The organism is Pseudoxanthomonas sp. (genome assembly GCF_051953815.1).
Taxonomy (GTDB): Bacteria; Pseudomonadota; Gammaproteobacteria; order Xanthomonadales; family Xanthomonadaceae; genus Pseudoxanthomonas_A.
In genome coordinates this window covers 55,631-110,964 of record NZ_JBQCIJ010000046.1, presented here as the reverse complement: position 1 = coordinate 110,964, position 55,334 = coordinate 55,631, and the positions used below count along the sequence as shown (strand labels likewise).

Below are 55,334 nucleotides of genomic sequence, written 5' to 3'. Positions count from 1 at the left end.
CCGTCCCACCAGTGCGGCGGCAGGCGATGGCGCGGATTGTTCGCCAGCGCCAGCCAGGACAGGCCCGCCTCGATGGCGCCGGCCGCCCCCAGGGTGTGTCCGGTCAGCGGCTTGGTCGAACTCACCGGCGTGTCGGCCGGCATCGTCGCGGCGAGCGCGCGGCTTTCCATCGCGTCGTTCTGCGGCGTGGCGGTGCCGTGCAGGTTGACGTAGTCGATGTCGTCGGCGTGCAGGCCCGCGCGCGCCAGCGCCTGCTGGATCGCCGCGATCGCGCCGATGCCCCGTGGCTCGGGCGCGGAGATGTGGTGGGCGTCGGCGGTCTCGCCCCAGCCGGCCAACCGCACCGGCCCGGGCTCGCGGGTCATCAGGAACAGCGCCGCGCCCTCGCCGATGTTGATGCCGTTGCGATGGCGCGAGAACGGATTGCAGCGGGCGGCCGACACCGACTCCAGCGCGCTGAAGCCGTCGATGGTGAAGCGGCACAGCGAATCGGCGCCACCGGCGATCACCGCATCGACGATGCCCGCGCGCAACAGGCGCGCGCCGGAGGCCAGCGCCTTGGCGCTGGAGGAACAGGCGGTCGAAATGGTCCACGCCGGACCGTGCACGCCCGCTTCGGCGGCGATGAACCGCGCTGGCGTGCCGATCTCCTGCTGGGCGTAGTGGAACTCCGCCGGCCAGGCGCCGTGCGCGTGCTTGAAGGGCAAGGCCTGCTCGGACTCGCCGATGCCGGAGGTGCTGGTGCCCAGCACCACCGCCACGCGGTCCGCGCCGTAACGTTCGATGACGGCGGCCACCGCCGGCGCGATCTGCGCATGGGCGCTGCGCAGCAGCGCGTTGTTGCGTCCACGCAGTTGCAGGGGGTGATCGGAGAGATCCGACAGGGGCGCGTTCACCGTTCCCAGTACCAGTGGGCGACCCGGCGTCAGCGCCTCACTCGTCCGCGCGCCCGCGGGCGCATCGCTGGCGAACAAGGCCGCGGCCACCGCGTCGCGTCCTTCGCCCAGCGCGCAGGTGATGCCGAGTTCGTTGAGGAAAACCGATGCGGTGCTCACGGCGCCGGCTCCCCGCCCACGGTCTGGATCTCCAGCGCATAGCCTTCGGCCAGATTCCGCAGCCGCAGGCGATCCGGCGATTCGCGGGTCAGCACCAGCCACGGCGTGCCGGCGTGCGACAGGCTGCGCTCATGGCCGTCGTCCACCACCCGCCAGTCCGCCGGCAAGGCGCCACGCACGGCTTCCACCGGCCACAGCGCGAACTGCAGATCGTCCAGCACCCGCTCGCCGCGCACCGCGGCGGGCAACCACGGGGCGCGCTGCTGGCGCAGTTCCCGCCCATCCCATTGCAGGCGCACGCCGGACTGGCCCAGCGCCTGCACGGCCAGGCGCACCTCCTGCGCGTCCACTTCCAGCAATGCGTCCAGATCGCGCTGCTGCGCGCCGAATTCGAAGTGCAGGCGCTGCTGTACGGCCAGGGGCGCGCCCAGCGCGGCGGGCGCCAGGCGCAGGGGGGGCAGCGCGACCGCCGGCGCCGGCGTGCGATGCGCGCAGGCGGCCAGCAGGCACAGCATTCCCAGCAGGGCGATCAGGCGGCGCACAGTTCCTCCAGCACGCGCAGGCGGCGGCCGGTGTCGGCGACGTACGGGTTCCGGGTATCCCAGGCGTAGCCGGCCAGGATCGAACAGATCATGCGGCGAATCTCCGGCTGCTGGTCGGGATGGAAGATGATTTTCTGGAAGCCGCCCGCGTACCACGCCTCCACGAAGCGGCGGAATGTCTGCACGCCGGCGCGCAGCGGCACGGAGTAGTCCTGTTCCCAGTCCACGGTCTCACCGGCATAGCGGCGGCGCAGGCATTCGGCCGCCAGTTGGGCGGACTTGAACGCGATGGTGACGCCCGAGGAGAACACCGGATCCAGGAACTCGCCGGCATTGCCCAGCAGCGCGTACCCCGCGCCCCACAGCGAACTGACGTTGGCCGAGTACCCGGTGATCTGACGCACCGGCAGCACCGCCCATTCCGCGTTTTTCAACAGCCGGGTCAGGTTGGGATCCTCGCCGACGATCGCCTGCAGGCGTTCCAGCTCGCTGCCCGGATAGCGGTTGAGGAATTCCATCTCCGCGACCACGCCCAGCGAACAGCAGCCATTGGAGAACGGGATGGTCCAGTACCATACGTCGACGTGCTCGGGGTGGGTGGTGATCAGGATCTTGTTGCGGTCGAAACCGGCATCCTGCGCGATGTGGTCGCGAACGTGCGTGAAGATGGCGCCGCGCACCGGGAAGTTCGATGGCGATTCCAGTTTCAGCAGTTTGGGCAACAGGCGGCCGAAGCCACTGGCGTCCAGCATGAAGTCCGCTTCCACCTGGTAGGTCTCGCCTTCCGGCGAACGCACGGTGACCCGCGGGCGCTCGCCCGGTTCGGCCGCCAGCACCTCGTGCCGGTAGCGCACCTGCGCGCCCATCCGCTCCGCCCCCTTGGCCAGCACGTGGTCGAAATCGGCGCGCTGCACCTGGTAGGTGGTGCCCCAGCCCGGCGAGAACTTGTCGCGGAAATCGAACTGGGTGGTGCGCTCGCCGCGTACGAAGGCGGCGCCGTTCTTGTACTGGAAACCCGCTTCCACCACGTCCCGCAGCAGGCCGGCGGCTTCGATGTACTCCATGCTCTGCGGCAGCAGGCTCTCGCCAATGGAAAAGCGCGGGAACTGTTCGCGCTCCAGGATCAGCACGCGGCGTCCCTGCTGGCGCAGCATCGCCGCCGCCACCGAACCCGCGGGGCCTGCGCCGATGATGAGGATTTCCGTTTGTTCGACTTTCATTCCGTATGACTCGCGCTTCTGGATGGACGGGGACTTGCCGATGGACCGGCCGATGGGCGGGCCGGTGGGCGGAACAACGGTGAAACCAGCCACACCAGGCCGATGCCCAGCAACAGGGTCAGGCCGAAGGCGCGCAAGGCCGGCGTCGCCGACAGGCCCAGCAGGCCGAAGGAAAGCCAGGTGCTGGCCGCGCCGATGCACACCGCCATCCAGGCGCTGGCGTCGCCGCGGTGTTCGGTCAGGAAGATGCCGTAGTCGATGCCCATGCCCAGCAACAGCAGCAAGGCCAGCACGTTGAACAATTGCAGCGGCTGCCCGGCCAGGCCCAGCAGCGCCACGGTCAGCGCGCCGGCCAGCAGCGTGGGCAGCATCACCCGCCAGGCGCCGGCCCGGTAACGCCACCACAGCAGCGCATACACCAGCACCGCGCCGGCCAGCAGCAGTCCGCTCATCAGATGGCGGTAGTGGCGCAGCAGCCGGGAAAAATCGGCGGTGCGATCGACCCAGCGCACGCCCGGCACCTGCGCGGCCTGCTGTTCCAGCAACGCCAGCGCGCCCTCGCGTCCGAGGTCGTCAATCAGCACCACGCTGGCCTGTTGTCCCCCCACCCGTCCCAGCCACTGGTGGCGGAACGGCGCGGACACCGGCGCGGCCAGCCACGCCCCGGCCTGCAGCGTGGCGGGGCTGGAATCCGGACGCGGCAGCGATTCGCCCAGGGCCTGGCCGACCTGCGCCATCACCGCGCTTTCGACCCGCGCGGTCAGCGCGGCGTCGGCCCGTTGCCGGCGCTGCGAAGGCAACCAGTCGCTGATCGCCCGATAGCCGCCGATGCGGCCCTCGGCCGCCAGCCCGCGCAGCCGTTCGGTCAGGGCTTCCTCGCGCCGCAACAGCGTTTCCGCGTCGTCCGCGCGGACCAGGAAGAACTGCGCCGGACTCGGCATGCCGAGCAGGCGCCCCACTTCGATCTGCTGGGCCATGATGGCGGGCGGCGAGGATTGCAGGCTGCGCAGATCGTCGTCGCCGCGCACGCGCAGCAGGCCAGCGACCAGGACCACCGCCAGCAACACGCCGGCCACGGCCCAGCCACGACCGCGCGTCGCGCGCGGCCAGCGTTCCAGCGAATTTCCGATTGCCTGCGAAAACCGGTTCTGGCGCACTTCCCCGCCATCCAGCCAGGGGAACAGGCAGATCACGGTCAGGAACGCGGCGGCCAGTCCGACCACCGAGAACAGCGCCATCTGCCGCAGGCCCGGGAACGGCGCCAGCCCCAGCGCCAGATACGCCAGCACGCTGGTCGCCAGCGCCAGCCACAGGCCGGGCAGCAGATGGCGCAGCAGCGTCCAGCGCCGCTCCGGCGCCACGCCCTGGCGCGAGGCGAACCAATGGATGCCGTAGTCCTCGGCCACGCCGACCAGGCTGGCGCCGAAAATCAGGGTCAGCAGATGGACCTGGCCGAACACCAGCGCGGTCACCGACAGCGCGGTCGCGCAGCCGACCAGCAGCGACGCGGCCACCAGCAGGATCGGGCGCAGCGAGCGGAACGCCAGCCAGACCAGCAACAGCACCGCCGCCAGCGAGCCCCAGCCGATGGTGTTGATTTCGCGGTTGGCCTGCACCGCCGCCGCTTCGGCGTGCAGCGGCACCCCCGCGCGCAGCACCCGCAGCGACGGCGCCGCCGCGCGCGCGGCGGCATCGGCGCGATCCAGCGCGTCCTGGATGACGCGTTCGCCATCCAGCCGGAACGCCGAGGCGCGGGTCTGGAACGTCAGCACGCTCCAATAGCGTCCGTCCTGCTCCAGCAGGCCGTCCTCGCCGACACGCAGGCCCGACGCCTGCGCGCGCGCCTGCCACCACTGCGGCCACAGGCCAAGCGGATCCTGTCGCCATTCGGTCAACCGCGGCGCGCCCATCGGGCCGTACAGCGCCGCCAGGGCCTGCTCCGCCAGCACGCCGGTGTCGGTTCCCGTCAGTCGGGTGCGCTGCGCGGGCGTCAGCAGGCGATCCCGGAACGGTGCATAGAACGCCTGCGCCTGCGGAAACCAGTCCGCCGCGTTGTCGGCCGGCGCGAACGGCAGCCGCGCGGCGTCCTCAGCGGCCAGCGAGCGCCGGAACGCCGCCTCGGCCCGCTGCGCCTGCGCCGGTTCGGACGCGCCCAGCATCACCACGATCTGGCGCGCGCCGGCATCGGCGATGCGTTCGGTGGCATCGGCCAGCACGCGGTCGTCGGCGTCGCGCGGCAGCAATGCCAGGATGTCGCTGTCGATGGGCGGGTGCTGCCAGAACCGCCACTGGTGCGCGGCCACCGCCATCACCGCCAGCAGCCACAGCAGGGCCAGCCAGCGCCAGCCGGAACGCCAGCGGCGATCCCGCGCGTCCAGTCCTTCAGTCAAAGCGGCGCGCCTCGTCCGCATTCAAGATGGCCGGGGCGTCCTTCAACTCGGAGAACCGCAGTTGGGTGCTGTCGCCGTTGGCCTCTTCGATCCGCACCTCGCGCACATAGCGATCGCCGTTCAGCACGATCCGCGCGAACGCCTTGGCCAGCGCCGCCGAACGCGGCTTCAGGCTCAGGCGCCAGCCGTTGTCCGGCAACGCCTGCACCTGGGTTTCGAAACGCGCCGACAATGCGCCGACATCGCCGCTGACCAGCGCGAACATCATCGCGTTGACCGAACGCAGCGCGGGCTGCTCCCTGCCGTCCACTTCGACCCGCTGGCTGCCATCACGCTGGCGGCTGAGGATGCGATCGCGGGTGATCACCACTTCCGACGGGAACGGCTTGTCCGTGGTCCAGATCACGCCCTGCTGGCGCGATACCACGAACCGCCCCTGCGAGCGCAGCGGATTCTTGAACCCGGTGATGCGCTTCTCCTGCTCGAACCGGCCCCGCAGCACCTCGACCTGGGCCACCCGCTGCTGGACCATCGCCAGATCGTCGACCGCGCGCGCGGTCGGCATTCCGGCCCAGCCGGCCAGGGCGAGCAAGGGGAACAACAGGAATCTCGACCATCGCGTCATTCGACCCGCACTCCCAGCCGTTCCCACAACACCGGCGGACACACATAGAGCATCTCGCCTGAAGCCGCGTCGACCGCCACCTGGATGGTGTGGGCGCGGGTCAGGAGCTGTCCGGATCCGGCATCGCGGATGACGTAATCCAGCTTCAGCCGGTTTTCCCACTCCACGATTTCCGCGCGCACCACCAGCGGCTGCGCATAGCGCAGCGGGCGGATGTATTTCACCCGCGCGTCCACCACCGGCCACAGGAAGCCGGACGCCTGCATCTGCGGGTAGTCGTAGTCATGTCGCTGCAGCAGGGCGCAGCGGGCGATTTCCAGATACTTGAAGTAGTTGCCATGCCAGACCACCTGCATGGGATCGCAGTCGTGGAAGGCCGGCGACAGCGCGATCTCGCAGGACAGGTCAGGCGCCGTCATACAGGCTCCAGCGCCGTTCGCGCAGGTCGTCGCACAACGCGCGCAGTTCGGTATCCAGCGCGCGATCCTCCTCGACCAGGGCGACGCGCCCGCGCAGGTCCGCATACATCGCCGCGGCCTGTTCGCCGAAAGCGGCCGAACCGCCCGCCCGCGCCCGCAGTTCCACCGCCTGGCGCGCGGCGATCAGCATCGCCGCGACCACCTGCTCGGTCAGGGTGATCACGCGCAGGCAGTCGCGCGCGGCGATGGTGCCCATGCTGACCTTGTCCTGGTTGTGGCATTCGGTCGAACGCGAGAACACCGAAGCCGGCATGGTCAGCTTCAACGCTTCGGCGGTCCACGCGGATACGCTGATCTGCAACGCCTTCAGGCCGTGATTGATGGCCGCGCGCGGGCCGGTCGCGGCGGACAGGTTGGACGGCAGGCCGTGGTTGAAGCGCGTGTCCACCAGCAGCGCCAATTGCCTGTCCAGCAGATCGGCCAGGTTGGCGACCGCGTTCTTCATCGCGTCCATCGCGAAGGCGATGTGGCCGCCGTAGAAATGGCCGCCATGCAGGATCTGGCCGCGCTCGGGATCGATCAGCGGATTGTCGTTGGCGCTGTTGAGTTCGGTTTCGATCAGCTGGCGGAAGAACGGCAGCGCGTCCTCCAGCACGCCGATGACGTGCGGCGCGCAGCGCAGCGAGTAACGATCCTGCAACCGTTGTTCGTTGCGCGGGGGCCGATCGCTGTGCAGGTCCTGGCGCAGGCGCGCAGCCACCCGCGACTGGCCCGGATGCGGCTTGGCGTCGAACAGCACCTGGTCGAAGTGGTGCGCGTTGCCATCGCTGGCCAGCACGTTGAACGCGGTCAGGCGGGTCGCCAGCCGGCCCAGATAGTCGGCACGTTCCCAGGCCAGGCAGGCCAGCGCGGTCATCACGGCGGTGCCGTTCATGATCGCCAGGCCTTCCTTGGGCCGCAGTTTCAGCGGCGCCATGCCGATGTCGGCCAGCGCGTCGGCGGCCGGACGGCGCACGCCGGCGTGGATGACCTCGCGCTCGCCGCACAGCACCGCCGCCACGTAGGACAGCGGGGTCAGATCGCCACTGGCGCCGACCGAGCCTTCGGCGGGAATCAGCGGCAGCACGTCGTGCCGCAGCAGGTTCTCCAATCCATCCAGCAATCCCTGGCTGACGCCCGACATGCCGCGCGCCAGCGATGCCAGGCGCGCCGCCAGCACCGCGCGGGTTTCCCCGGCGTCGAGGAAGCGGCCCAGTCCACATCCATGGTAGGTGTACAGGTGATGCGGCAGCTCGGCGACCAGTTCCGACGGAATGTTGACCGTGCAGGAATCGCCATAGCCGGTGGTCACACCGTAGATGACGCCGTCCTCGCGCAGCACGCGATCGAGGAAATCGGCGCCACGCGCGATGCGCGCGCGGAAACCTGGGTCGTCGGACAGCCGTGCCTGGCGCTGGCGGCGCGCCAGCGCCCCCACGTCCTCGATGCAAAGCGGGGCATCGCCGAACCGGACCGCGCCGGTGTCACTCTCGGGGGGAAGCGTCATGCGTAACCTGATCCCAGAAGGGAAAGAAATTGAACCAATCGTAGGGAGCGCCGACCAATTGGCGTTCCAGCCATTGTGCGAACCGGCCGGCGTATTCCGCCAGCGCGGCGTCGCGCGAACCGCGCGGCAGCCGCACCGCCTCCGCGAACGGTTCGAAGCGGACCTCGTAACCATCGCCGGCGTGCGTGCAAGCCATCGTGAACACCGGACAGGCCAGCGCCGAGGCCAGCGCGTAGGCGCCGATCGGAAACGGCGCCGGATGTCCCAGGAACGGCACCCGCACGCTGCGTCCACCCTGCAACGGCACCCGGTCGCCGGCGATGGCGACGAACTCGCCGTCGGCGATCCGCTCGGCCAGCACGGTGGCGGTGGCCGGTCCGAGCTCGGTGACCTGCATCAGGCGCACGCCGTTGGCCGGGTCCAGTCGATCCAGCAGGCGGTTGAAGCGGGCGGCGTGGGCGGTATGCACCAGCGCAGTCAGGCGGAACCCCGGCACCCGGTCGGCCAGCGCCTGGCACAGTTCCAGGCAGCCGATATGGGCGGTGATGATCAGCCCGCCGCGCCGCTGCGCGACCATTGCCATCATCACGTCGCGGTGGATGGTGACCCGCCGCTCCGGGTAGCGGTGGCCCATCGCCAGGATCTTGTCCAGCAGGGTCTCGGCGAACATGAAGAAGTGCCGCAGGCTGTGCCCGGCGCCGGGCTCGCTGCCGAACACGGTGCAATCGTGCGCATGCAGGCGGCGCAGGTACTGCCGCGAAGCGCCGCGCGCGGTCGCGTTGCCCAGCCAGTGGAAGAACACCACCGGATAGGCGCACAGCCGGAACGGCCAGCGCCCGAGCCAACGATGCACGCCGCACAGGAAGCGCACGCCGATCACCGAGGTGGACTCGGCGATGTCGGCCCAGTGCGGCTGTCCGGTGGCGCTCATGCCGGCACCGCCCTGCCCCGCAGCAGCCAGATCGGCAGCCGCCGCAACATGCCGAAGAACAGCCGCGCATGCATGCGGCTGATGCGCACGTTGTCGCGCCAGACGTCGAAGTGGGACACGCCGTCGCGCGGATAGGTCACCCGGGTCGGCAGGTTGATCACCGGTACGCCGCGCCAGAACAGCCGCACGATGATCTCGATATCGAAATCCATCCGCCGGCCAATCGGCTCCTGCGCCATCAAGGTCAACACCGGCGCCAGCGGATAGATGCGGAACCCGCACATCGAATCGCGGATGGAAAACGACAAGGTGTTGATCCAGACCCAGGCGTGGGTCAGGTAGCGCCCGTACAGGCGCCCTTTCGGCACGCTGGCGTCGTACTCCGGCACGCCGCAGATGATGGCGTCGGGTCGCCCGCGGGAGGCGTCGGCGAAGCGCGGGATGTCGCCCGGATCGTGCTGGCCGTCCGCGTCGATCTGCAGGGCATGACTGGCGCCGAGCCGCGCGGCCTCGCGGAAGCCCGCCATCACCGCCCCGCCCTTGCCCTGGTTGCTCGCCAGCCGCAGCAGGCGCACCCGCGGCGCGTGCGTCCGCGCCAGTTCGTCCAGCACCCGCGCGCAGGCGGGACCGGAGCCATCGTCCACCAGCAGGCAATCCAGGCCTGAGGCCATCACGCCCTCGACCATCGCGCCGATCGCGTGTTCGTGATCGAACACCGGGATGATCACCATCAGCTTGCCTGCCGGCATCGCTCAGCCCTCGCCCTGCGGGCCGAACACGACCCGCCCGCTGGCATGCGGACCGTGCGCGGAGGTGTACTGGAAGACCAGGCTGCTCTTCTCCTCGAGCCATTGCAGGTGCAGGCGGATGCGATCGCCCGGACGCGCCACCCGCTGGAACTTCAGCGCCTCCATGCGCAGGAACCGCGGCGGCAGCGGAAACGCTTCGCGTCCGAACCGGATCGCCCAGTCCAGCTGGGCCACGCCAGGCAGGATGGTGGCCTGTGGAAAATGCCCGTCGAACACCGCCAGGTCCGCGTCCAGATCCAGTTCCAGTTCGGCCGTCGCCGATTCGCGCACGCGCCAATGCGGCGGCGGACGTTCGGGCCGGAACAGCGCGGTCAACGCGCGCTCGGTGACCTTGCCCTGCGCATTCACCGGCAGCGCCGCCGCGTACCGCCAGCGCCGCGGGCGGGTCACCGCGTCGTGGCGGTCGGCCAGATGCTGCGACAGCGATTGCGAAAACGCGCGCCGGCCCCTGTCGCGCAGCAGCGCCCAGCCGGTCTCATTGGGCACCACCACCGCCACCAGCGCGTCGCGCGCACCGGGCAGCACGCAGACCCGTACTTCCGAAACCAGCGGATGGGCGGCGACGTCGCGCTCCAGCGCGTCCAGCGACACCCGGCGCTCCTCGATCTTCACGATGCGGTCCGCGCGTCCGAGCAGGCGGAATCCATCGCCCTCCGCATGCACCCGATCCTCGCTGGTCCACCAGTCGTCTGCCTGCGCCAGATGCGGCGAGCGCACCCGCAGGCGGTCGTCCTCGATGCGCCAGTCGACGCCCGGCAGGGCGTGCCACACCGGTTGTTCACTGGTCCAGCGCCGCCATGCGATGCCGCCGGTTTCGCTGCTGCCGTAAATTTCCGTCGGCGCCACGCCCAGCCGCTCGCGCACCTCCAGCGCGGCCTCGGCCGCCAGCGCGCCGCCGGAGGAGAACACCGCCCGCACGCGACCGCGCAGCGCTTCCCAATCCAGTTGCTGCGGCAAGCGCTTCAGATGCGCCGGACTGGCCACCAGCAGCGAAGGCTCCGCGCCCAGCGCGACCAGCAGATCTTCATGGAAAAACGTCCGCGCCGCGATCGGCCGGCCGGACGCCAGCGGCCAGAGCACGCGGAACAGCAAGCCGTAGATGTGTTGATGCGAAACCGTGCCGTGGACGGTGGCGGCGCCGAGTTCCGCGCCGAACGCGGCCTCCAGCGCCTCCACTTCCCGCGCCAGTTGATCCAGGCGTTTTTCGATGGCGACCGGTTCGCCGGTGCTGCCGGAGGTGAACACCACCAGCCGGGTGGCCGCTTCATCCAGCGCGGGCAGGGAAACGCCGACGTTGCCGGAAGCCGCCGTCAGGCCGCCTTCCGGGAAATCCCCCGCGAATCCATCCACCCGGCCCGCCAGGCGTTCGCGGGTCGCCGGCAGGTTGTCGGCGCACAGGAACACCCGCTTGCCGGCGTGCCAGGCCCCGAACAGGGCGGCCGCGAACGACAGCGCGTCGTCGAAGTAGATGGCCCAGTCGCGCCCTTCTTCCCCAGCGAACGCGGCCTGCCAATCCGCCACCCGGGCGCAGAACGCCGGATGCTCCCATCCCGGCGCCACCCCGCGTCCCGCCCGGGGTTCGACCGCGACCCGGTCCAGCGGCAACCACTCATTCATGCCGGTGCGCCGCCCGCACGCGCTGACGCACCCACCATTCGCCCGCGAACAGCACGCCCATCAACAGATAGGCGATGCCGCCGTTGTAGAGCGCCCAGATGCGGTCGGTGGTCCATAGAGCCGTTGCCAGCGCCAGCGCGCCATTGAAGATGAAGAACACGCACCACACCTGGGTGACCCGGCGGGTGTAGACGACCGCATGCGGAGGAAGGTCCGGTTCGCTCAGGCGGGCGATCCGTTCCACCACCGTGGGGGGAAACCGCAGGCTCACCGCGAACACCGCCAGCATCACCGCGTTGACCAGCGCCGGATACAGCTTGAGCGGCAGCGCGTCGTTGAACACCGTGGTCAGCCCGGCCAGGATCGCCGCGCCCCCCGCCGCCGCCAGCCAGACCGGTTGCCGGGTCGCCAGGGCGCGCAGCAGGGCCAGCGCCATCAGCAGCAGGGCCAGCCAGCGCGGCTCGAACCGGCCCAGCGCCAGATAGACCACCAACGGATAGGCCAGCGACAGCGCGATGAACAATGCCGCGCGGACCCGGTTCGCCATGAGCGCTGCGCGCCTGGATCAGGCGGCTTGATCGCGGATCAGGCCATACAGCACGTCGACCACGTCCTGTACCGTGCGCACGGTCTTGAACGCGTCCGGCTGCAGGTTGCGCCCCAGCAGCGGCTTGAGCTGGACGATCAGATCGACGGCATCGATGCTGTCGATGTCCAGATCGTCGTACAGGCGCGACTCCGGCGTGATTTTCGCCGGATCGATCTCGAAGGTGTCGTGCAGGATCGTGGCGATCCGATCGAATAGTTCGTTCTTGGTCATGTTTCTCCCCTCGCCGCGTACGTCACGCCGCCCGCTGCGCCGCCACGAATTCGGCCAGCGCGCGCACGCTGGCGAAATGCCGGCGGGTTTCCTGCGAGTCGGCCGACAGACTGACGCCGTAGCGCTTCTGCAGCGCCAGGCCCAGTTCGAGCGCATCGATCGAGTCCAGCCCCAACCCCTCGACAAACAGCGGCGCCGTCGTGTCGATGTCATCGGGACCGATGTCCTCGAGGGACAGGGCGGTGATGATCAATTCCTTGATCTCGTGCTCAAGTGCCTGCACGCGTTTCCTCTCTCCGGAAAAAGTTCGTCAAACAAAAAGGTGGTTCGTCAAATAGTCGGTGAGCCGCCTGGCGGCTGCCGCGTCCCCTCCGGTTCCGGGTTCGGCGGCATCCAGGAACCGTGCGATTGGCAGGTCTTCCTGAACGTCCACCACCACATGGAATCGGCGCGTGGGCACACGATACCATTTCTCCCCTTTCCCCAGCGTCATCGGCGTACAGCTCAACCGTACCGGCGTCACGTCCAGACGGCCCCGGACGGCGATGTTGGCCGCCCCGCGCTGCAGCTTCGGCGGCTGCCCCCGGACTGTCCGCGTACCCTCCGGAAAGATCACCAGGTTGCCGCCCGCCTTCACCGCCGCGATGCAATCCTCCACCAGCCCGGCGCCGTCGTCGTTGGATACGTAACCCGCGGCCTGGACCGGCCCCCGCATGAACGGATTCCGGGCCACCGCCGACTTCACCACGCAATCGGCATTCGGCAGCAGCGACACCAGGAACACCACGTCGATCAGGGTGGGATGGTTGGCCAGGATCAGCAGCCCGTCCCGCTGCAGGCGTTCGCGATGGCGGATTTCGTAGGTCAGCAGGCCCAACCGGCGCATCAGTTCGACATGTGCGGCAAAGCTGCGCTGCACCGTCCGCCGGACCAGTCGCCGCCGGCGCAGCGGATCGCGCACGCACCATTGCAGGGGTGGGAACACCAGCAGTCGCAGGGCCAGCCCGCCGAGGCCGAAGGCCAGGAAACTCAGGCCGGTGCCGAATATCCGCCAGAGATGGTTCAGGCGTTCACCCACCGTGGCGCCACTCCCAGCGCTGGGCGTCCACGCGATGGCGCAGGGACCCGGAGCCGGCCAGCAGGAACCGCAGGACGTCCAGCCCGTGGGGCAGCCCCGATACGGACTCGGGCTCGCCTTGCTCCGCTACGCCGCAGCCCAGGGATATCCGGGCACCTTCACGCGCCGCGAGCGCGACCCGCCAGCACCAGGCGTGGAAGGGATCCGGCTCGTCCCTGAAATCGACATAGACCTCGGGCAAGGCGGCGTCGTAGACCACCACCAGCACCTCCGGCGCGCCATCTCCGAGCAGCCCGACCGCCTCCACCAGGGCCGTTTCCGGCGTGGCCCGGCCGGCGGCCAGTGCCAGATAGTTGCCGCGCTCTCCCCGCACGATCGAATACAGCGCGGCGATCGCGTTGTGGACCGACAGCCCGAAGCTGGTCGGAGAAAGACCTTCCTGCCGGCTCAGCGATTCCAGCAGTTCGACCGAACAGGCCACGTCGCCATGCCGCGAGGCGAACACGAATGGAATGCCCTCGGCCTCCGCGCGTTGGCACCAATAGGCGGTCTGGATGGCCATCCGGCCCAGGCGGTCGATACGCCGCCGCTGCATCGCCGGCACTTCACTCAATGCCGGGGTGCCGTCGCCCACCGGAATGAACGGCTGTCGCGCCCACGCCTGCCAGGCTTCGGCCGTTTCCAGCCCGGGCGCCCAGGCGGCCCATTCGGCGATGGTGAACTGGATATTCACGATGCTGCGTACCGCCGTTGTTTCTGCGAGCGCCCTATTCCACCGGATGCGCCCCGAATCCGCCACCGTGAAATTTTTTTTTCACAGACGCTTGCAAGTCGCCGAAGCTCTCCCTACAATTTCGCTTCTCCCGCCGCGTGGGGCCATAGCTCAGCTGGGAGAGCGCTTGCATGGCATGCAAGAGGTCGCCGGTTCGATCCCGGCTGGCTCCACCAACTTTCCAGGCATTAGGCCGTCTGGAAAGAAAAAATCAGGCGGCAAAGTTTCAAACGCGTCCCCATCGTCTAGAGGCCTAGGACATCACCCTTTCACGGTGGCGACCGGGGTTCGAATCCCCGTGGGGACGCCAATTTGATTGAAGCAAACAGGGCTCGGGAAACCGGGCCCTGTTTGTTTTTGCGATTGTCTTTGCGTGTGCGGATTTACAGGGGCGTTCGCGCTACGGGCGATACATGGGCGGTTGCGGATCCTGTCTGCCTGCTCCGTCACGAATCCGCGATGCGCACGCAGGCTATGCCGCGTCCAGCGCCGCGTTTTCCACGGCCTTCAGCGTCGCCACGCCGTGCCCCTGCTCGGCCAGGTACTCCAGCCATTTGCCGAGGAAGGTGTTCATGCGCATGCGATGGCTGATCACTTCCGCCGGTGGCGGATACAGGCCAATCACGTCCTGCCAGCGACGGCCGACGTAGCAGTGCGTGGCCTCGGCCTGGTGCGCGTCGCGATACAGGCGCACGAAGGCGGAAGGATCCGGCTCGCCGGTCAATGGATCGCGCAGATCGTAGGTGAGCCGCAACTCGACCGTGTAGCGGTGGGTCTCGATCACTTCCAGGCGCACGTCCAGGCCGTCGCCGACCGAGGACAGGTAGGTGCCGGCGGTCAGGTGATCCGGCGCGAACAGGCGCATCAGCCGCGCGTGGTTTTCCGCATACAGCGCCATCAGCCAGCCGAAGCGGCTGAGCTTGGGAATGCGGGCCTGGCGGTCGGTGGCGGGAGGTTGCATGGGGCCGATGCTACACGCTGGCCGGCGCCCGCGGCAGCATTGACGGCATCGCCCGGGAAGCCTAAGTTAAGGTTTCCCGTCACGGGATTTCCCGGCCGCTTCCGGCCAACTCCCCGCCTCAGAACATCTCGCGCTGCAGCCCCAGCGTGGACAGCACCTTGCTGGAGATTTCCTCGATCGACTTGTTGGTCGTGCTCAGGGTCGGAATGCGCTCCACCTGGAACATCGCCTCGGCCGCGGCGACCTCGCGCTTGCAGGTATCCATCTGTGCATAACGGGAATTGGGGCGCCGCTCCTGGCGGATCTGGTGCAGACGATCCGGGTCGATGGTCAGGCCGAAAAGCTTGCGGCGATAGGGACGCAGGCGCGGCGGCAGGCGATCGGTTTCCAGGTCCTGATCCGTCAACGGATAGTTGGCCGCGCGCACGCCGTAGTGCAGCGCCAGGTACACGCAGGTCGGTGTCTTGCCGGCACGCGACACCGCCACCAGGATGACGTCGGCCTCCTCGTATTCCAGCGCGATGCCATCGTCATGGGTCAGGGCGAAGTTCATCGCGTTGATGCGGCGATGGTAGGTCTCGAAATCCACCAGGCCATGCGCCTGGCCCACCCGCGATTGCCGCGGCGTGCCCAGTTCGCGTTCCAGCGGCTCGATGAACGGCGCGAACACGTCCAGCATCAGCGCCCCGCTTTCGGCCAGCAACACGCTCAGGCCCGGATCCACGCAGGAATTGACCACGATGGGCCGGCTGCCCAGCGCCACTCCGGCCCGGCGGATGCGGTCGGCCGCGTCCCGGGCTTTTTCCTCGTCATCGACGAAGGAAATGCGGTCGGTCTGGAAGCGGAAGCCGCTGAACTGGGTCAGCAGGCTGTGGCCGATGGTTTCGGCGGTGATGCCGGTACCGTCGGAAACATAGAAAACCGGCCTGGTCACCAGGCCGCCCTGCTCCGGATTCACCACGAAACCCCCTTCAGATCAAGCTTGTCTGCAATTGGTATTGCATAGCATCATATCGCCTCTTTCCCCACGGACACGGCCCGGCCGGTGGTCTCGGCGCGGCGCACGGTCAGCTTTGGAGCTTAACGCTTGAACGAGAACATCCTCTGGCTGCATGCGTTGCGCCTGTCCGACCTTGCCCGCGTCGGCGGCAAGAACTCCTCGCTTGGCGAAATGATCGGCCACCTGGCCGGCCTGGGCGTCTCCGTCCCCGGCGGTTATGCGACCACGGCCGAGGCGTTCAAGGCGTTCATCGCCCACAACGATCTGTCCAAGCGGATCTTCGACAAGCTCGCCACCCTCGACGTCGAGGACGTGCCGGCGCTGACCGCCGCCGGCCGCGAGATCCGCGGCTGGGTCATCGACGCGCCTCTGCAACCGGACCTGGACCAGGACATCCGCTCCGCTTACGCGCAGCTGTGCGCGGAAAACGGCGGCGGTGAAGTCGCGGTGGCGGTGCGTTCCTCGGCCACCGCCGAGGATCTGCCCGATGCCAGCTTCGCCGGCCAGCAGGAAACCTTCCTCAATGTCACCGGCGCGGACGACGTGGTCCACAAGGTGAAGGAAGTCTTCGCGTCCCTGTACAACGATCGCGCCATCGCCTACCGCGTGCACCACGGCTTCAAGCACGAGGACGTGTTCCTGTCCGCCGGCGTGCAGCTGATGGTGCGTTCGGACGTGGGCGCCTCCGGCGTGCTGTTCACCCTGGACACCGAATCCGGTTTCCGCGACGTGGTGTTCGTGACCGCCAGCTATGGCCTGGGCGAGAACGTCGTGCAGGGCGCGGTCAACCCCGACGAGTTCTACGTCTACAAGCCGACGCTCGCGCAGGGCAAGCCGGCGATCCTGCGCCGCGCCCTGGGCAGCAAGCAGATCCGGATGGTGTATTCGGACCGGCCGGGCGAGCGCGTGCGCAACGAGGACACGCCGGCGGACCTGCGCGGCAAGTTCTCGATCAGCGACGCCGACGTGCAGGAGCTGTCCAAGCAGGCGCTGGTCATCGAAAAGCATTACGGCCGCCCGATGGACATCGAGTGGGCCAAGGACGGCGTCAGCGGCAAGCTGTTCATCGTGCAGGCGCGCCCGGAAACGGTGAAGTCGCGCGCCAAGGCCACCCAGATCGAGCGCTATGCGCTTGAAAAGCGCGGCACCGTCATCGCCGAGGGCCGCGCCATCGGCCAGAAGATCGGCAGCGGCGTGGCCCGCGTGGTGCGCTCGCTGGACGACATGAACCGCGTGCAGCCCGGCGACGTGCTGGTCGCCGACATGACCGACCCGGATTGGGAACCGGTGATGAAGCGTGCCTCGGCCATCGTCACCAACCGCGGCGGCCGCACCTGTCACGCGGCGATCATCGCCCGCGAACTCGGCGTGCCGGCGGTGGTCGGCACCGGCAACGCGCTGGACAGCATCGCCGACGGCGTCGAAGTAACGGTCAGCTGCGCCGAGGGCGACACCGGTTTCATCTATGACGGCGCCCTGCCCTTCGAGCGCACCACGACCGACCTGGACAACATGCCGCCGGCGCCGCTGAAGATCATGATGAACGTGGCCAACCCGGAGCGCGCGTTCGACTTCGGCCAGTTGCCCAACGCCGGCATCGGCCTGGCCCGCCTGGAAATGATCATCGCCAGCCACATCGGCGTGCACCCGCTGGCGCTGCTGGAATACGACCGCCAGGACCTGGACACCCGCCGCAAGATCGACGCCAAGATGGCCGGCTACGCCGACCCCGTCAGCTTCTACGTCGACCGCCTGGCCGAGGGCATCGCCACCATCACCGCCTCGGTCGCGCCGAACCCGGTCATCGTGCGCCTGTCGGATTTCAAGTCCAACGAGTACGCCAACCTGATCGGCGGCACCCGCTACGAACCGCACGAAGAGAACCCGATGATCGGCTTCCGCGGCGCCAGCCGCTATGTCGATCCCTCGTTCGAACCTGCGTTCGCGCTGGAATGCCGCGCTGTGCGCAAGGTCCGCGACGACATGGGCCTGGACAACCTGTGGGTGATGATTCCGTTCGTGCGCACCCTGGAAGAAGGCCGCAAGGTGGTCGAGGTGCTGGCCCGCCATGGCCTGAAGCAGGGCGAGAACGGACTCAAGATCATCATGATGTGCGAGGTTCCCTCGAATGCCCTGCTGGCCGACGAGTTCCTGGACATCTTCGACGGCTTCTCGATCGGCTCCAACGACCTGACCCAGCTGACCCTGGGCCTGGATCGCGACTCCAGCATCGTCGCCAACCTGTTCGACGAGCGGAATCCGGCGGTCAAGAAACTGCTGTCGATGGCGATCCAGACGGCGCGCGCCAAGGGCAAGTACGTCGGCATCTGCGGCCAGGGGCCGTCCGACCATCCGGACCTGGCCGAATGGCTGATGCAGGAAGGCATCGAGTCGGTGTCGCTGAATCCGGACACCGTGGTCGATACCTGGCTGCGTCTGGCAAAGCGAAAAGCGTCATAATCCGGGCCGCATGGCCCTGATCACCCTTCCGACCAAGACGCCCCCCGCGGCGTCCACACCCTCCGCCTCCCGCGCGTTCGACTGGAGTTCGATCGACTGGGGGGCGGTGCTCGCCAACTGGGCCATCGCCGCCGCCATCGTGCTGGTGGGCTACTGGCTGTCCAAATGGATCAGCCGGATCGTGTACCGCGCCCTGACCCGAGGTGGCGTCGAAGCCACCCTCGCCGGCTTCCTGCGCAATGTCTGCTACGCGGTGATGATGGTGGTGGTGCTGATCGCCGCGCTGCAGAAGATCGGCGTGCCAACCACCTCGGTGCTGGCGGTGGTCGGCGCCGCCGGCCTGGCGGTGGGCCTGGCCCTGAAGGACTCGCTGTCCAACATCGCCTCGGGTGTGATGCTGATCGTGTTGCGCCCGTTCCGCGACGGCGACCACGTGCAGGCCGCCGGCCTGGAGGGCGTGATCGAGGAAGTGCGCATCTTCCAGACCCGCCTGCGCACCTTCGACAACCGCCTGATCGTGCTGCCCAACAGCATGATCACCACCGCGCCGATCATCAATTTCACCGCCAAGCCGCGCCGCCGCGTCGACATCCTGGTCGGGGTGGGCTACGACGACGACCTGAAGCAGGCCAAGGAAGTGCTGCTCGCGCTGGCCCGTGCCAATCCGCTGGTGCTGGCCGATCCCGCGCCAGCGGTCATGGTGAGCAAACTGAGCGAAAGCAGCGTCGACCTGACCCTGCAGGCCTGGGTGAAGACCAAGGACTTCGGCGAGGCCCGCAGCCAGCTGACCGAAGCGGTGCGCACCGACATCATCGGCCACGGGCTCAACATCCCGTATCCGCAGCGCGACCTGCACGTCTACCACCACAATGCCGACGGCACCCCGCTGACCCAGCTCATCACCCGCGCCGTCGCCGACGATGGCGACGTCGCGCCGCCGCCGCCGACACCCGCGCCCTGACCTGCCCCGTTCCCGTGGCAGCGACGTCGGTCGCGAGAGGCAACGGACCGGAGGGTTGGACGGGTCGCGACCGACGTCGCTTCCACCAGGAAGCCGTCGTCGCCTCAGCCGGCCAGTTGGGCCAGGTGCCTGCGGTAGTGGCGCAGTTCTTCGATCGAGTCGCGCACGTCACTGAGCGCGGTGTGCGCGGCCTGCTTGCGGACGCCTTCCAGCACCGGCGGCGCCCAGCGGCGGGCCAGTTCCTTCAGGGTGCTGACGTCCAGGTTGCGGTAATGGAAGTATTTTTCCAGCCGCGGCATCAGGCGGTGCAGGAAGCGGCGGTCCTGGCAGATGGAATTGCCGCACATGGGGGACGCGTTCGGCGGTACCCACTCTGTCAGGAACGCCACGGTCATCGCCTCGGCCTGGCCCAGGCCGACCTGGCTGTCCAGGACCCGCTGCCACAGCCCGGACTTGCGGTGCTGGTTGCGGTTCCAGTCGTCCATGGCCTCCAGCGCCTCCAGCGGATGGGCGATGGCCAGCTCCGGCCCCTCGACCAGCACGTTCAACTGCGAATCGGTGACCACCGTGGCGATTTCCAGGATGGAATCCCGGCCCGTATCCAACCCGGTCATTTCCAGGTCGATCCAGATGAGTCGGTCGTTGTTCGCGTTGTTGGCTGCCATGCACCTGTCCGTTGGAAAAAGGCCGGGATCCCGGCGCGTTGCGGGAAATCCGCGTGATGTCATCATAACGCAGACGCCCACCACCACCGGCCCATGAACAATTTCGCGCATTACGCCGTCCTGACCGCGATGCTGGCGCCCGCGTTCTTCCTGACCGCCACCGCCTCCCTGCTGTTGTCCGCCAACAACCGCCTGGCCCGGATCATCGACCGCGCCCGCACCCTCCTGCGCGAACTGGTCGACATCGAGGACGAGCACGAACGCCAGCTGTACGAGATGCGCATCCGGCTGCAACGCCGGCGCAGCCTGATCATCCTGCGCGCCGGCCAGCTGCTGTACGCGGCCATCAGCTGCTTCGTCGGCACCAGCCTGGCGGTGGCGGTGGACACCTTCGTCGACCACCGGCTGGGCGGCCTGCCCACCTGGCTGGCCGCGGTCGGGGTCCTGGCGATGCTCGCCGCCAGCCTGTTGCTGGCGCGTGAATCGACCCTGGCGGTGACCGCCATCAACGAGGAAATGGACCACCGCCACGTCAAGCGGCGGTAGGCGTCGGCTCGCGCCGGTCCCCGGCGCCCGCGAGCGCGCGTAGCGGCGCGTATTCCGCTAGATGAGCGGGCGACCGCGCTTGGCGCGGAAGTAATTGGTCAGGCGGCGACCGGCTTCTTCCCCCAGCACTCCGCCGTGCACCTCGATGCGATGGTTGTGGCGCGGGTCGGCCAGCAGGTCGAACACGCTGCCACAGGCGCCGGTCTTCGGATCGGCGGCGCCGTAGACCACCCGCGCGACCCGCGCATGCACCATCGCCATCGCGCACATCGCGCAGGGTTCCAGCGTCACGTACAACGTGGTGCCGATCAGCCGGTGGTTGCCCAATGCCTGCCCTGCCCGCCGCATCGCGACGATTTCGGCGTGCGCACTGGGATCGTGTTCGGCCAGATTGCGATTCCAGCCTTCGCCAAGCACCCGGCCATCGGCGTCCACCAGCACCGCGCCGACCGGAATCTCGTCATCCTCGCGCTCCGCCCGCTCGGCCAGCGCGAGCGCGTGCTGCATCCAGCGGATGTCGTCGTCGGGCGTGGGCATTGAAGGCGGGAACGTCGCGCGGCAGGTGCCACATCGTGGTCGATGCGGCACGCGAACGTCAATGCGGCGACCCGTCATCTCTGTTCCGGCCCGACGAGCCTCCGCGGATCGCTGTCGGCGCCACGCCCGCGTTCCCATCGATATACCTACGTATAACCGGAGCAGACCACGGCAGCCTAGGCACGCCCGGACGCGCTCCGGATAATTTCCCCACCGCGCATCAGCGCCCATCGACGGCGTGATCGCGCGGACGCACACCACCTCGATTTCCGCGCGTTCGCGCGCAGCCGGAGACTCTCCATGGATCCCGACCCACACGGGCGCTTCGCCGCGTCCCCGCACCTGCCGATTCGTCGCCACCCGGCGCCCTCGCCGAGGGTTTCCCACGCCTGACCGCGGGGACCTCACGGGCGTCCCCCGGAGGTTCCCATGATCCGTACTTCCCTCTATCCCGCCCTGCGTGGCGCGCTGCACGCGCGCGACGTCGCCACCCTCCGTCGCCTCTACCAGCAGCATGGCGCGGCCGCGTTCGCGGGTGCGCTGTCCGTCTGCTCCTCGCGCGTCTCCGCCGACGCGTTGTCGCTGCTGCCGTTGCAGGGCCGGATCCGCGTTTTCCCGCACCTGCCGGCGTCGGCGCGGGCCCAGGTCCGGCCGTTGTGCCGCTCCGTCCACACCGCGCCCGTCCTGGCGCCGCGATCCGGCGGTGAGCGTCCATGAAGACGCATCCGCTCCAGACCTCGGTCGCTTCGGCGAACTTCCACTTCTTCCGCCTGAGCCTGCGCCTGCGGCAGGGCTGGAACGACACCGTCGAAGCCAGGGTCCAGCGAGCGCGCGGGCTGCACCTGAGGTTCGTGCACCGGCGCGAACACGCCCTTGTGTTCGGCATCGACGCCCCGGGGAACAACCGCCGCGAACTGGCCCGGCTGGTGCGCCTGCTGTCCTGCCACCCGGGCGTGCGCACGGTGCGCTGGGAAGTCGTGCCCACGACCGCCGATTCGTTCGCCCCTTTCGCCTGATCCGTTCCCGAAGCCGCGCCGCCGGCGCGACGCATCTTTTCCAGGAGTTTCCCGATGAACCTGCTCAAGACCTGGTTCGATACCTTCCTGCGCAGCCGCCGCGCAGCCGGCCTGTTCGGCCGCCGCGCGATGCCCGAAGCCGGCTTCGGGCGTGGCGATGCGCGGGTGTCGACGCCCTTGCCCTCGCGGCTGCTGTTGCAGGCGGCGCAGGATGACGTGCCGGCCGCGCTGGCGCGGCTGGAATCACACGAGGATGGCCTGAGCGATACCGAAGCCGATGCGCGCCGCGACCGCTTCGGTCCCAACGAAGTCGATCACGAAAAGCCGCTGCCGTGGTGGCGCCACCTGTGGCAGTGCTATCGCAATCCGTTCAACCTGCTGCTGACCGTGCTGGCGGCGGTGTCCTATCTCACCGAGGATGCCAAGGCGACCGTGGTCATCGGCACCATGGTGCTGCTGTCCACCCTGATCCGGTTCGTCCAGGAAGGCCGCTCCAACCGCGCGGCGGAACGGTTGAAAGCACTGGTCGGCAACACCGCCACCGTCATCCGCCGCGATCTGGGCACCGAGGCGGCCGACGTGGCCGAACGCTATTTCGGCACCCAGTTGCATTCGCGGCGCGCGCCCAGCCACCAGGAAGTGCCGATCCGCGATCTGGTCCCCGGCGATCACATCGTGCTGTCGGCCGGCGACATGATTCCGGCCGATTGCCGGGTGCTGGCCGCCAAGGATCTGTTCGTCGCCCAGGCGGCGATGACCGGCGAATCGTTGCCGGTGGAGAAGTTCGCCGAATGCCGCCCCGGCGACGGCGATCTGCCGGCGCAGCCGAACCTGCTGTTCATGGGCACGAATGTCGTTTCCGGCACCGCCACCGCGCTGGTGGTGGCGACCGGCCAGGACACCTGCTTCGGCGCGGTCGCGCACCGGGTCACCGCCAGCGATCACACGCCCACCGCGTTCCAGGCCGGCGTCAACAGCGTCAGCTGGCTGCTGATCCGGTTCGCCCTGGTGATGGTGCCGTTCGTGCTGCTGATCAACAGCGTGACCAAGGGCGACTGGATGGAAGCATTCCTGTTCGCGCTGTCGGTCGCGGTCGGGCTGACCCCGGAAATGCTGCCGATGATCGTCACCTCCACCCTGGCCAAGGGCGCGGTGCTGCTGGCGCGCCGCAAGGTCATCGTCAAGCGCCTGGACGCGATCCAGAACTTCGGCGCGATGGACGTGCTGTGCACCGACAAGACCGGCACCCTGACCCAGGATCGGATTGCGCTGGAGCGGCATACCGACGTATTCGGACACGATTCGGAGGACGTGCTCAAGTTCGCCTACCTCAACAGCCACTACCAGACCGGGCTGAAGAACCTGCTGGATCGCGCGGTGCTCGAACACGTCGAACTGCAGACCGAACTCCGGCTCGCCCAGGACTATCGCAAGGTCGACGAGATCCCGTTCGATTTCGAGCGCCGCCGGATGTCGGTGGTGGTGTCCGAGCGCGAGGATCACCACGAGCTGATCTGCAAGGGCGCGGTCGAGGAGATGCTGGCGGTCTGCACCCAGGTACGTGACGGCGAAACCGTGGTGCCGCTGGATGCGCGGATGCTGGCGCGGGTCCGCCGGGTCACCCAGGAACTCAACGAGGAAGGCCTGCGTGTCGTCGCCGTGGCGATGAAGGAAACGCCAGCCGCGCGCGATGCGTACGCCGTGGCCGACGAAAGCGACCTGATCCTGGTCGGCTATGTCGCTTTCCTGGATCCGCCCAAGGAATCGGCCGCGCCGGCGCTGCGTGCGCTCGCCGACCATGGCGTCGAAGTGAAGGTGCTGACCGGCGACAACGAACTGGTCGCCGCGCGGGTGTGCTCGCAGGTCGGCCTGGAAGGCGATGCGGTGATCACCGGCCCGCAGCTGGATCGGATGACCGACGCGGCGCTGGCCGCGGCGATCCAGCGCTACCGCGTGTTCGCGCGGCTCACGCCGATGCACAAGGAGCGGCTGGTGCGGGCGCTGCGCGGCCAGGGCAAGGTGGTGGGCTTCCTCGGCGACGGCATCAACGATGCCCCCGCCCTGCGCGCGGCCGACATCGGCATCAGCGTGGACGGCGCGGTCGACATCGCCAAGGAGGCCGCCGACATCATCCTGCTGGAGAAGAGTCTGATGGTGCTGGAGGAAGGCGTGATCCAAGGGCGCCGGACCTTCTGCAACATGCTCAAGTACATCCGCATGACCGCCAGTTCCAACTTCGGCAATGTGTTCTCGGTGCTGGTGGCCTCGGCCTTCCTGCCGTTCCTGCCGATGCTGCCGCTGCAGTTGCTGGTGCAGAACCTGCTGTACGACGTGTCGCAGATCGCCATTCCCTTCGACAACGTGGACGAGGAACTGGTGCGGCGGCCGTTGCAATGGAACCCGGCGGACATCGGCCGCTTCATGGTGTTCTTCGGCCCGATCAGCTCGATCTTCGATATCAGCTGCTTCGCGATCATGTGGTACGTGTTCGGCGCCGACACCGTGGCCGAACAGGGCCTGTTCCAGTCCGGCTGGTTCGTGGTCGGCCTGCTCACCCAGACCCTGATCGTGCACATGATCCGCACGCCGCGCCTGCCGTTCGTGCAGAGCCTGGCGGCGCCGGCGCTGCTGGTGATGACCGGCGTGATCATGCTCGTCGGCGTGCTGCTGCCCATGAGTCCGTTGGCCGGCTACTTCAAGCTGCAGGCGTTGCCTGCCGGCTACTGGCCATTCCTGGTCGCGATCCTGCTGGGCTACGCGATCCTGACCACGCTGCTGAAGCGTTTCTACATCCGCCGCTTCGGCTGGCAATGAGCGGGCACTCGCCGCGTCCGCATGGAAGACCCATGAATCTGGATCTGAACCTGCCCCCGTTCGACCCGGGGGCCACCCTGAGCTCGCTGATCAGCCTGGGCACCGCTTTCCTGCTTGGCTCGGTGATCGGCTTCGAGCGGCAGGTGCGGCAACGTACCGCCGGCCTGCGCACCAATACGCTGGTGGCGGTGGGTGCGGCCGTGTTCGTCGATCTGGCGGTGCGTTTCCATGCGCTGCATGGCGGCACGCCGGGTCCGCTGCAGGTGGTGGCCTACGTCATCTCCGGCATCGGTTTCCTCGGCGCGGGCGCGATCATGAAGGAAGGCGCGCAGGTGTCCGGCCTCAACACCGCGGCCACGCTGTGGGGTTCGGCCGCGGTCGGGGCCTGCGCGGGCGCCAAGCTGCTGCCGGAAGCGCTGATGGCGGCCCTGTTCGTGCTCATCGCCAACACCGTGCTGCGGCCGGTGGTCAATCGCATCAACCGCCGTCCGCTGCAGGAGGAATTCAGCGAGGCCACCTATGCCATCCACGTCATCTGCCGGCGCGCGGCCCAGGCCGGAGTGCTGCAACGGACCACCGAACTGCTGGAAGCCGCGCACTATCCGATCCGTTCGCTGGAGCCGCAGCCATTCGGCACCGACGAGGTGGAACTCGAAGCCGTCCTGTACGCGACCGCGGTCGAGGCCGACGAACTGGATGCCGTGATGTCCGTCATCTCACGCCTGCCCGGCGTGTCGCAGGCGTTCTGGAGCGCCAGCGCGGAGGAATGAACTGCCAGCCCGGGTCATCGCGGCGCCGACGGCGGTGCTATCCTGCGCTGCCGGCAGCGCCTGCGGCGCGGCCTCCGGGAATCCACACCCCAGGTACATGCGAGCGCCCTCCTCCCGCCTCGGCCTGAGCATCGCCATCGCGCTGGCGATCATGGCCGCCATCTTCGTCGCCGACACCTCCACCGACTACGCGGTGGCGGCGGCCGGCTTCTATACCGTGGTCATCCTGGCGGTCGCGCATCGGCTTTCGGCCCGCCAGCTCGTGCTGCTGGCCGGCGCCTGCATCGGCTTGACCATCCTCAGCTTCGCCCTGACCGGTTTCGGCAGCTATCGGGTGGGGCTGATCAATTCGGCCATCGGCATCGTCACCATCGTCGTGACCACCTATCTCGCCTTGAAGATGGAGGCCGCGCGGGCAGCCGCGCAGGAAGCGCAGGCCCGCCTGTTGCGGGTGGCGCGCGCCTCCACCCTAGGCGAACTGACCGCTTCCATCGCCCACGAGGTCAACCAGCCATTGGCCGCCATCGTCACCAGCGGCAACGCCTGCCAGCGCTGGCTGGCGCAGGCGCCACCCAACGTGGACAAGGCGCAGCAGGCCGTCGCCCGCATGCTGGACGACGCCCTGCGTGCGAGCGAGGTGATCGTCCGCATCCGGGGCATGACCCGGGGACAATCGCTGCAGCCGCAGGCCTTCGCGATCAATCCCGCCATCGAGGAGGTCCTCTCGCTGTCGCGCGCGGAACTGGAACGCCACGAGGTCGCCGTCGTTCTCGACCTGGAGGACGACCTGCCACCGGTGTTCGCCGATCGCGTGCAGATCCAGCAGGTGCTCGGCAATCTGGTGCTGAACGCGATGGAAGCGATGTCCGACGTTCCCGTCGGGGCGCGCAAGCTGCACCTGGCGACGTCGCGCGGCGACGCGGGTCGGGTGCGGGTCGACGTCGCTGACACCGGCCACGGTCTGCCGTCCGCGATGGTCGAGCGCCTCTTCGAGGCATTCTGGACCACCAAGGCCGAGGGCCTCGGATTGGGCCTGAGCATCAGCCGCAGCATCGTCGAAGCCAATGGCGGCCGGATCCAGGCCGGCAACCGCGCCGAAGGCGGCGCGCGCTTCCAGTTCGAACTGCCTGCCGCGCCGGACACAACCGCATGAACCCACGCCGCCCGCCCGCGCCCGTCGAACCCGCGCCGCTCGTCCGGCTGATCGACGACGACCGTTCCGTGCGCGCCGCGCTGGAGGACCTGCTGGCCTCGGTCGGCCTGCGGGTCCAGGCCTTCGGCTCGGTCGCCGAGTTCCTCGCCGCGCCAGGCCAGGACGCGCCCGGCTGCCTGATCCTGGACGTGCGCATGCCCGGTCGGAGCGGCATGGACTTCCATCGGCAGATGGGCGAACTGGGGATCTCATGGCCGGTGATCTTCATCACCGGTCATGGCGACATCGCGATGGGCGTGGAAGCCATGAAGAACGGCGCGATCGAGTTCCTCACCAAGCCCTTCCGCGACCAGGAACTGCTGGACGCCATCCAGCGGGGCATCGAACAGGACCGTGAACGTCGCAGGGAAGAAGGCGCCATCGATGAACTGCGCGGGCGCTGGACATCACTCAATCCAGGCGAGCAGGCGGTGGTCCAGGGCGTGGTGCGCGGCCGCCTCAACAAACAGATCGCTGCGGACCTGGGCGTCAGCGAGATCACCGTGAAGGTTCGCCGTGCCCAGGTGATGCGCAAGATGCAGGCCAAGACGCTGGTTGACCTGGTGCGGATGTATGACCGCTTGCAGGCGTCCTGACATCATCCGGCTCGCCGGGCCGACTTTGCCCCTGCACGCGATGAGGCGGACTTTTTTCCGGAAGCCTGTCCGCCTGGTCCACCCGCCTTCGGCACCTTCCCCCGCAAGCGGAGAAGGAATCCCCGTCAGGCCACGCCGAGTTTCCCGCGCTCTCCCTCACGGGGTGTCGCGAGTTCCTCGGGGCTCACGAATTCGGCCAGATCCGCCGCCTCGTAGAACGGCCGGATTTCGATCTCGCTCGGGCCCGACATCGGCGCGCGCCTGGCCCAGGCCATGGCCTCGTCGATGTCCTTGACCTCCCAGATCGAGAAGCCGGCGATCAGCTCCTTGGTCTCGGCGAACGGCCCGTCGGTGACGGTCAGACGGGAGCCGTCATAGCTCAGTCGCTTGGCTTCGCCATTGTTCTTGAGGCCGGCGGCGGCCACGAAGATGCCGGCCTGGACCAATTCCTCGGTGAACCGATCCATTGCCGCAAAGGCTTCCAGCGCCTCGGGGGTGGGCTCGCCGATCTTGTCGCCACCTTCGATGGCTTTCACGAACACGAGTACGCGCATCGTCATTCTCCTGATGTAGTCCGCCCCATTGGCGTCTCATCTGGACGACGAGCCAGCGGAGCGGCAATCGACGCCGCTCGAAAGCTTCTCAGCAACAACCGGCAAACCGTTGTTTCAGAAAGCTTCTTTCAGACAACCTCTTATTCCCACTCGATGGTCGCCGGTGGCTTCCCGCTGATGTCATAAACGACACGAGAAACACCGCGCAACTCATTGATAATCCTGTGGGAAACCGTGCCCAACAGATCGTACGGCAGGTGCGCCCAATGGGCGGTCATGAAGTCGATGGTCTCCACCGCGCGCAGCGCGATGACCCACTCGTAGGCGCGGGCGTCGCCAACCACGCCGACCGACTTGACCGGCAGGAACACCGCGAACGCCTGGCTGACCTTGTCGTACCAGTCGGCCTTGCGCAGTTCTTCGATGAAGATGGCGTCGGCCTTGGCCAGCAGGTCGGCGTACTCGGCCTTGACCTCGCCCAGGATGCGCACGCCCAGGCCGGGGCCCGGGAACGGATGGCGGTAGACCATGGTGCGCGGCAGGCCGAGTTCGACGCCGAGGCGGCGCACTTCGTCCTTGAACAGCTCGCGCAGCGGTTCGACCAGGCCGAGCTTCATGTGCTCGGGCAGGCCGCCGACGTTGTGGTGGCTCTTGATGACGTGGGCCTTGCCGGTCTTGCTGCCCGCCGACTCGATCACGTCCGGATAGATCGTGCCCTGCGCCAGCCACCTGGCGTTGCTGAGCTTGTTCGATTCTTCCTCGAAGATCTCGACGAACAGGTTGCCGATGATCTTGCGCTTGGCTTCCGGATCGCTGACGCCTTCCAGCGCCTTGAAATAACGCTCGGCGGCGTTGACCCGCACGATCCTGACGCCCATGTGCTCGGCGAACATCGCCATCACCTGGTCGCCTTCCTGCCACCGCAGCAGGCCGGTGTCGACGAACACGCAGGTCAGCTGCTCGCCAATCGCCTTGTGCAGCAACGCCGCGACCACCGAGGAGTCCACGCCGCCGGACAGGCCGAGGATGACCTCGTCCGAGCCCACCTGCTCGCGCACGCGGGCAATCTGGTCGTCGATGATGTTGGCGGCGGTCCACAGGGTCTTGCAGCCGCAGATTTCGGCGACAAAGCGGCGCAGCAGGGTCTGGCCCTGCTTGGTGTGGGTCACTTCCGGATGGAACTGCACCCCGTACCAGCGCTTGTCTTCCAGCGCCATGGCGGCGACCGGGATGCGATCGGTGACGGCGGTGACGGTCCAGCCCGGCGGCGCCTTGGCGACATGATCGCCGTGGCTCATCCACACATCGATGCGCGGATCGCCATCGTGGTCGGTCAGGCCGCCGAGCAGCGCGTCGTGCGCCACCAGTTCGACTTCGGCGTGGCCGAACTCGCGGGCGTCGGCGGCTTCGGTGGCGCCGCCCAGCTGCGCGGCCAGGGTCTGCATGCCGTAGCAGATGCCGAGAATCGGCAGGCCGGCATCGAACACCTGCTGCGGCGCCTTCGGCGCGCCTGGCAGCGTGGTGGATTCCGGACCACCGGAAAGAATGATGCCCTTGGCGCCGAACTTCGCGATTTCCTCGGGATCATGATCCCAGGCCCAGATTTCGCAATAGACGCCAATCTCGCGGATGCGGCGGGCGATCAGCTGGGTGTACTGCGCGCCGAAATCGAGGATGAGAATTTTGTCGCTGTGCAGATCGGTCATGGCGCCGGAATTCGGAGTGGGATCGGGAATGGATGCGACCATGCTGGGGGCATCGATTCCCGATTCCCGATTCCCCATTCCCGGATGGATCACCCCATCCGGTAGTTCGGCGGTTCCTTGGTGATCTGCACGTCGTGGACGTGGCTTTCGCGCTGGCCGGCGCCGGTGATCACCACGAACTTCGGCTTGCTGCGCATGTCCGCGATGGTCGCGCAGCCCACGTAGCCCATGGTCGCGCGCAGGCCGCCCACCAGCTGGTGGATGATGCCGCCGACCGGGCCGCGGTAAGGCACGCGGCCTTCGATGCCTTCCGGCACCAGCTTGTCGGCGTCGGAGGCATCCTGGAAATAGCGATCCTTGGAACCCTTTTCCATCGCGCCCAGGCTGCCCATGCCGCGATAGCTCTTGTAGCTGCGGCCCTGGAACAGTTCGACTTCGCCCGGCGCTTCCTCGGTGCCGGCGAACAGGCCGCCGATCATCACGGTCGACGCACCGGCGGCAATCGCCTTGCCGATGTCGCCGGAGTAACGGATGCCACCGTCGGCGATCAGCGGGATGCGGTCCTGCAAGGCCTCGGCCACCATGTCCACCGCGGTGATCTGCGGCACGCCCACGCCGGCCACCATGCGGGTAGTGCAGATCGAGCCCGGGCCCACGCCGACCTTGACCGCGTCGGCACCGGCTTCCATCAGCGCCAGCGCGGCATCGCCGGTGACGATGTTGCCGCCGATGACCTGCAGCGACGGGAAGCGCTTCTTGACCCAGGCCACGCGATCCAGCACGCCCTGCGAGTGGCCATGCGCGGTGTCGACGATGACCACGTCCACGCCGGCCGCCACCAGCGCTTCCACGCGCTGGTCGGTGTCGCCGCCCACGCCCACCGCGGCACCGACGACCAGGCGGCTGGCGCTGTCCTTGGCGGCGTTGGGGTTGTCGGTCTTCTTCTGGATGTCCTTGACGGTGATCAGGCCGCGCAGCTCGAAACCATCATTGACCACCAGCACCTTCTCGATCCGGTGCTTGTGCAGCAGCTGCAGGACTTCGGCGTCGCTGGCGCCTTCGCGCACCGTGATCAGGCGATCCTTCTTGGTCATGATGTGGCGGACCGGATCGTCGAGCTTGGTCTCGAAGCGCATGTCGCGGCTGGTGACGATGCCGACCAGCTGGCCGCCGTCGACCACCGGCACGCCGGAGATGTTGCGCGCGCGGGTCAGTTTCAGCACTTCGGCGATCGTCGTTTCCGGCCCGACCGTGAAGGGTTCCTTGATGACGCCAGCCTCGAACTTCTTGACCTTGGCCACTTCGGCGGCCTGCTGTTCGACGGTCAGGTTCTTGTGGATGATGCCGATGCCGCCCATCTGCGCCATCGCGATGGCCAGGCGGGCTTCGGTGACGGTATCCATGGCGGCCGAGACAATCGGCAGGTTCAGGCGGAGGTCGCGCGTGAGGCGCGTCTCCAGGCTGACGTCTTTCGGCAGGACGACGGAGTGGGCGGGGACGAGCGAGACGTCGTCGTAAGTCAGTGCTTCAGCCTGGATGCGCAGCATCGGCGGACCCGGAGTGTGGGGAAGCGCGATATTGTAGCCCGTTACGGCCCCGAATGTCAGCGGCCGGCTGAATTCACGGCGGAATTCAGCGTGCCGCCAATGCGGCTTCCGCGGCTTCCAGGGTGTTCTGCATCAACGTGGCCACGGTCATCGGCCCCACCCCGCCCGGCACCGGCGTGATCCAGCTGGCGCGTTCGGCGGCCTCGTCGAACCCCACGTCGCCGACCAGCCGGCCATCGTCCAGGCGGTTGATGCCGACGTCGATGACCACCGCGCCGGGCTTGACCCAGGCGCCCGGGATCAGCCCGGGACGCCCCACCGCCACCACCAGGATGTCGGCGTCGCGGACCCGCGCCTCCAGCACGTCGGCGGGGGTGAACTTGTGGCAACTGGTCACCGTGCAGCCGGCGATCAGCAGTTCCAGCGCCATCGGCCGGCCGACATGGTTGCTGACGCCCACGATGGTGGCGTTCTGGCCCCGTACCGGCCGATCCGTGTAGGCCAGCAGCGTGGTGATGCCGCGTGGCGTGCAGGGGCGCAGGCCGAACTGGCGCAGGGCCAGATGGCCGACGTTGGCCGGATGGAAACCGTCCACATCCTTGCGCGGGTCGATCCGCTCGATCAACCGGCTGGCGTCAGGAATGCCCGGCAGCGGCAGCTGCACCAGGATGCCGTGAATCTTCGGATCCGCGTTCAGCCGATCGATGAGATCCAGCAGTTGCGCCTCGCCGGTGCCTTCCGGCAGATCGTAGTCGTAGGCGTGGATGCCGACCTTCTCCGCCGCCCGGCGCTTGTTGCGCACGTACACCGTGGACGCGGGGTCGCCGCCCACCAGCACCACTGCCAGCCCCGGCCGGTCCCCACCCGCGGCCAGGCGCGCGTCGACCCGCGCCTTGAGTTCGTCGAGCAGATTTTCGGCAACGCGGCGGCCGTCCAGGATTCGGGCAGTCATCGGGATCTGAGGGGAGCGGAGCGGTGTAAAGTCCCGCCATTGTCCCCGATTCCGGCAATCCTGTGTGGATGCGCCATTTCCGGGACGCCACCGACGGTCTCCCCATGAACGACACCACCGCCCTCGAAGCCGCCGCCTTCCGCCGCCTGCTCCAGCACCTGAACGAGCAACGCCCGGACGTGCAGAACATCGACCTGATGATCCTGGCCGGCTTCTGCCGCAACTGCCTGGCCGACTGGTACCGCGACGCCGCCATCGAACAGGGCGTGCCGCTGGACAAGGAACAGGCCCGCGAGCACATCTACGGCATGCCCTTCTCCGAGTGGAAGGCCCGCCACCAATTGCCGGCCACGCCCGAACAACTGGCCGCCTTCGAGGCCGCGCAGAAGCGGCATGGCTGAGGCGCGCGGGCGGCGCATGTGGCCGTGGCTGGCCCTCGCCGCCCTGCCCTTGCTACTGTGGCTGGCGCTGTGCGCGGGCATGTACGTGCAGCAGCGCCACTTCATCTACTTCCCGCAGGCCACGCGGACCGGTGCCCCCGACACCGACTTCGCGCTCGATCGCGACGGCCTCGCGCTGCGTGGCTGGCAATTGCATCCGGGTCAACGGGACGCGCTGATCTACTTCGGCGGCAATGCCGAGCGCGTGCATGACAACGCCGCCGACTTCGACCGCAGCCTGCCGGACTGGACGGTCTATCTGCTGCCCTACCGGGGATACGGCCCCAATCCGGGGGAACCGGGCGAAGCCGCGCTGGTCGCCGACGCCCTGGCCCTGTACGACGAAGTCCGCAGGCGCCATCCACGGGGCCGCATCGCGGTCGTCGGTCGCAGCCTGGGCAGCGGTGTCGCGGTGCAGGTCGCCGCCCGGCGCCCGGTCGATCGCCTGGTCCTGGTCACGCCATTCGACAGCCTGTCCGACGTCGCGGCCACCCACTATCCCTGGCTGCCGGTGCGCTGGCTGCTGCGTGATCGCTACGACTCGGCACGCTCCCTGCCCGCCCATCGTGGCGAATGGCTGGTCCTGCGCGCGGGACGCGACCGCGTGGTGCCGCCCCGCAACACCGATCGCCTGATCGCCGCCGCATCGACACCGCCGCAAGTCGTCGCCTTCCCGGAAGCCGGCCACGACGATCTCTCGCTGTCGCCGCGCTACTGGTCGGCGATGGCGGCGTTCCTGCGGGCGGACACCGACGTGCCCCGTCCCCGCTGAGCCGTCATTCCTCTTCTTCTTCGCCGATGACCTCGGCGGCTTCGTCGTTGAGCGCCCTGGCCTCGCGGCGCGGCGGCGTGAATGGCGTCGGCGTCGGCTTGAACGGCTGGTTGCCGCGCAGCAGCGGAATGCCGGCGCGCACGTCGCCGGCGGCGAGTTCCAGTTCGAACCGTTCCGCGTCCAGGCGGCGCACTTCCGCGGCGATGCTGGCGGCTGCGTCTTCCGGCACGCCCAACTGGATCAGCGCGGCCTGGCCGAATTCCACCGCCGATTCGAAGGTTTCGCGAATCTGGAAATCGACTCCGGCGGCGACCAGCGCCAGCGAGTGCTCGCGATCGAAGGACCGCACCAGCAGTTTCGCCTGCGGGAACTCCTGTCTGGCCAGTTCGACGATCCGGCTGGCCGATTCCCGCTTGTCGATGCACACCGCGATGGCGCGCGCGCTGTCCGCGCCCGACGCATGCAGCACATCCAGGCGGGTGCCGTCACCGTAGTAGATCTTGAAGCCGAATTCCTCGGCGCTGCGGATCATCTCGATGTCGTTGTCGATGATGGTCACGTCCACGTCACGCGCCAGCAGCGACTGGCTCATCACCTGACCGAAACGGCCGAAGCCGATGATCAGCACGCTGCCGCTCAGCCCCTCGGCCTTGTCCACGCCCTCCAGGTTGGCCTGGGTCTTGGGCGCGAAGCGACGGAACAGGGTGGCGAACAATGGAGTCAGCGCCATCGACAGCACCACGATCGCGGTGAGGTTGGCGGCGATCTCCGCATTGATGACGTGGGCCGCCGCCGCCGCGCCGAACAGCACGAATGCGAACTCGCCGCCCTGCGCCATCACCACCGCCCGGTCCAGCGCCTCGGCGTGGCAGGTCCGGGTCAGCCGCGCGACCACGTAGATGGCGATGGCCTTCACCAGCATCATCGCCAGTACCGCGCTCAGGATCAGCGGCCAATGGCCCCACACCACGCCCAGGTCCAGGGCCATGCCCACGCCCAGGAAGAACAGGCCGAGCAGGATCCCGCGGAAGGGTTCGATGTCCGCTTCGATCTGGTGGCGGAAGGTGGATTCGGACAGCAGCACGCCGGCCAGGAAGGCGCCCATCGCCATCGACAGGCCGCCCAGTTGCATCAGCAACGCCGCGCCCAGCACCACCAGCAGCGCGGCCGCGGTCATCACCTCGCGCGCGCGCGCCGCGGCCAGGATCCGGAACAGCGGATTGAGCAGCCAGATGCCCGCCGCGACTAGTCCGGCCACCGACGCCGCGGCGATGCCGATGCCGATCCAGCGCGACTCGCCGCCGCGCGCGGCCACGTCCGGCGACATCAGCGCGACCACCGCCAGCAGCGGGACGATCAGCAGGTCCTCGAACAACAGGATGGAGACGATCCGCTGCCCGCGCGGCAGCGCGATGTCGCCACGCTCGCCCAGCAACTGCATGACCACCGCGGTGGAAGTCAGCACGAAGCCCATCGCGCCGATGAACGAGACGGGCAGTGAATAGCCGAACGCCAGGCCCACACCGGTCAGGGCGGCCGCGCAGGCCAGGATCTGCAGCGTCCCCAGCCCGAAGATCTCGCCGCGCAGGCTCCACAGGTGCGAAGGCCGCATCTCCAGTCCGATCACGAACAGGAACATCACCACGCCCAGCTCGGCCACATGGAGGATGGCCTGCGCATCGGAAAACCAGCCCAGCCCGAACGGCCCGATCAGCAGGCCGGCGGCAAGATAGCCGAGTACGGAGCCGAGGCCGAGGCGGCGGAAGATCGGCACGGCGACGACAGCCGCGCCCAGCAGGGCGACGACCTTGACCAGGTCGCTGGTGGTGGATTCAACGGACATGCCGTCAGTCTAGCGTCACCGGCCGCGATCCGACGCCCGGATTACGCCGCCACTTTCCGGAGCACCCGTATCAGGCGCCGGCGCCGGGTGCCGGCGCCCTGCCCCGGCGCAGCGCCCGCGTTTCCCAGACGGCCACCCCGACCATCACCAGGGTCGTGCCGATGCCCAGCGCGAGCGCCGAAGGATGGGCCAACGCCGCCCAGCCAACCATCGACGCGAGCGCCGCCAGGCCCGCCAGATGCGAGAGCGGCGGGAAACGGCGGTCCCAGATGATCCATTTGAACAGCGCGTTGCCGATCAGGTAGAGCGCCGGGCCACCGAGGATCGCGACCACGCCGACCGGCGTGGCGTGATCCGGGTGCACCAGCACCAGTTCGTCGGCCACGGCGCAGACAATGATGCCCGCCACAATCAGCAGGTGCGCATAGGTGTAGGCCACCCGCGCCAGGCGTCCGGGATCCTCCGAATGCGCGATGCGATGGCTGCCGTGTTCCGCGCCCGAGTCGAAGTACACCCACCACATCGCCACGCTGCCCAGGAAGGCGGCCAGGAACGCCGTCACGGTGACCGGTGTCCAGGCCAAGCCGGCGAAGGTCGCGCCGGTGACCAGCAAGGATTCACCCAGCGCGATAATCACGAACAGCATGCACCGCTCGGCCAGATGCGCTCCGTCCACGTCCCAGTCGCTGGTCCGCGACCGGCCCAGACCCGGCACCCGGAAATACAGCGCCGGCGCCACGTACTCGATGGCCAGGGCGATGAGCCAGCAGATCAGCCGCTGCTGACCTTCCACCATGCCTCCGGCAAACCAGAACGCACCGGACAGCAACAGCCATAGCGCGATCCGCAGGAAGTTGTCGCGCTGTTCCGGATGGCCGCGGAATGCGCGGACCATGAACAGCGACCGCCCGACCTGCATGGCTGCGAACAGGGTGCCGAAGACCAGTCCCCCCTCGCCGAACGCCTTCGGAATCGACGATGACACCACCAGCCCGCCCAGCATCAGCGCGAACAGCAGGACGCGCACCGCGGTGGTGTCCGGATCCAGCCAGTTGGTGCACCAGGAGGTGAAGATCCACAGCCACCAGATGGCCAGGAACAGCACCGATGTCTGCAGGAAACCGGCCAGCCCCAGATGCGCCAGCAGCGTATGCGACAGTTGGGTCACCGCGAACACGAAGACCAGATCGAAGAACAGTTCGGTCATCGAGACCTTGCCGCTGTCGCGCTGGCCCCGTGAACGCAGCCACGAGGAGTGTTGCGTGGAAGCTTCTTTCATGGATGCCGATCCCGGGGCGTCAGTGCGGGCGGGTGCGCAGCCACCAGCCCACCGCCAGCGCGACCGGCAGCGCGTAGATGAGCAACTGGATGGGCAGTTCCTCCGACAACGAATAGCCATGCGAGAGGCCGGTGCGGAGATTCCAGGCCACCACGCCAAGCCAGGCGACGGCGAAACCGCCTGCCCACGCGCCGCGGCGCGCGACGGGCGCGAAATGCATGGCCGCCGCGGCCAGCAACAAGCCCAGTACGATCAGGATCAACGTGCGCATCCGATACCCTCCGCGTCGGGAACTACCGTCATTGCATCAGCGCCCGCCCATTGCCCCGGGAGCCTGGGAGCGAACATAACCGAAGGCCCGGAGGCGCGTCACGCCTCCTCGAATCACCCTTCCTCACGCGCCTCCCGGGGGCGGCATGGCGCCGGTTCAACCGACGCCGCAGAACCTGGCGTAGTCGATGTAGCCGGGGAATGGCACGCCCGGCGCGCACACCGGACAATGCGGGTCGGCGCGCAACCGGGTTTCGCGGAAGCGCATGCCGAGAGCGTCGAAGTGCAGCAGCCGCCCGGTCAACGGCTCGCCGGCGCCAAGCAGCAGCTTGATCACCTCGGTCGCCTGGAGCAGCCCCACCACCCCAGGCAGGACTCCCAGCACGCCGGCCTCCGCGCAATTTGGCGCGAACTCCGGCGGCGGCGGTTCCGGGAACAGGCAGCGGTAGCACGGCGCCTGGCCCCGATGGCGGCCGGCGTCGAACACGCTCACCTGTCCCTCGAAACGCTGCACTGCGCCGTACACCAGCGGCTTGCCGAGCTTCACGCAGGCATCGTTGAGCAGATAGCGCACCGGGAAGTTGTCCGCGCCGTCGAGCACCACGTCCACGCCTTCCAGCAGCCGCTCCACGTTTGCCGAGGTCACCCGCTCCTTCACCGCTTCGATGCGGGTGCCGGGATTGAGCGCATTGAGCGTGGCCTGGGCCGAATCGACCTTGGGCTGACCGATGCGTGCGTCGGTATGCAGGATCTGCCGCTGCAGGTTGCTGCGGTCAATGATGTCGTCGTCGGCGATGCGCAGGTGACCGATGCCGGCGGCGGCCAGATAGAAACCCGCCGGCGAGCCCAGGCCGCCGGCGCCAATCATCAGCACGCGCGCCGCGCGCAGCTTCTTCTGCCCTTCGACGCCGACTTCCGGCAATAGCAGATGACGCGAATAGCGGTCATAGAAATCGGTGGCCTCCGCATCCAGTTGCGGCTTCACCATCGGCAGCCCGTCCGCCATCCAGCGACTGGTACCACCGGCGACCGACAGCAGTTGCGTGTAGCCGCCAGCCTGCAAGGCCCTGGCCGCATCCATGGAGCGGCCCCCGCGCTGGCAGATCAGCACCACGGCGCGTTGCGGATCGGGAAGATGGCGGGACGGGTCGGCCAGCAGATCGGCCTTGGCGAGTCCGATGGCGCCTTCGGCCTGTCCGCCCACCCGTTCATGTTCCTCGCGCACGTCGATGAAGACGGCTCCTTGGGCGAGGTGCTCGCGCACCTGCGCCGGACTGATTTCACGGATGTCCATGCGCGGATTATCGCGCAGTTCGACCGGCGCGGCGGAACCGGCGCGGGCTCAGTACGGAAGGACTTCCACCACGTCGTCGACGGCGTAGGCGCGCTCGCCTTCCGGCAGCACGATCAGGGCATCGCTGTCGGCGGCGCCGCGCAACCGGTGCGAAGCATCGGCGGCGTTCGGCATGACCCGCACGACGCCGTCCGCGCCCGGTTGCAGGCGTCCGCGCAGGAACTCGTGGCGGGCATGGGTCTTGCGCCAGGGGCCGGCCAGGCGCGCATGCCAGCGTGGCCGTGGCTCCGTCCGCCCCTGCAATCCGTCCAGCAGCGGCACCCCCAATGCCAGGAAGGTCGCCAGCACCGAAACCGGGTTGCCGGGCAAGGACAGGAACAGCGCCCGTTCCCGTTCGCCGAACAACACCGGCATGCCGGGCTTCATCCGCACTTTCCAGAAATGGACCGTGCCGTTCGCCGCCAGGAAGCCGGGCAGGAAATCCTTCTCTCCCGCCGAAACGCCGCCGCAGGTGAGAACCAGATCGAAGGCCGCCGCCGCGTCTTCCAACTGGCTGCGGATCCGCTCGGGATCGTCGGGCAGTGTCGGCCAGGCGGTCGGCTCCAGGCCCTGCTGGCGCAACAGGCCCATCAGCAGATCGCGATTGCTGTTGTAGATGTGGCCCGGCGGCAACGGCAGGCCGGGTTCGACCAGTTCGTCGCCGGTGGTGAACACCGCGACGGTCGGACGCGGCACCACCGCGACCTCGGCGATGCCCAGTGCGGCCAGCAGGCTCACCCGGGTCGGCGTCAGTACTTGCCCGGCGCCCAGCAGGTGCTCGCCCGCCACCACATCCTCGCCGGCCCGGCGGATGTCCGCCCCGGGCCCGGGCACGTCCACCAGTTCGATCCAGCCATCGGCGTCCTCGCGGACCTCCTCCTTGATGACCACCGTATCCGCGCCCGCGGGCATCGCCGCGCCGGTGGTGATGCGGACGCAGCACCCCGGTTCCAGGTGCGCCCCAGGCGCCGCGCCCGCGTACTGCGCGCCGACGATGCGCAGGCGGGGTGGCCGGCCGGCGGTCGCCAGATCGGCGTGGCGCAGCGCGAAGCCATCCATCCGGCTGTTGTCGAAAGGCGGCAGCGCCATCGGCGCGACGATCGCTTCCGCCAGCACGCGTCCTTCCGCCCGCCGCAATGCGATGCGTTCGGACGGTCGCGCGCGTCCCGCCGCGACGGCGCGGAGCACTGTCAACGCCTCATCAATCGCGATCCGGCCGGGGATCTCCGCGCGCATTCCGGCAGCCGCCCTACTTGTTGCGCTTCACGTGCCGGATCAGCCGGCGCTTGCGCGCGATCTGACGATCGCTGAGTTCGTTCTTCTTGCCTTCGTAGGGGTTGGCGCCTTCCTTGAACAGGAAACGCACCGGCGTGCCGACCAGCTTGAAGCGCTTGCGGAAGAAGTTTTCCAGGTAGCGCTTGTAGGATTCCGGCAGGACCCGCAGGCGGGTGCCGTGGACAACGAAGGTCGGCGGGTTGCTGCCGCCCGGATGCACGTAGCGCAGCTTGGACACGTGGCCGCGGATGCTCGGCGGCGGATTGGATTCATATGCCACCTCCAGCGCCTTGTTGATCTCGCTGGTGGTGAATTCGCGCGTGGCGGACGCGTGAGCACGATGGATGGCGCGGAACAGCTCGCGCATGCCGGAACCATGCTTGGCCGAGATGCGCACGGCCTCGGCCCACTCGACGAAGCTGAGCTTGCGCGACAGCAGCGCTTCGGCCTGCTCGCGCTGGTAGGTGGTCAGACCATCCCACTTGTTGATCGCCACCACCAGCGCGCGGCCGGCATCGAGGATGGCGCCCAGCACGCTGGCGTCCTGGTCGGTGACGCCCTCGGTCGCATCGAGCAGCAGCACCGCGACCTGGCACTGCTCGATCGCCTGCAGCGTCTTGACCACGCTGAACTTCTCGACCGCCTCGTCGACCCGCGACTTGCGGCGCAGGCCGGCGGTGTCCACCAGCCGGTACTGGCGACCGTCACGTTCCAGATCCACGGCGATGGAGTCGCGGGTCGTGCCGGGCACCTCGGACGCAATCATGCGCTCCTCGCCCAGCAGCCGGTTGACCAGGGTCGACTTGCCGACATTGGGACGACCGACGAACGCCACCCGCATCCGGCCCGGATCGTTGTCCAGTGTTTCCGCCCCGCCCTCCTCGGGCAGGCGCTCCAGTACCTGTTCGAGCAGATCGTCGATGCCCTGCCGGTGCGCGGCGGAAATCGTCATCACGTCGTCGAAACCGTAGCGGGCGAACTCGGCGAGCGCGCCGGCCTCGTCCACGCCATCGATCTTGTTGATCACCAGCAGGGTCGGCCGGGCGGCCTTGCGCAGCCAGCGCAGGATGTCGTCGTCCAGCGCCGAGGGACCTTCGCGGCCGTCGACGATGAACAGCACCAGGTCGGCTTCCTCGGCCGCCGCACGGGCCTGGCGCGCGGTCGCGCCGGCCAGGCCCTCTTCCTCGCCGGCGATGCCGCCGGTGTCGACCACGACGAAGGACTGGTCCGCGTCCGGCCGGCATACGCCGTAATGGCGGTCGCGGGTCACGCCCGGCTGGTCGTGGACCAACGCGTCACGACTGCGGGTCAGCGCGTTGAACAGTGTCGATTTACCGACATTGGGACGGCCCACCAGGGCGACGAGCGGAAGCATGGATTGAACCGGAAAGAGGAAGGGGAAAGCGGGAAACAGGCCGGAACAGCGGCTGGACCGGGGGCGGGTCATTCCCGGCCGGGGCGCGCGGAAGCCTGTCAGGCAGGTTCCGCATGATGCCGAGCCGGCCCGGAAAAGGGAACTCGAAAACGGAAAGCGGCCCGGTGCGCACTCGCTCCGGGCCGCTCTGTGCCGCGTCTCAGGCGCTTACTTGAAGCGGAATGCGGTCAGTTCGCCTTCGACGTTCTGGATGACAAGGATGCCATCGGCCACGACCGGCTTGGCCCGGATGGCCTTGCCTCCGGCGCGCGCGCGCGCGGCCTCGTCACCATTGTCCAGCTTCAACCAGTGCACGTAGCCGTCGAAATCGCCCACCACCGCGTAGTCGCCATGGATGGACGGCGCGGTCAGCGAACGCCGCAGCATCTTCGGATTGGACCAGGTGGCGTTGCCGGTGTAGCGATCCAGGCCCCACACGGTGCCGCCCTGGTCGGCGACCACCACGTAGCTGCTGGTCACGCCCATGCCACCCGGGCCACCGTTGTCGCGCTGCCACAGCGGGCGCCCGCTGGGACCTTCGATGGCCACCGTTTCCTTCTTGTAGCTGGTGGCGAACAGGGTCGTGCCGTCCAGCACCGGGGGACCATCGACGTCGGCCATGCGATCCAGTTCGCTGCGACCGTCCGCGCCGCCGACGGTCTGGCTCCAGACCTGGCGGCCGTCGCGCAGCGACAGGGCCGCGACCGTGCCGTCGTCGTTGCCGACGAAAGCGACGCCCGGGCCCAGGGTCACCGGCGCGTTGCCGCGCACGGTCAGGCTGGGCAGTTCGCTGTTCCAGAACCAGCGCCGTTCGCCGCTGGCGGCGTCAAACGCGCTCACCCGGCCGTCGTTGGTCCGCACCAGCACGTATCCCTGGCCGACGGCGGGCGCCGTGATGACCTCGTTGGGAACCTTGGCGCGCCACTTCTCGGTGCCGTTGCTGGCATCCAGGGCAATCACGCGGCCATCCAGCGTGCCGATCACGACCAGGCCGTCACCGGCACCCGGACCACCCGAGAAACGCCATTGAATCTTGCGCTTGGCAGCCTTCTTGGCGAGCTTGGCGGCCTCCTTGCGGGCGCGCTTGGCGGCCTTGGTTTCTTCCTCGCCGGCCGCCGGTTCCTCGGCCACCTGGTCAGGCTGGGCGGCATCGCCGGCGCGGGTCTTCTCGGGCTTGAAGTGCCAGACTTCCTTGCCGGTCTGCAGGTCGAACGCACGCACGCCGCCTTCGACCGCCGCCGCGTACACGCGGCCATCGGCGACCGCCGGCCCCTGCTGGAGACCCAGTCGGCCTTCGCCCTTGCCGGCGTTGGCGCTCCACAGCTTGGCCACTTCGACCGACGGCGTGAAGTCGACCAGTTCGGTCGGCTCGGTCGGCTTCTCGTCCTTCTTGTTGCCGCCGAACCAGCCCTTGACGGTGCTGCAGCCCGACAGGACCAGCGCCAACACGGCCACGGCCAGCAGCCGCTTGCTCATCGCATTCCCTGCCATCACGCGGACTCCCCGCTCTTCGGCGGAACACCGCCCGCATCGGTCAGTTTCAGTTCCACCAGACGCCGCTGCGGCGACGCCACGTCGAGTCCGGTCAGCGCCTTGGTGTACGCATCGCGTGCCTCGGCCAGCTTGCCACCGGCAACCAGCGCGTCACCGCGGATTTCGAGACTGGTCGAATCCTTGGCATCTGCCACCAGCTTGAGCGCCTCATCGTGCTTGCCCGCATCGATCAGCAGGCGCGCCAGGCGCTGCTGGACGATCGCATGCAGGCTGGAGTCCGCCTTGATCGCGCGCAGCGTGGTGATGGCTGCATCGCGCTGTCCGGCGTCCACCTGGGCCTTGGCGAGCTGCAGCGCGGCCAGATCCGCGTAGACACCGCCCTTGCCGCCCAGCGAGGCGACCGCGGCTTCGGCCTTCTTGAGGTCGTTGGCGGCAATGCCGTCCACCGCCTTCTCGTAATTCAGATTGGCCTGCTCGTCCTGCTGCTGGCGGTTCTTCTGCCACCACTGCCAGCCAAAAATCACCGCCAGGCCCAATGCGACGCCGCCAATCAGGCCGGCACCATTGTTCCTGAGCCAATTGCGGACGCGTTCGCCCTGTTCGTGCTCGTCGAGCAGATCATCAATCGCCATGCGTACTCTTGCCCCGTCCGACCGGGGTCTTGATCTTGGTTGGACAAACCCGCGGGCGGGTCAGTCGGCGACCGGCGCGAGGGAACCGTCAGAGGATACCGTAAAGCGCGCAACATTCGCGCGCCGATACGGCGTCAGGTCCACCGTACTACCGGCATGCTGAACCTCGACCGCCGCCGCATTGCCCAGGACGATGCGCCCCACCTGGCCCGCCTGGTAGCTGCGCTGGTCACCGGCCTTGAGCAGCGCCTGTTCGACGCTGCTGCCGTCCGGCGCCACGATCTGGACCCAGCTGTCCCCCTTGAACACCAGACTCAGCGCGGTTTCCGGCGCCCGGCTGATGGGCGGGGTCAACGATGCCACGTAGGGCGTCGCGACCGCGCGCTCGGCTGGCGCATTGGCGGTGCCCGGCGCGGCCGCGGTACCGGTCGGCTTCTCCGGCATCACGTCCAGGGACGCGGTGGTCTGGTTGCCATTGCCCGCCAGGTGCGGACGGGTGGCCATCCAGATCGGCGTCGCGATGACCGCGGTGATCACCACATAGACAGCCCGGCGCTTGGCGCTTTCGAAAATCCGCTGCGCCTTGGGCGTGTAGCTGTGGCTGACCAGTTCGGCCGGCCGCACGGTCTCGAGATCGGCCTGGGCCAGGAAGGGATCGATGTCGACCTTCAGCAGCCGCGCGTAGCTGCGCAGCTGTCCGCGGACGAACACCGGCGCGCCCAGCTGCGACCATTGTTCCCCTTCCAGGGCCTGCAGCACCTTGAGCGGCATTTTCAGCCGGTTCCCCACGTCCTGCAGGCTGAGACCCGCCTTCTCACGCGCGTCCCGCAGGAACGCGCCGCAGCCCTGCAGGTGCTGCGTATCAATCGAGTTGGAACCCGTCATTGTTCTGCCTTTCCCCCAGTTTGAGCGTCTGACGCGTCGGGGAACTCCGCCCGAAGTTGCTGAACATATCGCCCGGCAGCGGCCCTGTCGCCGAGTCTTTCTTCGATTTGTGTTGCAAGTTTTAGCACGTCGGCCGTGGCCGATGCAGCCGCCAGGCGGCGTTCGACGAACGCCCGGGCCTCGAAGTAGCGCCCGGCCCGGTACTCGCTTTCGGCCATGGAGGCCAGCGCGTAGGCATTGCGGGGATCCAGCACCAGCGCCTGGCGCAGGTCGCGCTCGGCCCGCTCGTGCTGGCCGGCCTTGGCCGCGCAGCCCCCTGCATTGGCCAGCGCGGCGGCTGGTGTTTCGTAGTCGGCGTCCTGCAAGGCCCGGTCGAACCACACCAGCGCCTCGGCCGGGAAGCCGTTGCTGCACAGCCAGACGCCATAGTTGTTCTGTTCGGCGCCCCGTCCCGGCGCCAGTTCGGTCGCGCGTTTGTAGTGCTCGCCCGCCTGCTTGGCCTGGCCGCGCTGGTCGGCCAGCAACGCCAGCAGCGTCTGCACGTCCGCCGACTGCGGGGCCACCTTCAGCGCGGTCCGGGCATGCCGCTCGGCCGTCTCCAGGTCACCGGCCTGCAACCGCTGGGTCGCCACGGCCACGGCCTGGTCGGCCTCCATCCTGCGCTTGGTCTCGGGGTTGTCGACGACCCGGTAGGTCGGTGCGACCTGCTCGCCGTCGGTGCGTTCGACCTTGGGTCGGATGAAGGTCAGCCGGCTGCAGCCGGCAGCCACCAGCGTCAGGGTCAACAAGAACAGGAGGCCCCTATGCCGCCGCATCGTCGATGCCCTGTTCCTGCAGCTTGCGGCGGAACTCGGCCTGGCGACGGGTCCGATCCATGACCTGTCCCTTGAGCTGACCGCAGGCCGCGTCGATGTCGTCGCCGCGGGTCCGGCGGACCATGGTCAGCACATGCGCGTCCAGCAACAGTTTCTGGAACGCACGGATGTCTTCCTCCCCCGATCGCTCGTAGCGCGTACCCGGGAACGGATTGAAAGGAATCAGATTGACCTTGCCCGCATCCTTGAGCTGGGTCGCGTTGCTGAACTTGCGCATCAACTGCGCAAGCTGGCGGGCGTGCTCGGGCTGGTCGTTGATGCCCTTCATCAGCGTGTATTCGAACGTCACCGAATCACGCTTCTTGTTCGCCCGCAGGTAACGCGCGCAGGACGCCATCAGTTCTGCGATCGGGTACTTGCGATTGAGCGGCACCAGCTGCTCACGCAATGCGTCGTTGGGCGCGTGCAGCGACACCGCCAGCGAAACATCGGTTTCGGTCGAAAGCCGGTCGATCATCGGCACCAGACCGGACGTCGACAGCGTCACCCGCTTGCTGGCCAGGCCGTAACCCAGATCGTCGCGCATGATGTTCATCGCGCGCACGACGTTGTCGAAGTTGAGCAGCGGCTCGCCCATGCCCATCATCACCACGTTGGTGAGGCGGCGATTCTGCGCCGGCACATTGCCCAGGTGGCGCGCGGTGATCCAGACCTGGCCGATGATCTCGGCGGTGGTCAGGTTGCGGTTGAAGCCCTGGGTCGCGGTGGAGCAGAAGGTGCAGTTGAGGCCACAGCCCACCTGCGAGGACACGCACAGCGTGCCGCGGTTCTTGTCCGGGATATAGACGGTTTCGACGGCATTCTTGCCGTCCACGCCCATGCCCAGCAGCCATTTGTGGGTGCCGTCGGCGGAGGGCTTGTCGAACACCACGCCCGGCACGATGACCTCGGCATGTTCCTGCAGCTTGGCGCGCAGGCCCTTACCGAGATCGGTCATCTGCTCGAAATCGGTGACGTAACGGTGATGAATCCACTTCATCACCTGGTGGGCACGGAACTTCTGTTCGCCGAGCTGCTCGACGAAGAAACGCTCCATGCCCTCCCGATCCAGATCGAGCAGATTCTGCCTCGCGGACAGGCCAGCACCGATCGCCGCGGGTTGCGCATCCGCGGCCAGTTTCAATTCGATCGGCGCTAGCTCGTGACTGCTCATCGCCTGCTTAGCGCGAGAACACTTCGGTGGCGGCGAAGAAGTACGCGATTTCGATGTTCGCGTTCTCGACCGAATCCGAACCGTGCGCCGCGTTGGCGTCGATGGAGTCGGCGAAGTCGGCGCGGATCGTGCCCGGCGCGGCTTCCTTCGGATTGGTGGCACCGAGGATCTCGCGATGCTTGAGCACCGCGTTCTCGCCTTCCAGCACCTGGATGGCGACCGGACCGGAGATCATGAATTCGACCAGCGCGTTGAAGAACGGACGCTCGCGATGCACGGCGTAGAAACCTTCGGCCTCGCGACGCGACAGGTGCTTCATCTTCGCGGCGACGATCTTGAGACCGGCCTTTTCGAAACGGGCATAGATTTCGCCGACGACGTTCTTGGCGACGGCATCGGGCTTGACGATCGACAGGGTGCGCTCCAGCGCCATGGGGATTTCTCCGTTGGGCGGGCCACTTTCGGCCCAAGGTTAACATGAAAAAACCCGCGTCGAAACACGGGCTTAGCCTGAATTGCGTAGCGAGATTCTAACGTATCGTCCGCAATTGCGCACCTGCCCGGAGCCGGATTGCTGCAGGGCAGCATGACAACCATACGTGAGCGGATGGACAATCAAACAAGCGTTTGATTCAGCGGACCTCACGGCCATGGGCAACACCCCCCACTTCTCCACCAAGGAGCGCATCCTCGGCGCCGCCGAGGAACTGTTCGCCCAGTTCGGCTTTGCCGGCACCTCCCTGCGCCAGGTCACCAGCCGGGCCGACGTCAACATCGCGGCGGTCAATTACCACTTCGGCTCCAAGGAAAACCTGGTCAATGAGGTATTCCGCCGCCGGATGGACGAAATGAGCGGCCAGCGGCTGAACCAGCTGCGGACGGCGCTGGAGACCCGCCCCGGCGAACTCGAGCCGATCCTGGCCGCGTTCGTCGAACCCGCCCTGGCCCTGGCCCAGGACCGCCATGGCGGCGGCGCCTTCGTGCGCGTCATCGCCCGCGCCTACGCCGAGAAGAACGACGGCCTGCGCAAGTTCCTGTCCGATCACTACGGCCATGTCCTGCGCGAGTTCGGCAAGGCCATCGCCGGCTGCGTGCCGGGCCTGAGCAAGGAAGAGCTGTACTGGCGCCTGGATTTCCTGTCGGGCGCGCTGACCTATGCGATGGCGGACTTCGGCCTGATCAAGCGTCCCCATGGTGTCACCGAGGCGGTGCACCGTGAACGCGCCGCCCGTGAACTCATCCGTTTCGCCGAGGCCGGCCTGCGCGCCGACCACGTCAAATAACCCCCTGACATCCAAGGATTCCCGAAATGTCCAATCCATTGCTTGTACGCAAGGCGGCCGTGCTGGGTGCCGGCGTGATGGGCGCGCAGATTGCCGCGCACCTGACCAACGCCGGCGTCGACACGGTCCTGTTCGACCTGCCCGCCAAGGAAGGCCATCCCGACGGCATCGTGCTGAAGGCGATCGCCAACCTGGGCAAGCTGAGCCCCGCCCCGCTCGCCAGCAGGTCGTTGGCCGAAGCCATCACCCCGGCCAACTACGACGCCGGGCTGGAGCAGTTGAAGGGCTGCGACCTGATCATCGAGGCCATCGCCGAACGCATGGACTGGAAGCAGGACCTGTACAGGAAGATCGCTCCGTTCGTCGCCGGGCACGCCGTGCTGGCCAGCAATACTTCCGGCCTGGGCATCAACGCGCTGGCCGATGTATTGCCGGAACAGCTGCGCCACCGCTTCTGCGGCGTGCACTTCTTCAATCCACCGCGCTACATGCACCTGGCCGAGCTGATCCCGGCCCGGACTACCGACGCTGCGGTGCTGGAAGGCCTGGAAACCTTCCTCACCACCACCCTGGGCAAGGGCGTGGTCTATGCCAAGGACACGCCGAATTTCATCGGCAACCGCATCGGCGTGTTCTCCATCCTGGCCACCATTCACCACACCCAGCAGTTCGGATTGGGATTCGATGAGGTCGACGGCCTCACCGGCCCGCTGGTCGGCCGTCCCAAGTCGGCGACCTACCGCACTTCCGATGTGGTGGGACTGGACACCATGGCCCACGTCATCAAGACCATGGCCGACACCCTGCCAAACGATCCCTGGCATTCCTATTTCAAGTCGCCGGCCTGGCTGGACGCGCTGATCGCCAAGGGCGCGCTTGGCCAGAAGGCCGGCGCCGGCATCTTCCGCAAGGTCGGCAAGGACATCGTCGTGCTGGACCTGCAGAAACAGGACTACCGACCGGCCGATCGCGCGGCGGCGCCGGAAGTGGTCGAGATCCTCAAGCTGAAGAATCCGGCCGAGAAGTTCGCCCGCCTGCGCGAAAGCCAGCATCCCCAGGCCCAGTTCCTGTGGGCGGTATTCCGCGATCTGTTCCACTACAGCGCGGTCCATCTGGCCGACATCGCCGAAACCGCGCGTGATGTCGATCTCGCCATCCGCTGGGGTTACGGCTGGTCGCTCGGTCCGTTCGAGACCTGGCAGGCCGCCGGCTGGAAGCAGGTCGCGCAGTGGATCGCCGATGACATCGTGGCCGGCAAGAGCATGAGCAGCGCGCCGCTGCCGGACTGGGTGTTCGACGGTCGCGAAGGCGTGCATGCCGCCGACGGCAGTTACAGCCCGGCGCGCAATGCCAAACTGCCCCGCTCCGCCCTGCCGGTCTATCGGCGCCAGCGTTTCCCGGATCCGCTGCTGGGCGAAACCTTCCCGCTGGGCGAGACCCTGTTCGAGAACGACGGCGTGCGCCTGTGGACCGATGGCGACGGCGTGGGCGTGGTCGGCTTCAAGACCAAGATGAACACGGTGTCCGACGCCGTCATGGCGGGCCTGCAGGAATCCGTGGCCATCGCCGAGCGGACGCTCAAGGGCCTGGTGATCTGGCAGCCGAAGGAGCCGTTCTCCGCCGGCGCGGATCTGGCCGGTGCGCTGGGCGCGCTGCAGGCCGGCAAGATCGCCGAGTTCGAGGCGATGGTCGCCACGTTCCAGGCCACCAGCCAGCGCATCAAGTATTCGCTCGTCCCGGTCGTTGCCGCGGTCCGCGGGCTGGCGCTGGGCGGTGGCTGCGAGTTCCAGATGCACAGCGCGCGTACCGTAGCCTCGCTGGAAAGCTACATCGGCCTGGTCGAGGCCGGCGTGGGCCTGCTGCCGGCTGGCGGTGGCCTGAAGGAAATCGCGGTTCGCGCCTCGCAGGCGGCCGGTCCCGGCGGTGACGTGTTCGCCGAACTCAAGCGCACCTTCGAAACCGTGGCGATGGCCAAGGTGTCCACTTCGGCTGTCGAGGCCAAGGAACTGGGCTTGCTGCGCGCCAACGATCAGGTGGTCTTCAATGCCTACGAGCAGTTGCATATCGCCAGGCAGCAGGTCCTGGCGCTGGCCGAGAGCGGGTACCGTCCGCCCCTGCCGGCGCGCCGCATCCAGGTCGCCGGCGATGTCGGCATCGCCACGTTCAAGATGCTGCTCGTCAACATGCTGGAAGGCCGCTTCATCAGCGAGTACGACTACGAGATCGCCACCCGCATCGCCACCGTGCTGTGCGGCGGAGAAGTCGATCGTGGCGCCCTGGTCGACGAGGAATGGCTGCTGGCACTGGAGCGCAAGCATTTCGTCGAGTTGGCCCAGCAGGAGAAAACCCAGGCCCGCATCGCGCACATGCTGAAGACCGGCAAGCCGTTGAGGAACTGAGATTCGTGATTCGGGATTGGGAATTCGCAAAAGCGGTTCCCCTCCCACCTGAAAATTCCATCACCGCCGGGAAGGCAGGAACGGGGTCCATTCCCAGTTCCGCAACCCCGGTTCTCGGAGAAAGCCATGAAACAGATCCAGGACGCCTACATCGTCGCCGCCACCCGCACCCCGGTCGGCAAGGCCCCGAAGGGCGTGTTCCGCAATACCCGTCCCGACGACATGCTGGCGCATGTGCTGAAATCGGTCATCGCGCAGGCGCCGGGCATCGACGTCAATCGCATCGATGACGCCATCATCGGCTGCGCCATGCCGGAAGGCGAGCAAGGCATGAACGTGGCCCGCATCGGCGTGCTGCTGGCCGGCCTGCCCAACACCATCGCCGCCCAGACCATCAACCGCTTCTGTTCCTCCGGCTTGCAGGCGGTCGCCATGGCCGCCGATCAGATCCGCCTGGGCAACGCCGATCTGATGCTGGCCGGCGGCACCGAGTCGATGTCGATGGTGCCGATGATGGGCAACAAGGTCGCGCTGTCGCCATCGGTCTTCAAGGACGACCATGTCGCCATCGCCTATGGCATGGGCATCACCGCGGAGAAGGTTGCCGAGGAGTGGAAGGTCTCGCGCGAAGAACAGGACGCCTTCGCCCTCGCCTCCCACCAGAAGGCGCTCGCGGCCATCGCCGCCGGCGAATTCAAGAGCGAAATCTCACCCTATGAAGTCCTGTCGCATCTTCCGGACCTGGCCGGCAACACCATCCGCCTGAAGAAGCTGCTGGTCGAGAACGACGAGGGCCCGCGCCCGGATACATCGCTGGAAGGCCTGGGCAAGCTTCGCCCCGTATTCCGCAACGGCCAGTTCGGCGGCAGCGTGACCGCGGGCAACTCCTCGCAGATGAGCGACGGCGCGGGCGCGGTGCTGCTCGCTTCCGAGCAGGCGATCAAGGACTACGGGCTGACCCCGCTGGCCCGCTTCGTCAGCTTCTCGGTCGCCGGCGTGCGCCCGGAAGTGATGGGCATCGGCCCCATCGCAGCCATTCCGAAAGCACTGAAGCAGGCGGGCCTGAGCAAGGACCAACTGGACTGGATCGAACTCAACGAAGCGTTCGCCGCGCAGGCCCTGGCGGTGATGCGCGACAGCGATCTGGACCCGTCCAAGGTCAATCCGCTGGGCGGCGCGATCGCGCTGGGCCATCCGCTGGGTGCGACCGGTGCCGTGCGCACGGCCACCATCGTCCATGGCCTGCGTCGCCGCCAGCAGAAGTACGGCATGGTGACGATGTGCATCGGTACCGGCATGGGCGCGGCCGGCATCTTCGAATCGCTCTGACTCCGGCGCGTTGTCGCGAATCGAAAAAGAAAGGCGCCTTCGGGCGCCATTCTTTTCTCCATTGTCAGCTTCCGCGAAGAGTCCGACCCACAACCCGCGTTTCCCTCAGGCCAGGCGGGTGCCGTTGGGGACCGGTCGTTCCAGGGTAGTGATGACCACACCCTGCTCGGTGGGAAAGCCGGTCAGCAGGAATTCGGAGATGAAAGGGCCGACCTGCTTGGGCGGGAAATTGATCACGCCCACGATCTGTCGTCCGACCAGATCCCCGCTCTCATAGAGCGCGCGGATCTGCGCACTGGTCTTGCGCACGCCGTGGACGCCGAAATCCACCCACAACTTCCAGGCGGGCTTGCGCGCCTCCGGGAACGGCTCCACGCGCACGACCGTGCCCGCGCATAGATGCACTTTCTCGAACTCTGCCCAGGTCAGCGTGGCCTCGTCCATCAACCGCCTACTCCAGATCGGTCACGCCGAGCTCACTCAGGGCATCCTGCATCATGCTGCGGGCGGCATCGCTGAGCTTCTCGTGATCCAGCGCATAGCGGATGGTCGCCTCGATCAGGCCGATATGGGTACCGCAGTCGAAACGGGTGCCCTGGAAGCGATAGGCATGGACCGGTTTCCGGGAAAGCAGCGTCGCGATGGCGTCGGTCAGCTGGATTTCGCCGCCGGCACCCGGTGTGGTGCTTTCCAGCAGGTCGAAAATACTGCCATCCAGCACATAGCGCCCCACCACGGCCAGCGTGCTCGGCGCGACTTCCGGCTTCGGCTTCTCGACGATGGCGTTGATCCGGCCGGAGCGGCCGGAGAAGGCGTCCGTCGCAACGATGCCGTAGCTCGCCGTCTGTTCGCGCGCCACATCCTGCACCGCAATCATGCTGGCGCCCGTGGCTTCGGCGGCATCGGCCATCTGCTTCAGCGCACCCGCGCCCCGGTTCCAGATTAGGTCGTCGGGCAGCAGGACCGCGAACGGCTCATTGCCGACAATGGGCTTGGCACACAGGACGGCATGACCCAGTCCCAGCGCCTCGGCCTGGGTGACGAACACCGCACGGACGCCCTCCGGCAGTACATTGCGGACCAGTTCCAGCTGTTCATGCTTGCCTGCCCGCTCCAGCTTCTGCTCGAGCTCGTAGGCCTTGTCGAAATAGTCGGCCACCGCGTGCTTGTAGCGGTTGGTGACAAAGATAAGGGTGTCGCAACCGGCCTCGATGGCTTCATCGACGGCGTACTGGATCAGTGGCCGATCGATGATCGGCAGCATTTCCTTGGGAACGGTCTTGGTGGCGGGCAGGAATCGAGTACCCAGTCCTGCGACGGGGAATACGGCCTTGCGGATGCGTCCGGTCATCGGGTCCTTCGGGCTTCGCGAGCGGGAAAGGTCACGATGGTAGCCGAAGCAGGCTCAAGAGATTGTTCAAGCGGGGAGAACTCGGGCACGGCGATCCGCAGGACTTCCTGCATCTCGTCCACGTCATAGCGACCATGCGCGCTTCGTAGCCGCTGTATCGCCAGTTCGATGAAATCAGCCGATACCGTGCGCGCCTCGGCCTGCATGATCTTGGAGTGCGACGTGGGCCGGTAGGCCTCGTCCGCATGGAACAGGTTCTCATGCAGCTTTTCGCCCGGCCGCAGCCCCGTGTAGACGATGGCGATGTCACGCCCCGGTTGCTTGCCCGCCAGCCGGATCATCTGTTCGGCCAGCAGGCGGATCGGCACGGGCTCGCCCATGTCCAGCGTGTAGATCGAGGCATGGGCCGCACCGGCGGCCGCCTGCAGGATGAGCTGGCTGGCTTCCGGAATCGTCATGAAGTAGCGGGTCACTTCCGGATCGGTCACGGTGACCGGGCCGCCCTTGCGAATCTGTTCACGGAACAGGGGAACCACGCTGCCCGCCGAATCGAGCACATTGCCGAAGCGGACGGTCACGAACCTGGTCCCACCCGCATGACCCTCATCCGACGCCTGGCACACCATTTCGGCGAGGCGCTTGGTCGCACCCAGCACGTTGACCGGGTCCACCGCCTTGTCCGTAGAGATCAACACGAACGTGCCGACGCCCTTCCGGCGACAGGCCTTGGCCACCATTTCCGTGGCCAAGACATTGTTGCCGACCGCTTCGCGCAGATGCTGTTCCAGCAGGGGAACCTGCTTGTAGGCCGCCGCATGGAATACCGCGTCCGGCTCGGCCAGCGCCAACGCATGTTCGATGACCGCGGGATCACCGCAGTTGCCGAGCACGGGCAGGATTTCCAGGTCAGGAAAGGCTCGTTGCAGGTCCGCCTGGATGGTAATCAAGGCGAGTTCGTCGATCTCCAGCAGGGCAATGCGTTGCGCGCCATGACGTGCGCACTGCCGGCACAGCTCGGAACCAATCGACCCACCCGCGCCGGTCACCAGCACGGTCCGGGCTCCCAACCAACCCCGGATCAGCTTCCAGTCCGGCGTCACGGATTTCCGACCCAACAGATCCTCGATGGCGACCTCCTTGAGATCGCCCGGCATCGCATGGCCTTCCAGCACGTTGATCAGGCGCGGCACCATCCGGAACGGCAGGCCGGTGCTTTCGCAGATGGCGACCACGCGCTGCATGCTCGGCGCGTCCAAGGAGGGCATCGCGATGACCAGCATCCGCGCCGCGGTTTCGCGGGCGACGGCGGCGGCTTGATCGAGGCCGCCCAGGACCGGCACGCCCAGCAGCTTGGAGCCGTGCAGCTTGACGGCATCGTCAAGGAAGGCAATCGGGTGATAGACGCCGGTACGGCGCAGTTCGCGCACCAGGGCTTCGCCGGCCCGTCCCGCCCCGAGGATGACCACCCGGGAAGCATTCTCATGGGATCGGCTGGCCTGCAGGTCCTTCCAGGCCCGGTACAGCAGACGCGGCACGCCCAGGAAGGCGACCAGCGCGAAGGGATAGAACGCCAGGACCGCCCGCGGCAGCGAGCCGAAGCGGTTGTAGAAGAACAGACCGATGACGATGGCGAGGAACCCGAGGCCGCTGGCCTTCACGATGTTCCACAGGTCCGGCAGGCTGGCAAACCGCCACAGTCCCCGGTAGAGCCCCATCCACCAGAACACCAGGCCCTGCCCGGCGACCACGATGGCGACCTCGTTGGACCACAGGGGATAGCCGGGGGACTGCGGCAACATGGCGTAGCGCACGAAGTGCAGCAATTGCCAGCACAGCCAGACCATCGACAGGTCATGGGCCGCCACCAGCAGGCGCGGTAGGAACGCCGTTGCCCGGTCCCGCCAAGATTGCATGCAACTCCTCCCTGACCTTTCTATGACAATCCCTTGCGCAACCATCCCCATAGCGCAAGTGCGAATGCGTACCAGACGAGAGTGGCCATCAACCCATATCCGGTCCCGGCATTAGACAGCATCCACATTAACAAGAGCGTAACACCGCTGAACAGGGCATAGAGGGTGGTTACGGCCACGTGACCGTAACGTCGGGCAGCACGCTGGTAGACATGTGTGACGTGTGGCGTCCACCAGCGCTCGCCGCGCAGGATGCGCGTGGCGAGCGTGAAGCCCGCGTCTACGAGGAACGCAGCCGGTGGCAGGAGGAACAGCCAGGGCGCGATTTTCGCGGTGCCGGGTACCAGGGAGAGCAATGCGCCCAGGGCGAAACCCAGCGCGCCGCTGCCGACGTCGCCCAGGAAAATCCGCGCACGCGGAAAGTTGAACGGCAAGAAACCGCAACAGGCCGCGAACAGGGCGGCCGCCAGCCATGACCACGGGCCATTCATGAAGAATGCCCCGGCCACCGCGACCAGCAGGGCCTGGCTCGTCGCCAGCCCGTCGATGCCGTCCATGAAATTCCAGACATTGACCAGGACGAGAATGGCCATGACCGCCAGCCCTGCTTGCCATGCGGGCGCTCCGTGACGATACAGGGCCGCAGCGAAGATCAAGGCGGCGAGCAGGTGAACCAGCAGGCGCCACGATGCCGGCAGTGGCCGATGGTCGTCCCACCAGCCGATGCCGGCGACGAGCAGCAATCCAACGCCGAATGCGGCGAACAAGCCGGCATCGCCGGAGGCCTGGCTCCCCAGAACCACGGCGGCCAGCAGCAGGGCAACCACGATGGCGATGCCACCACCACGAGGGGTGGCGATGGAATGGCTGCGCCGCTCGCCAGGCTGATCGACCAGTTGCCGGTGAATCGCATAACGGCGCGCCGCCCAGGTAGCTGCCGCCGTCACCAGGAAGAGCAGCAACAGCCAGGGGATGAATCCAGGCATCAGACGACGGCGTAGTTCAGCAACGGCTTGATGCTGCCCCATTCCTTGCAGCTGGGACATTGCCAGTGGTGCGTGCGCGCGCCGAAACCGCAGCGGGTGCAGCGGTAACTCGGATTGCGGACCAGCAATTGATCGGTAATGTGCTTGAGGTCGTGCAGGGTCGCGGACGGGTCGGCGCCCTCGGCCAGGGTGAGGTCGATCAGGGCGGCTTCGCCGCGCACCGAGGGCCGATCCTTGAGCTGCCTGGCCAGATAGGCACGCGCGGCCGCCACGCCATCCTGCCCTTCCACCAGCTTGGTGAGAGCCA

The 55,334-nt window shown here is 67.7% G+C and carries 54 protein-coding genes and 2 tRNA genes (2 of these 56 running past the window's edge); 16 read left to right on the top strand and 40 right to left on the bottom strand.

Annotated elements, in window-relative coordinates:
* The 15 genes in view from ACTHN1_RS14445 to ACTHN1_RS14375 are tightly spaced (at most 27 nt apart) and all read right to left on the bottom strand, a layout consistent with a single transcriptional unit that may run on beyond the window.
* A protein-coding gene (locus ACTHN1_RS14445) for a beta-ketoacyl-ACP synthase (protein WP_440471628.1) crosses the window boundary here: on the bottom strand, positions 1–1,055 show its 5' portion. It extends 136 nt beyond the left edge of the window; the window shows 1,055 of its 1,191 coding nt (coding positions 1–1,055); it begins with the start codon at positions 1,053–1,055; its stop codon lies beyond the left edge, outside the window.
* Complete coding sequence (locus ACTHN1_RS14440; RefSeq protein ID WP_440471627.1) at positions 1,052–1,597, bottom strand: DUF3261 domain-containing protein; 546 nt, start codon at positions 1,595–1,597, stop codon at positions 1,052–1,054. Before ACTHN1_RS14440 ends, ACTHN1_RS14445 begins: the two co-directional genes overlap by 4 nt.
* The gene (locus tag ACTHN1_RS14435; protein ID WP_440471626.1) at positions 1,585–2,817 is read right to left on the bottom strand and encodes an NAD(P)/FAD-dependent oxidoreductase; all 1,233 of its coding nucleotides are present in this window, start codon (positions 2,815–2,817) and stop codon (positions 1,585–1,587) included. The genes ACTHN1_RS14440 and ACTHN1_RS14435 overlap by 13 nt, the downstream gene beginning before the upstream one ends.
* Complete coding sequence (locus tag ACTHN1_RS14430) at positions 2,814–5,228, bottom strand: MMPL family transporter (RefSeq protein WP_440471625.1); 2,415 nt, start codon at positions 5,226–5,228, stop codon at positions 2,814–2,816. Before ACTHN1_RS14430 ends, ACTHN1_RS14435 begins: the two co-directional genes overlap by 4 nt.
* Positions 5,200–5,832, bottom strand: a complete 633-nt coding sequence (locus ACTHN1_RS14425) for an outer membrane lipoprotein carrier protein LolA (protein ID WP_440471624.1) — start codon at positions 5,830–5,832, stop codon at positions 5,200–5,202. The genes ACTHN1_RS14430 and ACTHN1_RS14425 overlap by 29 nt, the downstream gene beginning before the upstream one ends.
* A complete protein-coding gene (locus ACTHN1_RS14420; protein WP_440471623.1) occupies positions 5,829–6,251 on the bottom strand; it encodes an acyl-CoA thioesterase in 423 nt (140 codons plus the stop codon). Before ACTHN1_RS14420 ends, ACTHN1_RS14425 begins: the two co-directional genes overlap by 4 nt.
* Positions 6,238–7,797, bottom strand: coding sequence for an HAL/PAL/TAL family ammonia-lyase (locus ACTHN1_RS14415; RefSeq protein WP_440471622.1), 1,560 nt, complete (start codon positions 7,795–7,797; stop codon positions 6,238–6,240). The genes ACTHN1_RS14420 and ACTHN1_RS14415 overlap by 14 nt, the downstream gene beginning before the upstream one ends.
* Entirely contained in the window at positions 7,775–8,728 is a 954-nt protein-coding gene (locus tag ACTHN1_RS14410) for an LpxL/LpxP family acyltransferase (RefSeq protein WP_440471621.1), read from the bottom strand. Before ACTHN1_RS14410 ends, ACTHN1_RS14415 begins: the two co-directional genes overlap by 23 nt.
* Positions 8,725–9,477, bottom strand: coding sequence for a glycosyltransferase family 2 protein (locus ACTHN1_RS14405; RefSeq protein ID WP_440471620.1), 753 nt, complete (start codon positions 9,475–9,477; stop codon positions 8,725–8,727). The genes ACTHN1_RS14410 and ACTHN1_RS14405 overlap by 4 nt, the downstream gene beginning before the upstream one ends.
* A gap of 3 nt (positions 9,478–9,480) precedes the next feature.
* On the bottom strand, positions 9,481–11,154 hold the full coding sequence (locus tag ACTHN1_RS14400; RefSeq protein WP_440471619.1) for an ApeI family dehydratase: 1,674 nt from the start codon (positions 11,152–11,154) through the stop codon (positions 9,481–9,483).
* Entirely contained in the window at positions 11,147–11,701 is a 555-nt protein-coding gene (locus tag ACTHN1_RS14395; protein WP_440471618.1) for a hypothetical protein, read from the bottom strand. The genes ACTHN1_RS14400 and ACTHN1_RS14395 overlap by 8 nt, the downstream gene beginning before the upstream one ends.
* Before the next feature lie 18 nt (positions 11,702–11,719).
* The gene (locus ACTHN1_RS14390; protein ID WP_141452713.1) at positions 11,720–11,974 is read right to left on the bottom strand and encodes an acyl carrier protein; all 255 of its coding nucleotides are present in this window, start codon (positions 11,972–11,974) and stop codon (positions 11,720–11,722) included.
* Between the two features lie 22 nt (positions 11,975–11,996).
* Complete coding sequence (locus ACTHN1_RS14385; protein ID WP_440471617.1) at positions 11,997–12,257, bottom strand: phosphopantetheine-binding protein; 261 nt, start codon at positions 12,255–12,257, stop codon at positions 11,997–11,999.
* A 27-nt stretch (positions 12,258–12,284) separates the two neighbouring features.
* Positions 12,285–13,052: a lysophospholipid acyltransferase family protein gene (locus ACTHN1_RS14380; RefSeq protein WP_440471616.1), complete on the bottom strand. Its 768-nt coding sequence runs from the start codon at positions 13,050–13,052 to the stop codon at positions 12,285–12,287.
* Positions 13,045–13,785 carry a beta-ketoacyl synthase chain length factor gene (locus ACTHN1_RS14375; protein WP_440471615.1) on the bottom strand — a complete coding sequence of 247 codons (741 nt, stop codon included), beginning with the start codon at positions 13,783–13,785 and terminating at the stop codon, positions 13,045–13,047. Before ACTHN1_RS14375 ends, ACTHN1_RS14380 begins: the two co-directional genes overlap by 8 nt.
* Positions 13,786–13,924: 139 nt before the next feature.
* On the opposite strand from ACTHN1_RS14375, the gene ACTHN1_RS14370 reads away from it, so the two are divergent.
* Together ACTHN1_RS14370 and ACTHN1_RS14365 are read left to right on the top strand one after the other, a co-directional pair.
* Positions 13,925–14,000, top strand: a tRNA-Ala gene (locus ACTHN1_RS14370).
* Between the two features lie 58 nt (positions 14,001–14,058).
* A tRNA-Glu gene (locus ACTHN1_RS14365) sits at positions 14,059–14,134 on the top strand.
* A gap of 162 nt (positions 14,135–14,296) precedes the next feature.
* On the opposite strand, the gene ACTHN1_RS14360 is transcribed toward ACTHN1_RS14365, so the two are convergent.
* Entirely contained in the window at positions 14,297–14,785 is a 489-nt protein-coding gene (locus tag ACTHN1_RS14360) for a DUF1249 domain-containing protein (RefSeq protein WP_440471614.1), read from the bottom strand.
* Between the two features lie 118 nt (positions 14,786–14,903).
* Positions 14,904–15,719 carry a posphoenolpyruvate synthetase regulatory kinase/phosphorylase PpsR gene (gene ppsR / locus ACTHN1_RS14355; protein ID WP_440471613.1) on the bottom strand — a complete coding sequence of 272 codons (816 nt, stop codon included), beginning with the start codon at positions 15,717–15,719 and terminating at the stop codon, positions 14,904–14,906.
* A 153-nt stretch (positions 15,720–15,872) separates the two neighbouring features.
* Between ppsR and ppsA the strand changes: the two genes are divergently transcribed.
* Both ppsA and ACTHN1_RS14345 read left to right on the top strand, forming a co-directional pair.
* Positions 15,873–18,245: a phosphoenolpyruvate synthase gene (gene ppsA / locus ACTHN1_RS14350; RefSeq protein ID WP_440471612.1), complete on the top strand. Its 2,373-nt coding sequence runs from the start codon at positions 15,873–15,875 to the stop codon at positions 18,243–18,245.
* Positions 18,246–18,255: 10 nt separating this feature from the next.
* A complete protein-coding gene (locus ACTHN1_RS14345; protein WP_440471611.1) occupies positions 18,256–19,206 on the top strand; it encodes a mechanosensitive ion channel family protein in 951 nt (316 codons plus the stop codon).
* Between the two features lie 104 nt (positions 19,207–19,310).
* Here ACTHN1_RS14345 and orn read toward each other — a convergent pair whose 3' ends face one another.
* Positions 19,311–19,871 (bottom strand): oligoribonuclease, encoded by a 561-nt coding sequence (gene orn, locus ACTHN1_RS14340; protein ID WP_440471610.1) that lies wholly within the window; start codon positions 19,869–19,871, stop codon positions 19,311–19,313.
* 93 nt (positions 19,872–19,964) lie between these two features.
* Between orn and ACTHN1_RS14335 the strand changes: the two genes are divergently transcribed.
* Positions 19,965–20,417 carry a DUF2721 domain-containing protein gene (locus ACTHN1_RS14335; RefSeq protein ID WP_440471609.1) on the top strand — a complete coding sequence of 151 codons (453 nt, stop codon included), beginning with the start codon at positions 19,965–19,967 and terminating at the stop codon, positions 20,415–20,417.
* Between the two features lie 57 nt (positions 20,418–20,474).
* On the opposite strand, the gene tadA is transcribed toward ACTHN1_RS14335, so the two are convergent.
* Positions 20,475–20,954 carry a tRNA adenosine(34) deaminase TadA gene (gene tadA, locus ACTHN1_RS14330; protein WP_440471608.1) on the bottom strand — a complete coding sequence of 160 codons (480 nt, stop codon included), beginning with the start codon at positions 20,952–20,954 and terminating at the stop codon, positions 20,475–20,477.
* 429 nt (positions 20,955–21,383) lie between these two features.
* On the opposite strand from tadA, the gene ACTHN1_RS14325 reads away from it, so the two are divergent.
* From ACTHN1_RS14325 to ACTHN1_RS14300, 6 genes are all read left to right on the top strand, one after another.
* On the top strand, positions 21,384–21,671 hold the full coding sequence (locus ACTHN1_RS14325; RefSeq protein ID WP_440471607.1) for a hypothetical protein: 288 nt from the start codon (positions 21,384–21,386) through the stop codon (positions 21,669–21,671).
* Complete coding sequence (locus ACTHN1_RS14320) at positions 21,668–21,970, top strand: hypothetical protein (protein WP_440471606.1); 303 nt, start codon at positions 21,668–21,670, stop codon at positions 21,968–21,970. Before ACTHN1_RS14325 ends, ACTHN1_RS14320 begins: the two co-directional genes overlap by 4 nt.
* A 54-nt stretch (positions 21,971–22,024) precedes the next feature.
* Positions 22,025–24,784, top strand: coding sequence for a magnesium-translocating P-type ATPase (gene mgtA, locus ACTHN1_RS14315; protein ID WP_440471605.1), 2,760 nt, complete (start codon positions 22,025–22,027; stop codon positions 24,782–24,784).
* 32 nt (positions 24,785–24,816) lie between these two features.
* Positions 24,817–25,554, top strand: a complete 738-nt coding sequence (locus ACTHN1_RS14310) for an MgtC/SapB family protein (RefSeq protein ID WP_440471604.1) — start codon at positions 24,817–24,819, stop codon at positions 25,552–25,554.
* 97 nt (positions 25,555–25,651) lie between these two features.
* Positions 25,652–26,707 (top strand): sensor histidine kinase, encoded by a 1,056-nt coding sequence (locus ACTHN1_RS14305; protein ID WP_440471603.1) that lies wholly within the window; start codon positions 25,652–25,654, stop codon positions 26,705–26,707.
* Entirely contained in the window at positions 26,704–27,342 is a 639-nt protein-coding gene (locus tag ACTHN1_RS14300) for a response regulator transcription factor (protein WP_440471602.1), read from the top strand. Before ACTHN1_RS14305 ends, ACTHN1_RS14300 begins: the two co-directional genes overlap by 4 nt.
* Before the next feature lie 125 nt (positions 27,343–27,467).
* Here the strand turns inward: ACTHN1_RS14300 and ACTHN1_RS14295 are convergent, their stop codons facing one another.
* From ACTHN1_RS14295 to folD, 4 genes are all read right to left on the bottom strand, one after another.
* Positions 27,468–27,896 carry a YciI family protein gene (locus ACTHN1_RS14295; RefSeq protein ID WP_440471601.1) on the bottom strand — a complete coding sequence of 143 codons (429 nt, stop codon included), beginning with the start codon at positions 27,894–27,896 and terminating at the stop codon, positions 27,468–27,470.
* A 140-nt stretch (positions 27,897–28,036) separates the two neighbouring features.
* The gene (guaA, locus tag ACTHN1_RS14290; protein ID WP_440471600.1) at positions 28,037–29,602 is read right to left on the bottom strand and encodes a glutamine-hydrolyzing GMP synthase; all 1,566 of its coding nucleotides are present in this window, start codon (positions 29,600–29,602) and stop codon (positions 28,037–28,039) included.
* 89 nt (positions 29,603–29,691) lie between these two features.
* The gene (guaB, locus tag ACTHN1_RS14285; RefSeq protein WP_440471599.1) at positions 29,692–31,149 is read right to left on the bottom strand and encodes an IMP dehydrogenase; all 1,458 of its coding nucleotides are present in this window, start codon (positions 31,147–31,149) and stop codon (positions 29,692–29,694) included.
* An 85-nt stretch (positions 31,150–31,234) separates the two neighbouring features.
* Positions 31,235–32,101, bottom strand: a complete 867-nt coding sequence (gene folD / locus ACTHN1_RS14280) for a bifunctional methylenetetrahydrofolate dehydrogenase/methenyltetrahydrofolate cyclohydrolase FolD (protein WP_440471598.1) — start codon at positions 32,099–32,101, stop codon at positions 31,235–31,237.
* A 104-nt stretch (positions 32,102–32,205) separates the two neighbouring features.
* On the opposite strand from folD, the gene ACTHN1_RS14275 reads away from it, so the two are divergent.
* Both ACTHN1_RS14275 and ACTHN1_RS14270 read left to right on the top strand, forming a co-directional pair.
* Positions 32,206–32,502 (top strand): DUF1244 domain-containing protein, encoded by a 297-nt coding sequence (locus ACTHN1_RS14275; RefSeq protein ID WP_440471597.1) that lies wholly within the window; start codon positions 32,206–32,208, stop codon positions 32,500–32,502.
* On the top strand, positions 32,495–33,313 hold the full coding sequence (locus ACTHN1_RS14270; RefSeq protein ID WP_440471596.1) for an alpha/beta hydrolase: 819 nt from the start codon (positions 32,495–32,497) through the stop codon (positions 33,311–33,313). The genes ACTHN1_RS14275 and ACTHN1_RS14270 overlap by 8 nt, the downstream gene beginning before the upstream one ends.
* Before the next feature lie 4 nt (positions 33,314–33,317).
* Here ACTHN1_RS14270 and ACTHN1_RS14265 read toward each other — a convergent pair whose 3' ends face one another.
* The 12 genes from ACTHN1_RS14265 to ndk all read right to left on the bottom strand — a co-directional run bounded on the left by ACTHN1_RS14265 (position 33,318) and on the right by ndk (position 46,199).
* A complete protein-coding gene (locus ACTHN1_RS14265) occupies positions 33,318–35,156 on the bottom strand; it encodes a monovalent cation:proton antiporter-2 (CPA2) family protein (protein WP_440471595.1) in 1,839 nt (612 codons plus the stop codon).
* A gap of 70 nt (positions 35,157–35,226) precedes the next feature.
* Positions 35,227–36,435, bottom strand: a complete 1,209-nt coding sequence (locus ACTHN1_RS14260; protein WP_440471594.1) for a low temperature requirement protein A — start codon at positions 36,433–36,435, stop codon at positions 35,227–35,229.
* Positions 36,436–36,454: 19 nt separating this feature from the next.
* Positions 36,455–36,706, bottom strand: coding sequence for a hypothetical protein (locus ACTHN1_RS14255; RefSeq protein WP_440471593.1), 252 nt, complete (start codon positions 36,704–36,706; stop codon positions 36,455–36,457).
* A 156-nt stretch (positions 36,707–36,862) separates the two neighbouring features.
* Entirely contained in the window at positions 36,863–37,999 is a 1,137-nt protein-coding gene (gene moeB / locus ACTHN1_RS14250; RefSeq protein WP_440471592.1) for a molybdopterin-synthase adenylyltransferase MoeB, read from the bottom strand.
* A gap of 48 nt (positions 38,000–38,047) precedes the next feature.
* Positions 38,048–39,274, bottom strand: a complete 1,227-nt coding sequence (locus ACTHN1_RS14245) for a molybdopterin molybdotransferase MoeA (RefSeq protein ID WP_440471591.1) — start codon at positions 39,272–39,274, stop codon at positions 38,048–38,050.
* 13 nt (positions 39,275–39,287) lie between these two features.
* Positions 39,288–40,688, bottom strand: coding sequence for a ribosome biogenesis GTPase Der (gene der, locus ACTHN1_RS14240; RefSeq protein WP_440471590.1), 1,401 nt, complete (start codon positions 40,686–40,688; stop codon positions 39,288–39,290).
* A 207-nt stretch (positions 40,689–40,895) separates the two neighbouring features.
* On the bottom strand, positions 40,896–42,203 hold the full coding sequence (bamB, locus tag ACTHN1_RS14235; RefSeq protein ID WP_440471589.1) for an outer membrane protein assembly factor BamB: 1,308 nt from the start codon (positions 42,201–42,203) through the stop codon (positions 40,896–40,898).
* 14 nt (positions 42,204–42,217) lie between these two features.
* The gene (locus tag ACTHN1_RS14230; protein ID WP_440471588.1) at positions 42,218–42,853 is read right to left on the bottom strand and encodes a YfgM family protein; all 636 of its coding nucleotides are present in this window, start codon (positions 42,851–42,853) and stop codon (positions 42,218–42,220) included.
* Between the two features lie 60 nt (positions 42,854–42,913).
* Positions 42,914–43,738 (bottom strand): helix-turn-helix domain-containing protein, encoded by an 825-nt coding sequence (locus tag ACTHN1_RS14225; protein WP_440471587.1) that lies wholly within the window; start codon positions 43,736–43,738, stop codon positions 42,914–42,916.
* Positions 43,735–44,532, bottom strand: a complete 798-nt coding sequence (gene pilW / locus ACTHN1_RS14220) for a type IV pilus biogenesis/stability protein PilW (protein ID WP_440471748.1) — start codon at positions 44,530–44,532, stop codon at positions 43,735–43,737. The genes ACTHN1_RS14225 and pilW overlap by 4 nt, the downstream gene beginning before the upstream one ends.
* Before the next feature lie 7 nt (positions 44,533–44,539).
* Entirely contained in the window at positions 44,540–45,766 is a 1,227-nt protein-coding gene (gene rlmN / locus ACTHN1_RS14215; protein ID WP_440471586.1) for a 23S rRNA (adenine(2503)-C(2))-methyltransferase RlmN, read from the bottom strand.
* A gap of 7 nt (positions 45,767–45,773) precedes the next feature.
* Positions 45,774–46,199 (bottom strand): nucleoside-diphosphate kinase, encoded by a 426-nt coding sequence (ndk, locus tag ACTHN1_RS14210; protein ID WP_141452680.1) that lies wholly within the window; start codon positions 46,197–46,199, stop codon positions 45,774–45,776.
* Between the two features lie 217 nt (positions 46,200–46,416).
* On the opposite strand from ndk, the gene ACTHN1_RS14205 reads away from it, so the two are divergent.
* From ACTHN1_RS14205 to ACTHN1_RS14195, 3 genes are all read left to right on the top strand, one after another.
* Positions 46,417–47,049, top strand: a complete 633-nt coding sequence (locus ACTHN1_RS14205; protein WP_440471585.1) for a TetR/AcrR family transcriptional regulator — start codon at positions 46,417–46,419, stop codon at positions 47,047–47,049.
* A 26-nt stretch (positions 47,050–47,075) separates the two neighbouring features.
* Positions 47,076–49,448: a 3-hydroxyacyl-CoA dehydrogenase/enoyl-CoA hydratase family protein gene (locus ACTHN1_RS14200; protein ID WP_440471584.1), complete on the top strand. Its 2,373-nt coding sequence runs from the start codon at positions 47,076–47,078 to the stop codon at positions 49,446–49,448.
* 126 nt (positions 49,449–49,574) lie between these two features.
* Positions 49,575–50,777: an acetyl-CoA C-acyltransferase gene (locus tag ACTHN1_RS14195; protein WP_440471583.1), complete on the top strand. Its 1,203-nt coding sequence runs from the start codon at positions 49,575–49,577 to the stop codon at positions 50,775–50,777.
* 105 nt (positions 50,778–50,882) lie between these two features.
* Here the strand turns inward: ACTHN1_RS14195 and ACTHN1_RS14190 are convergent, their stop codons facing one another.
* The 5 genes in view from ACTHN1_RS14190 to lapB are tightly spaced (at most 20 nt apart) and all read right to left on the bottom strand, a layout consistent with a single transcriptional unit that may run on beyond the window.
* On the bottom strand, positions 50,883–51,221 hold the full coding sequence (locus ACTHN1_RS14190) for a tRNA-binding protein (protein WP_440471582.1): 339 nt from the start codon (positions 51,219–51,221) through the stop codon (positions 50,883–50,885).
* Positions 51,222–51,228: 7 nt separating this feature from the next.
* Positions 51,229–52,128: a UTP--glucose-1-phosphate uridylyltransferase GalU gene (gene galU / locus ACTHN1_RS14185; RefSeq protein WP_440471581.1), complete on the bottom strand. Its 900-nt coding sequence runs from the start codon at positions 52,126–52,128 to the stop codon at positions 51,229–51,231.
* Entirely contained in the window at positions 52,125–54,041 is a 1,917-nt protein-coding gene (locus tag ACTHN1_RS14180; RefSeq protein WP_440471747.1) for a polysaccharide biosynthesis protein, read from the bottom strand. Before ACTHN1_RS14180 ends, galU begins: the two co-directional genes overlap by 4 nt.
* 20 nt (positions 54,042–54,061) lie before the next feature.
* Positions 54,062–55,027, bottom strand: a complete 966-nt coding sequence (locus tag ACTHN1_RS14175) for a lipopolysaccharide biosynthesis protein (RefSeq protein WP_440471580.1) — start codon at positions 55,025–55,027, stop codon at positions 54,062–54,064.
* A protein-coding gene (lapB, locus tag ACTHN1_RS14170; protein ID WP_440471579.1) for a lipopolysaccharide assembly protein LapB crosses the window boundary here: on the bottom strand, positions 55,027–55,334 show its end. 871 nt of this gene lie beyond the right edge of the window; 308 of the gene's 1,179 nt are visible here — the last part of the coding sequence; the start codon falls outside the window, past its right edge; its stop codon occupies positions 55,027–55,029. Before lapB ends, ACTHN1_RS14175 begins: the two co-directional genes overlap by 1 nt.

What these genes read in the sequence shown, in the direction of transcription:
- ACTHN1_RS14230 (WP_440471588.1), bottom strand. Translation starts at nt 42,853, where the DNA reads ATGGCGATTGATGATCTGCTCGACGAGCACGAACAGGGCGAACGCGTC.
- ACTHN1_RS14320 (WP_440471606.1), top strand. Translation starts at nt 21,668, where the DNA reads ATGAAGACGCATCCGCTCCAGACCTCGGTCGCTTCGGCGAACTTCCAC.
- ACTHN1_RS14205 (WP_440471585.1), top strand. Translation starts at nt 46,417, where the DNA reads ATGGGCAACACCCCCCACTTCTCCACCAAGGAGCGCATCCTCGGCGCC.
- ACTHN1_RS14415 (WP_440471622.1), bottom strand. Translation starts at nt 7,797, where the DNA reads ATGACGCTTCCCCCCGAGAGTGACACCGGCGCGGTCCGGTTCGGCGAT.
- ACTHN1_RS14255 (WP_440471593.1), bottom strand. Translation starts at nt 36,706, where the DNA reads ATGCGCACGTTGATCCTGATCGTACTGGGCTTGTTGCTGGCCGCGGCG.
- ACTHN1_RS14245 (WP_440471591.1), bottom strand. Translation starts at nt 39,274, where the DNA reads ATGCGCGCGGAGATCCCCGGCCGGATCGCGATTGATGAGGCGTTGACA.
- ACTHN1_RS14360 (WP_440471614.1), bottom strand. Translation starts at nt 14,785, where the DNA reads ATGCAACCTCCCGCCACCGACCGCCAGGCCCGCATTCCCAAGCTCAGC.
- ACTHN1_RS14400 (WP_440471619.1), bottom strand. Translation starts at nt 11,154, where the DNA reads ATGAATGAGTGGTTGCCGCTGGACCGGGTCGCGGTCGAACCCCGGGCG.
- ACTHN1_RS14200 (WP_440471584.1), top strand. Translation starts at nt 47,076, where the DNA reads ATGTCCAATCCATTGCTTGTACGCAAGGCGGCCGTGCTGGGTGCCGGC.
- galU (WP_440471581.1), bottom strand. Translation starts at nt 52,128, where the DNA reads ATGACCGGACGCATCCGCAAGGCCGTATTCCCCGTCGCAGGACTGGGT.
- ACTHN1_RS14275 (WP_440471597.1), top strand. Translation starts at nt 32,206, where the DNA reads ATGAACGACACCACCGCCCTCGAAGCCGCCGCCTTCCGCCGCCTGCTC.
- ACTHN1_RS14305 (WP_440471603.1), top strand. Translation starts at nt 25,652, where the DNA reads ATGCGAGCGCCCTCCTCCCGCCTCGGCCTGAGCATCGCCATCGCGCTG.
- folD (WP_440471598.1), bottom strand. Translation starts at nt 32,101, where the DNA reads ATGACTGCCCGAATCCTGGACGGCCGCCGCGTTGCCGAAAATCTGCTC.
- guaB (WP_440471599.1), bottom strand. Translation starts at nt 31,149, where the DNA reads ATGCTGCGCATCCAGGCTGAAGCACTGACTTACGACGACGTCTCGCTC.
- ACTHN1_RS14405 (WP_440471620.1), bottom strand. Translation starts at nt 9,477, where the DNA reads ATGCCGGCAGGCAAGCTGATGGTGATCATCCCGGTGTTCGATCACGAA.
- ACTHN1_RS14425 (WP_440471624.1), bottom strand. Translation starts at nt 5,832, where the DNA reads ATGACGCGATGGTCGAGATTCCTGTTGTTCCCCTTGCTCGCCCTGGCC.
- ACTHN1_RS14260 (WP_440471594.1), bottom strand. Translation starts at nt 36,435, where the DNA reads ATGAAAGAAGCTTCCACGCAACACTCCTCGTGGCTGCGTTCACGGGGC.
- bamB (WP_440471589.1), bottom strand. Translation starts at nt 42,203, where the DNA reads ATGAGCAAGCGGCTGCTGGCCGTGGCCGTGTTGGCGCTGGTCCTGTCG.
- ACTHN1_RS14335 (WP_440471609.1), top strand. Translation starts at nt 19,965, where the DNA reads ATGAACAATTTCGCGCATTACGCCGTCCTGACCGCGATGCTGGCGCCC.
- ACTHN1_RS14410 (WP_440471621.1), bottom strand. Translation starts at nt 8,728, where the DNA reads ATGAGCGCCACCGGACAGCCGCACTGGGCCGACATCGCCGAGTCCACC.
- ACTHN1_RS14225 (WP_440471587.1), bottom strand. Translation starts at nt 43,738, where the DNA reads ATGACGGGTTCCAACTCGATTGATACGCAGCACCTGCAGGGCTGCGGC.
- orn (WP_440471610.1), bottom strand. Translation starts at nt 19,871, where the DNA reads ATGGCAGCCAACAACGCGAACAACGACCGACTCATCTGGATCGACCTG.
- ACTHN1_RS14180 (WP_440471747.1), bottom strand. Translation starts at nt 54,041, where the DNA reads ATGCAATCTTGGCGGGACCGGGCAACGGCGTTCCTACCGCGCCTGCTG.
- ACTHN1_RS14175 (WP_440471580.1), bottom strand. Translation starts at nt 55,027, where the DNA reads ATGCCTGGATTCATCCCCTGGCTGTTGCTGCTCTTCCTGGTGACGGCG.
- tadA (WP_440471608.1), bottom strand. Translation starts at nt 20,954, where the DNA reads ATGCCCACGCCCGACGACGACATCCGCTGGATGCAGCACGCGCTCGCG.
- der (WP_440471590.1), bottom strand. Translation starts at nt 40,688, where the DNA reads ATGCTTCCGCTCGTCGCCCTGGTGGGCCGTCCCAATGTCGGTAAATCG.
- guaA (WP_440471600.1), bottom strand. Translation starts at nt 29,602, where the DNA reads ATGACCGATCTGCACAGCGACAAAATTCTCATCCTCGATTTCGGCGCG.
- ACTHN1_RS14420 (WP_440471623.1), bottom strand. Translation starts at nt 6,251, where the DNA reads ATGACGGCGCCTGACCTGTCCTGCGAGATCGCGCTGTCGCCGGCCTTC.
- ACTHN1_RS14325 (WP_440471607.1), top strand. Translation starts at nt 21,384, where the DNA reads ATGATCCGTACTTCCCTCTATCCCGCCCTGCGTGGCGCGCTGCACGCG.
- ACTHN1_RS14310 (WP_440471604.1), top strand. Translation starts at nt 24,817, where the DNA reads ATGAATCTGGATCTGAACCTGCCCCCGTTCGACCCGGGGGCCACCCTG.
- ACTHN1_RS14430 (WP_440471625.1), bottom strand. Translation starts at nt 5,228, where the DNA reads ATGCGGACGAGGCGCGCCGCTTTGACTGAAGGACTGGACGCGCGGGAT.
- ACTHN1_RS14300 (WP_440471602.1), top strand. Translation starts at nt 26,704, where the DNA reads ATGAACCCACGCCGCCCGCCCGCGCCCGTCGAACCCGCGCCGCTCGTC.
- moeB (WP_440471592.1), bottom strand. Translation starts at nt 37,999, where the DNA reads ATGGACATCCGTGAAATCAGTCCGGCGCAGGTGCGCGAGCACCTCGCC.
- ACTHN1_RS14270 (WP_440471596.1), top strand. Translation starts at nt 32,495, where the DNA reads ATGGCTGAGGCGCGCGGGCGGCGCATGTGGCCGTGGCTGGCCCTCGCC.
- ACTHN1_RS14190 (WP_440471582.1), bottom strand. Translation starts at nt 51,221, where the DNA reads ATGGACGAGGCCACGCTGACCTGGGCAGAGTTCGAGAAAGTGCATCTA.
- ACTHN1_RS14195 (WP_440471583.1), top strand. Translation starts at nt 49,575, where the DNA reads ATGAAACAGATCCAGGACGCCTACATCGTCGCCGCCACCCGCACCCCG.
- ACTHN1_RS14265 (WP_440471595.1), bottom strand. Translation starts at nt 35,156, where the DNA reads ATGTCCGTTGAATCCACCACCAGCGACCTGGTCAAGGTCGTCGCCCTG.
- ACTHN1_RS14295 (WP_440471601.1), bottom strand. Translation starts at nt 27,896, where the DNA reads ATGCGCGTACTCGTGTTCGTGAAAGCCATCGAAGGTGGCGACAAGATC.
- ACTHN1_RS14395 (WP_440471618.1), bottom strand. Translation starts at nt 11,701, where the DNA reads ATGGCGAACCGGGTCCGCGCGGCATTGTTCATCGCGCTGTCGCTGGCC.
- ACTHN1_RS14345 (WP_440471611.1), top strand. Translation starts at nt 18,256, where the DNA reads ATGGCCCTGATCACCCTTCCGACCAAGACGCCCCCCGCGGCGTCCACA.
- ACTHN1_RS14435 (WP_440471626.1), bottom strand. Translation starts at nt 2,817, where the DNA reads ATGAAAGTCGAACAAACGGAAATCCTCATCATCGGCGCAGGCCCCGCG.
- ndk (WP_141452680.1), bottom strand. Translation starts at nt 46,199, where the DNA reads ATGGCGCTGGAGCGCACCCTGTCGATCGTCAAGCCCGATGCCGTCGCC.
- rlmN (WP_440471586.1), bottom strand. Translation starts at nt 45,766, where the DNA reads ATGAGCAGTCACGAGCTAGCGCCGATCGAATTGAAACTGGCCGCGGAT.
- ACTHN1_RS14390 (WP_141452713.1), bottom strand. Translation starts at nt 11,974, where the DNA reads ATGACCAAGAACGAACTATTCGATCGGATCGCCACGATCCTGCACGAC.
- mgtA (WP_440471605.1), top strand. Translation starts at nt 22,025, where the DNA reads ATGAACCTGCTCAAGACCTGGTTCGATACCTTCCTGCGCAGCCGCCGC.